This window comes from Lentzea sp. NPDC020367 (assembly GCF_044387305.1).
Taxonomy (GTDB): domain Bacteria; phylum Actinomycetota; class Actinomycetes; order Mycobacteriales; family Pseudonocardiaceae; genus Lentzea.
In genome coordinates this window covers 1-55,818 of record NZ_JBIRVV010000009.1, presented here as the reverse complement: position 1 = coordinate 55,818, position 55,818 = coordinate 1, and the positions used below count along the sequence as shown (strand labels likewise).

Genomic DNA, 55,818 nt, shown 5'->3' with positions numbered 1-55,818 from the left:
CGCGAGCGACCCCGGCAGGACCATGCAGAAGGACCGGCAGAAGTTCCGCAGGTCTGCCCCTTCGCACAGCATCGCGCCCGACGCGCCGGCAGGAGAACGCGAAAACCATTCGACCAATCAATTGGTAATGGCAACAGGACACGATGAACCAATTCGGTGCCCATTACGTGATGTCTTGAGTACCCATGGCGAACACTTCAGGGAGTCCCGATGCGGGTCGCGTCACGCACCGTCTTCGACTTCGTCCGGCCGAACGGTTCCACCGCGCCGGTCGAGACCGAGCTGCTCTACCGGTCGGAAGACCCCTTCGCGGTCACGATGAAGTTCCGCTCCGGCGGCTCCGTCGCCACCTGGGTCATGGGCAGGGACCTGCTCGCCGAGGGCATGAGCATGAGAGCGGGCGACGGCGACGTGCGGTTGCGGCCGCACTCGAGCCGCGTGCTGGTGCTGGAGCTGGTCTCGGACCGGCACATGACGGTGTTCCGGGTGCCCGCGAGCACGCTGCGGAAGTTCCTCGACGCCACCTGGCGGCTCGTTCCGGCCGGCTCAGAGCGGTTCGACGCCGACGCGTTCCTGAGCACCGTCCTGCGCTGACCGGATTCCGAGCGCGTCCGCCACGTCGTGCTGCAGCCTGGTCATGCCGGGCGACTCGTAGCCCTCGCACTCGGCCAGCGCGCGCACCCGGTGCCCGATCGCCGCGTCGCGGTCGTCCATGCGGTCGCAGAGCCCGGCGAGTTCCATCAGCACCGACACCCTGACCTCCGGGTCGGACAGCGACTCCACCGCCCCGGCCAGTTGGTCCCGCGCCTCGGCGAGCCGTCCGGACGCGGCGAACGCGTGACTGCGGGTGTGCCGGGCCATCGACAGCAGGTTCGCCGCTCCCCGCCCGGTCAGTTCCTCGGCCAGCGCCACCACCTCGAGCGCCTCCGCGTGATCGCCCGCCGCGACCAGCGCGTCCGCCAGCCGCAGGAGCAGCTGGGCGGCGTTCTCCAGGGCAACGCCGCTCTGATCGCCCCGCAGCGCGCGTTCCTCCTCGACGCACGCACGGTGCGTTTCGACGGCCTCGGCGAAGCGGCCCAGCCGTTGCAGCAGAACACCGGAGTACGACAGCGCGAGCACCACGTTCATCGGCTGGCCGGTCTGCCGGAACAACTCCGCGGCACGCCGGGCGTGCGTCACGCCGGCCTCGTGGTCGCCGAGACGGGTCTCCACGGCCGACCGGTAGTAGTGCGCCCAGGCGGTCTCCTGCACCGAGCCGCACTCCTGCGCGACCCGCAACGCCTCTTCATGCCATTGCAGGGCCAGCGGGATGTGCGTGTGGCGGGCGACGTAGACCCAGCAGACGAAGTTGAGCTGCTGGGCCTGCCGCTCCCGTTCGCCCAGTTCACCGGCCGCGGCGACAGCCGCCGTGTAGATCTCCAGCCACAGCTCGCCCGTGCCGCGGTGGTCGGAGTACCAGTGCATCGACCTCGCCAGCGCCAGCACCTGCTCGTGGGCGCCGTCGGCCACGGCCTCCCGGAACGCCCCGCGCCAGTTCGCCAGTTCGTCGGACAACCAGCGGCCCGCGATGACCAGGTCCGGCGCGCCCTGGTCGGGCAGGAACGCCGACGCGGACCGGGTCGCGGTGGCCAGCAACCAGTCGCGCGTGCGCAGGCGGTGCGTCTCCACGTCGGTTTCGTCGCTGTGCAAGCGTTCGCGCGCGTAGTCGCGGATCAGGTCGTGGAACGAGTACCGGCCCGGAACGTCCGGCCGGAGCAGGCTCGCGTCGACCAGTTCCTCCAGCACCGTCTCGGCGTCGTCGATCCCGGCGGCCACCGCGGCGAGCGCGACGGACGTGTCCGGGCCGGGGATCAGCGCGAGCCTGCGGAACAGCGTCGCGGTCTCGGGCGCGAGCAGGCGGTAGGACAGCTCGAACGCCGTGCGGACCTGGACGTCACCGGTCGCGAGCACGTCCAGGCGTGCGCGTTCGTCGGAGAGCTGCTCGGCGAGGTGCCGCAACGACGACGTGGTGCGGCCCGCGATGGCGAGCGCCAGCGGAACGCCACCGCACAACGTCGCGACCCGGTCCGCCGACTCGGGATCGGCGGCGATCCGCTCGGCACCGGCGGTCGCGGCGAGCAACGCGACGGCACCGTCGTGCCGCAGCGGACCGAGATCCACGCGAGAGCGGGTGTTCAGGCCCGCCAGGACGTTGCGGCTGGTCACGACCACGAGCGAGCCGGGGCTGGCGGCGAGCAACGGCCGGACCTGGGCCTCGTTCGCGGCATTGTCGAGCACGAGCAGCACGGTCCGCTCGCGCAGCATCGACCGGTAGAGGCGAAGTCCGTCGCTGGGATCGGACGGCATCTTGGCGTCCGGCACGCCGAACGCCCGCAACAGCCGCGCGATCGCCCGTTCCGCCGACAACGGCGAGGTGTCCATGCCGCGCAGGTCGAGGTGCAGGCAGCCGTCGGTGAACCGGCCAGCGAACCGGTGCGCCGCGTCGACCGCGAGAGAGGTCTTCCCCACGCCCGGAGGTCCGTGCACGACAACGACGTCCAGCACGGACGACGCGGCTGCACGGCAGATGCACTCCGCCAGCTGCTGCTGCTCTGCTTCACGGCCGATGAGTGGTTCCGCTTGAGGTGGCGCGCAGTCCGTGCGTTCGGGACGTGGTCGCGCGGCTTCCGACGACCGTGCGAGCGCCACGAACTCCTGAGCCTCGGCGCCGTCCAGGCCGAGCCCGGCCACCAGCAGGTCGACGGTCTGGGCCTGCGGGGTGTGCACGCGGCCGCGTTCGAGATCGCTCAGCGTGCGGACGCCCAGGCCGGCGCGCGCCGCGAGGTTCTCCTGGGTGAGGGCCGCCCGGCGCCGGTAGAACCGCAGGAACTCGCTGAAGGTGGTCGCCCGCATGCCCTCACCCCCTGGCCAAGCACTCCCGCACCTCGGCGGCGATCTCGCGCGTCGCGTCGGTGTCCCACCGTTCGCACGCCGTGAGCGAGTCTCGCAGATGATGTTCGTACGCGCTGTGGTCGCCCCGTGACTCGGAGTTGCCGGCGAGTTCCCGCAGGATCTCGATCTCCCCGAGTCCGTCGCCGATCGCGCGGAACCCGGTGAGCGCCTGGCCGAGGTCCTCGTCGGACTCGGTGAGCCGACCGGCCGCGCGGTGGGCAAGGGCGCGGTGCCACAACGTCGTTGCGAGCCAGGACGCCATCTGCGCGCGCCGGTAGACGTCCTCGGCCTCGGTCAACGCCGCAACGGCGTCATCGGGCCTGTCGACGTCTATCAGGGCGAGACCGAGCCATCCGAGCGTGCGGCCCAGTGCTGAGAGTTCGTAGATGGTGCTGGCGTAGGCGCGTTGTTCCTTCGCTACTTCTTCGTGCGCGGTCACGGCGGCGATGGGCCGGTCCATCAATCGCCACAGCACGCCGAGCACGGACCGTGCGTAGTGCTCGTCCATGGGTTCGCGCATCGAGTCGATCGCTTGGAGGCACACGCGTTCGGCCTCGTCGAAGTGGCCGAGCCCACTGTGCGCGGCCGACGCGATCAGCCACACCCAGCCGAGGTGCCCGGTCTCCCCCGACTCCTCGGCGACGCGGGCCGCGCGGGTCAGCACCTCCAGCGCCGGACCCGACCGGCCGGCGACGTCGAACAGCACCCAGCCGAGCTGGCCGCGCACGACGATCTCCTGCCACGGCTCGCGCGCGGAGGCGAGGGCGAGGCGGTAGACGCGTTCCCAGACCAACCCCGGTTCGATGGCCGCGTAATGCGAGAGTGCGATCACCGCACGGGCCACCTCGTCGTGCAGATCCCTGGCCTGCGCCCGTTCGACGATCTCGGGCAGCAGGTCGCGGTGCTCGTCCAGCCAGCGCCTTCCCGTTGCCACGTCGGGAAAAGCCCTGCCTCGCGGACTCACCCGCCGCGCGTCGCCCGTCTGTCCGAAGAGGACTCCGGCGGCCACCGTGGTCTCCAGCAACGACGCGAGCATCCTGCGGTCGGCGTCGGCGTCGGTGGCGTCGATCAGACCGCGGGCGAACGTCCGGACGAGGCCGTGGATCGCGTAGCCGTGGTCGTCGGGGTCGAGCAGGCTGACGTCGGTCAGTTCCTCCAGCGCCTGTTCGGCCTCGGCGACGGGGAGGCCGGCCAGTTCAGCCGCGAGCGCCGGGGTCACGTGGGTGCCGACGAGCAGTCCGAGCCGCCGGAACACCAGCCGCGCGGTCTCGGGCAGGTGCGCCAGCGACACCTCGAACGCGCCGCGCACGTCGAGGTCGCCCGCGGTGAGCGCGGCCAGGCGGCGTTCCTCGATCTGCTCCACGAGATGGCCGAGGGGCCAGCGCGGGCGGCTGGCGAGCCGGTTGCCGGCGATCCTGAGTGCGAGCGGCGACATCCCGCACAGCCGGACGAGTGCCCGTGCGCTCTCGCGGTCGGCCTCGACGCGGTGCGCCCCGATGATCGACGCGAGCAACTCGACGGCGCACGGTTCGGTGAGCCCGCCGAGCCGGATCCAGGTGGCTCCGGCCAGCCCGGCGAGCCTGCGCCGGGACGTGACGATCGTGAGGCAGCCCGGATCGGCTTGGAGCGTGCGGATCTCCTCCTCCGTGCGCGCACCGTCGAGCACGAGCAGAAGGCGCTTGCCCGCGAGCAACGACCGGTAGAGCCGCGTCTGGCCGTTCACGTCCTCAGGAACGTGTTCGGCGGGTACGCCCAAGTCTTTGAGCAACCGTTGGAGTGGCTGTGCGGAACCCTCCAGGTCGATGAGCAGCTGACCGTCCGGAAAGCGGCCCTCCAGCAGATGGGCGGCCCTCACCGCGAGGCTGGTCTTACCGGTTCCCGCGGCGCCGTGGACGACCACGAGCCCGTCGGGCTTCTCAGCGATGGCGTCGAGTTCGGCGTCCCTGCCGACGAGGTCCGCGACGTACATCGGGAGCGACCACACCGGGCCGGTCAGCGCGACCCGGCCGGTCCTGGCGAGGCGGCGCAGTTCGGCGCGGTCGGCTTCGTCGAGGTCCAGCCCGTCGAGCAGGGCCTCGGTCGTGCGGCGCTGCGGGGAACGGGCGCGGCCGCGTTCCATGTCGCTGATGGCGCGGACGCTGACACCGGACCGTTCGCTGAGCTCTTCCTGACTGAGCCCGGCGTTCTTGCGGTGCTGCACGAGCCGGGCGCCGAACGTCATACAACAGAAGTTAGTGGGTCAAACTCGTGAGCATCTGCGCACACACCCGAGAGAGGTGCCTGCGCATCACCGTCCCCGCCTTGGCCGCGTCACCGTCCGCGATCGCTCGCACGAGTTCGTCGTGGTCGTCCATCGACGCGTGCTGGTGCGGCGGGTCGTCCGCCAGCGCACTGCGGAGCAGCACCACGCGCTGTTGCACGAGCCGGACCTGTTCGGAGATGTACGGACTGCGAGCCGCGTCGAGCAACGTCTGGTGGAACGCGAGGTCCAGCCGGTACGGGAACGGCTGCCCTGCCTTGTAGTTGCGCCGGCTCTCCGCGCAGACCTCCTGCAGCCGCACGAGATCCACATCGGTCCGCCGCGACGCCGCCAGTTCCGCCGCCGCGCACTCCAGCGCGGTCCGCAGCTCGAACATCGCCCTGACGTCGTCGGGACTCGCGTCGGGCACGAACGCGCCCCGGTGCGGGACCAGCGTCAGCAGGCCCTCGGAGGCCAGGTGCCGGATCGCCTCGCGCAACGGGCCGCGGCTGATGCCGAGCTTGTGCGCCACCTCGACCTCGTTGACCCGCGAGCCCGGAGGGATCTCCCCGGTGAGCACCTGCTCTCGCAGCACGTCCACGGCCTGCCCGGCCAGACTGAGGTGCAAGGGCGTCGGGGGTGTCACCTTCGTCTCCTGATCTGGACGGCACCGGCCGTCCTCCCGCTAAACTAGCGAACATGTCAACTGTCGACAGTTGGCAGTTTCTCGGAACCTGAGTGCGGGAGGGGCGACATGGGACACGAAGTGGTGGCTGAGGTCTGGCGGGGCGACTTCCTGGAGTCCGTGCACCACGGCACCGTCGTCGCGACCGATGCGTCAGGTTCCCCGGTGCTGTCGGTCGGCCGCCCCGGCGACGTCGCGTTCCCGCGCTCGTCGAACAAGCCGCTGCAGGCCCTCGCGATGCTGCGCAGCGGTCTCGACCTCGACGGCGAACTGCTCGCCCTGGCCTGCGCCTCCCACTCGGGCGAGGACTTCCACGTCGACGGCGCCCTGCGAATCCTGGCCTCGGCCGGCCTGACCGAGGACGCGCTGCAGTGCACCCCTGACCTGCCGCTCGGTGAGCAGGCCCGCGCCCAGCACCTCGCGCAGGGCCTCGCCGCCGCCCCGAAGTACATGAACTGCTCCGGCAAGCACGCCGCCATGCTCGCCACGTGCGTCGCCAACGGCTGGCCGACCGAGAGCTACCTCGACCCGACGCACCCGTTGCAGGTCGCGACCCGCCAGACGATCGAGGACGTGGCCGGCGAGCCCGTCGCCCAGGTCGGCGTGGACGGCTGCGGCGCCCCGATCTTCGCCATCAGCCTCACCGGCCTCGCCCGCGCGTTCGGCCGCCTCGCCGCCGCTGCCCCCGGCACCCTCGAACACCGCGTCGCCACCGCCATGAACACCTACCCCCAGTGGGTCGGCGGCACCGGTCGCGACGTCACCGTGCTCATGGGCGCCCTGCCCGGCGTCATCGCCAAGGACGGCGCCGAGGGCGTCTACGCGGTCGGTCTGCCCACCGGCGAGGGCGTGGCGCTGAAGATCGCCGACGGGTCGTCGCGCGCCCGCGCGGTCGTCATCGTCGCGGTGCTCAAGCGGCTCGGCGTGGACGTGAGCAAGGTCGAGGACCTCGCCACCGTGCCGGTTCTCGGGCACGGCCGCGCGGTCGGCGCCGTCAAGCCGTCGCTCGCGCTCGCGAGTTGACCGTCACTTCGGCGGTGAACGCCCGGCACACCGGAATCCCCTCCCCCAGCCACTAAGCTGGGAGTTATGGGCGATTCGAAGGACGAGAACGAGAGGTTCCAGGAGGAACTGATCGGCCTCGACCCACACGATCCCGAGACGAAGGCGTTCGCCGACCATCTCGACAAGATGAAGCGGCAACGCCCCGGCTTCACCGTCGAGGGCTACCTGGACGGCGTGCAGGACTTCGCCGACTCGGCGAACCGCACGACCGGGCACCAGCGGCTCGTCGCCGTCACCGTGGTGGGGCTCATCCTGCTGGGCGTGCTGCTCACGATCTGGTTCGCGCTGGGCGACATCCTCGTCATCATCTTCTGATTCCAAACGAGAACAAGTCCTTAACGGGGCCTTACGGCGCCGCAGCCCACACCCCCGCCGGGAAGCCCCGAGGGCGCCGCGGAGTTATAAAGAGTCATGGAACCTGTTGTCGGCACCACCCCCAAGGTCGTGCGTTCCGAAGAGGAATGGCGCGCCCAGCTCAACCCCGCCGAGTTCGCGGTCCTGCGCCAGGCCGGCACCGAGCGTCCGTGGACCGGCGAGTACACCGAGACCAAGACCGAGGGCCTCTACGAGTGCCGTGCGTGCGGGGCCGAACTGTTCCGCAGCGACACCAAGTTCGACTCGCACTGCGGCTGGCCGTCGTTCTTCTCGCCGCTGGCAGGAGACGCGGTCATCCTGCGGGAGGACCGCGCGCTCGGCATGAAGCGCGTCGAGGTGCTCTGCGCCACGTGCCACAGCCACCTCGGGCATGTTTTCGAGGGTGAGGGGTATCCCACCCCCACGGACCAGCGCTACTGCATCAACTCCGTCTCCTTGAAACTCGTTCCGTCCGAATAGGAGACTGAGCCTCAGTCCGGTCACCAAGGATCCGGACAGACCTGGGAGGCACCATGATCTTCCGCATCGTCCTGCGTGGCACCGACGGCGAAGGCTCCAGTGGAGTCGATGGCGGCTCGTCGAGCTAGTCACACCGCGAAAACCGGCAACCCTAAGGCTTCGTCAACAAGCCTTGTGAGGCTGTGGCGCGGACCACACCATTGACGCACCGAAGCACTTTCGGGGCAGTCAGGGGGTGGGTCGCATGCAGAGGCCTTGGGGATTGTCCGGACCGGAGTTCCTTCAGCTGTACTGGATCGGGCTGGCACTGGCCGTGCTGGTCGCGATCGTCGTTCGGGTACGCGTGCGGGCGGGTCACAGCACCCAGCCCGTGCGCTCCCTGGACATGGACGAGCTCGCATATCTTGCGGGCGGTCCAAGGCGTGTGGTCGAGACGTCCATCGCGCGTCTGCTCACCGCGGGTGAGCTCAGGACTTCACGGCGTGGCACCGTTCAGGTCACGACCGACACGAAGTCGCTCAACCAGGTGGACCGCGCCGTCATCACCGACAGCCAGCGCTACACCAACCGCACCGTCAACCTGATGATCCCGGCCGTCGCCAAGGACGGCGTGGTCACGGCGATCGGGCAGCGTCTGCGGGACATGGGCCTGGTCGTCGACCCGGATGTCGCGAAAAGCGCTCTGCGCAAGGGATCCATCGCGTTGTGGGTGCTGCTCGCGATCGGGATCGCCCGCTGGGTCAACGGCCTCGCGATCGGCGCGAACATCGGCTGGCTCACGCTGCAACTCGTCATCACGGGCCTGCTGATCCTGCTCCTCACGCGGCGCGGCAAGCACGTCCGCACCAGCAAGGGCAACAGCGTGCTCGACGGCGCTCGCACCACGAGCACCAGGTCCGCGGGAAGCGTGGACGAGGTCGTGTACGGGGGCGCGGCCGGCGCGGTTCTGTTCGGCGGCCTGATCGTCTACCCGGATCTGGCGGTGCGCACCTCGCTGCTCGCCTCTTCCGGTTCCGGCAGCTACAGCAGCAGCACCGGCTACAGCTCGTGTTCGTCCAGTTCTTCTTCGTGTTCAAGCGGAAGCAGTTGTGGCGGAGGCGGCGGCTGTGGTGGCGGGTGCGGTGGCGGCAGCTGATCCGATGTTCGGTTCTTTTCAGGTAACACCAGGAACCCAGGGGTAGATCTCACGTCGAAGATGCACTGACACCAGTGAGGGGAGTGCTGATGTCCAAATCTTCGACACCGCACCAGACCACGTGGTCCGCGGAGGAGATCGGGTTCCTGACAGGGGGACCGGGCAGAGCGGCCGAGGCCGTTCTCGCCCGGCTGCTGGACGGCGGTCTCGTGCGGATCTCCCGCGAGGGACTCGTGACCGCCGTCCACCAGAACGGGTACGGCGCCCAGACCGCTCTCGAGGCGTACGTCCTCGCCGGGCTCCGGGGCACCGCCCGCCCGATCAACCAGGTCGTGCAGGTCACGAGAGCCAGCCACGAGATGGGCGCGCTGCACGAGAGCCTCGTCGCCCGCGGGATGGTGCATCGCCAGTTCGGCAAACCCCGCGGCGGCAAGATCGCGTTGCGGGTGATCCTCTTCATGCTGGCGTTCGTCTCGGTGTTCGTCGCCTTCGCGATCGACACGAGACTGTTCCTGCTGACGGCGCTGCTGGTGTTCCTCGCGATCCTGCTGCGCAACCCGGGCAGGCTCACGAGGAACGGCAAGACCGTGTGGATGTACGCGCTGAGGAACCCGCGCAGCAGTGCGGACTCGGTGGCGTTGTTCGGTCTGCGCCGCGGCAAGCAGCGTTCGGCGACGTCCACTTCGTACATCGCCGCGAGCAGTTGCAGCTCGTACGACTGGGATCACCACAACTGCGGCGGCACGTCGAGCTGCGGTGGCAGCACTTGTTCGACCGGTGGCTGCAACAGTTCCAGCAGCTGCGGCAGTTCTAGTAGCAGCTGCTCGAGCAGTAGCAGCAGTTGTAGCAGCAGCTCGAGTTGCAGCAGCAGTAGCAGTAGTTGCAGCAGCTCCAGCAGTTGAGGGGGAACCGATGACGAAATCGGCAGACACGCAGGGGGCGTTGCTGTCCGCGGAGGAGGCCGGTTTTCTGACGGCCGGTCCCGGACGGGCCGCGGAGACCGTGCTGGCCAGGCTGCTCGACCGAGGCCTGCTGCGGGTGTCCCGCGACGGAATGGTCTCGGCGGTGCACCAGGACGACCAGGGCACCACCACACCGGTCGAAGCGCGGATGCTGAGCTTCGCACGCACGCCCATCCAGTTCGACGCGATCGTCCTGGCGACCAGGAACTGCACGGAGGTGGCGCAGCTGTACCGGCAGCTGCTCAGCCGCGAGCTCATGCGGGTGCCTCACCGCCGCTACGACGGCAGGTGGTTCTCCCTCGCCGTCGCTGGTGTGTCGGTGGTGCTGGCGTTCGCCTCACCGGTGTTCCTCGTCGCCACCGCGATCGCACTGGGCTTCTTCGTCTGGCAGTACGGCGGCGGCCCGATCACCCAGGCGGGCAGGGAGGCCCTGAACCGGGTGAAGGCGAGCGACCGGGTGCACGTGGTGGCGCTGCACGGGTTCGACGGCAAGGTCAGCGGGAAGGACGTCGGGGCGCTGTTCGACTTCCCGCGTCGTGTCGTGGGGATCGTTCCGCGCAGGCCCGCCAAGGCGCGGCGGAGGTCCATCTGGAACGGTGGCGGGTGCGGTTCGTCGTCGAGCTGCGGCAGTTCCGGGTGCGGCAGTTCCAGTTGTGGCGGCGGTAGCAGCTGCGGCGGTGGCGGAGGAGGAGACTGATGGCGGCGCCAACGGCGGCCACGGGCACGCGAGTGCCCCCGGAGCAGATCGGCTACCTGACGGAGGGACCCGGCAGGGCCGCGGAGACCGCGCTGGCCAGGCTGCTCGACGCCGGCCTGGTGCGGGTGTCGCGCGACGGGATCGTGTCCGCCGTGCACCAGACCGATCTGGGTGCCACGACCGCGGTCGAGACGCTGATCCTCATCGGCCTGCGCAAGCCGGTCCGGTTCGACGCGGTCGTGCGCAACGCCGCGAAGAGCGCGGAGATGCGGTCGCTGCACCAGCAGTTGCGCGCGCAGCGGCTGACCCGCAACCCCCGGCCCCGGCTCGCGGCGTGGTGGGTCTTCCTCGTGATCGGCGTCGTCCTGGGCCTGGCCGCTTTCCTGGAGCCGTGGACGCTCTTCGGCGCGGTGGGGTTCCTGGGCGCCGCGTATTGGACATATGGCGCGAAACCGCTCACCAGGGCGGGCCGGGCGGCACTGAAGGACGTGACCGCGAGCAACAGGGTTCTCGCCGTGGCGTTGGAGGGTTTCCGCGGCAGGGTGGGCAACCAGACCGTCGCCGAGCTCTTCGGGTTGCCGCAGAGCGTGGCCAAGATGCTGCCGCGCAAGCGGAAGAAGAAGGCCGGCCGGCGTGGCGGTGGAGCTGCCTCGAGCGCGGCGGGATGCGGCAGCGGCGGCTGCGGCTCCAGCAGTTGTGGTAGCAGTAGCAGTTGTTCGTCGGGCAGCAGCAGCTGCGGTGGCGGTAGCAGCTGTGGTGGCGGCGGAGGAGGAGGCGACTGATGGCGGGGATCAAGGACCTGGGTGTCGGCATCGGCTGGCGCTCGGAGATCGACCTGACGGTGGAACGGTTGCCCGGCGTGGACTTCGTCGAGGTCGTCGCCGAGAACCTCCACATCGGACACCTGCCGGAGTCGGTGACGCTGCTGCTGGAACGCGGCGTCCCGGTGCTCCCCCACGCCGTGTCGCTGTCGCTGGGAGGCGCGGACCCGGTCGACCTGCACCGGGTCGAGCACCTGGGCGCGGTCGCCGAGGCGGTCGGCGCGCCGATGGTGAGCGATCACGTGTGCTTCGTGCGGGCGGGCGGACTCGACTCCGGGCACCTGATGCCGGTGCCGCGCACCAAGGACGCGCTCGACGTGCTCGTCGCGAACGTCAAGCTGGCGCAGCAGAACCTGCCGGTGCCGCTCGCGCTGGAGAACGTCGCCGCGTTGCTGGAGTGGCCGGACGGCGAGCTGTCCGAGGGCCAGTTCCTCGCCGAGCTCGTGGAGCGCACGGACTGCTGGCTGCTCGTGGACGTCGCGAACCTCTACGCGAACGCCCGCAACATCGGCACGGACCCGGAGCGGTTCCTGGACGAGATCCCGCTGGAGCGGCTGGCCTACGTGCACGTGGCCGGCGGCGAGCAGCACGGCGACATCTACCACGACACGCACGCCCACGCGGTTCTGCCGGAAGTCCTGGAAGTGCTGGACGAGCTGTGCTCCCGCGTCGCCCCTCCCGGCGTTCTGCTGGAACGCGACGACAACTATCCCTCCGACACCGAAATCGCGAGCGAACTGGCCGCGATCCGCGCCGTCGTGGACAAACACCGTGGCTGAAATCGTGAACGAGAATGAAGTTTCGGCGGCACGCGAAAGGCTTGCCAGCCGACAGGCGGAGCTGCTAAATGCATTGCTCGGGAACGGACCCGCACCGGCGGGATTCGACGAACAACGACTGGCTGTCGAACGCCGCGCGTTGTTGTCGAAACGGCGCGGCATCGTGCGGATGCTGGGGCCCGCCGTCGCCGACGAGCTCGGCGACCGGTTCCGGCCGCTCTTCGACGCCTACGCCGTCGAACACCCACGTCGTGCGGGGTCACGCGCGCGCGAGGATGCCGCATCGTTCGCGGAATGGTGCCGTGCTTCCGGAGAACTGTCAGCAAAACGCAAGGCTCGCTGGAAGTTCTGGCAGTCGAACTGACGGGCGAACGATTCGACGGCCAGAATCCCCCGTTCGGCCCTGTGTTACCGGGTTGTGACCTCGATACGTTCGAAAGGTCGGGGGACCTTTTACGCATTTCGCTTTACCGCGGAAGGCCTTCCGGCCTGCGCGGACCACAGCGCGCAGAAATTCGAACCACGAGGGGATTCGAATGCGCGGAAAAACCAAAGTGCTGGGCGCCGTCACGGCGCTCGCCCTGACCGTGGCACCGGCCGCCACAGCCGCGGCCGCTCCACCAGCGGGCAACGCCCCGCAGAAGACCGCCGACGAGGTCACCCTCGTCACCGGCGACAAGGTCCTGCTGGGACACGACAGGCAGGTCGTCGCGATCCAGCCCGGCGAGGGCCGCAAGAACATGATCTTCAAGACCCTTCGCACCGCGAACGGTCACACCCTGGTGGTCCCGAAGGACGCCTTCGAGCCCCTGGCGGCGGGCCGGCTCGACCGGAGGCTCTTCGACGTCACCACGTTGCTGGAGTTCGGCTACCGCGACCGCATGCCGTTGATCGTGGACGGCCGCGCCAGGGTCGGCGCGAGATCCTCGAACGACTGGGCGGTGCTCAAGTCGGAGACCGCGACCGGCGACAAGGTCTGGCTCGACGGCATCCGCAAGCCGAGCCTCGACCGCAGCGTCGCCCAGATCGGCGCGCCGGCCGCCCACCAGAAGGGCATCACCGGCAAGGGGATCAAGGTCGCGATCGTCGACACGGGCGTCGACGAGAAGCACCCCGACCTCGCGGGTCAGCAGATCGCGGAGAAGAACTTCACGACCGACCCGGACAACACCGACAACGTCGGCCACGGCACGCACGTCGGCTCGACCGTGGCGAGCCACGACTCGAAGTACGGCGGCGTCGCCCCGGGTGCGCAGCTGCTCGACGCGAAGGTCTGCGTCGAGTTCGGCTGCCAGGAGTCCTGGATCCTCGACGGCATGCGCTGGGCGGCGGAGCAGGGCGCCCAGGTCGTCAACATGAGCCTCGGCGGCGGCGACACCCCCGAGGTCGACCCGCTGGAGCAGGCCGTCAACGACCTGACGGCCCAGTACGGCACGTTGTTCGTCATCGCGGCGGGCAACTCGGGTTCGCCGGGTTCGGTGAGCTCGCCCAGCACGGCGGAGGCCGCGCTGTCGGTCGGTGCCGTCGACCGCGAGGACAAGCTCGCCCCGTTCTCCAGCAAAGGCCCTCGCGTGGGAGACAGCGGGCTCAAGCCCGAGGTGACCGCACCGGGCGTCGACATCGTCGCGGCCAAGGCCGGCACCAGCGACCACGTCGCGTTCAGCGGCACGTCGATGGCGACTCCGCACGTCGCGGGTGCCGCGGCTCTGCTGCGCCAGCAACACCCGGAGTGGACGCCCGCGCAGCTCAAGTCGGTGCTCGCGACCACGGCCAAGCCCACCGCGGGCCTCAGCGCGTTCGACCAGGGCGCCGGGCGCATCGACGTGGCCAAGGCGATCGGCCAGGTGCTGACCGGTGACGTGTCGGTCAACCTCGGCCTGCACGAGTGGCCGCACGGCGACGACAAGCCGGTGACCAAGCCGATCACCTACACCAACCCGACGGACGCGGCGATCACGCTCGACCTCGCGTTCAAGGGCAGCGCCCCGGCGGGCATGTTCACGCTGAGCGCCTCGAAGGTGACCGTGCCCGCCAAGGGCACCGCATCGGTCACCCTCACCGGTGACACCCGCGTCGGCACCAAGGACGCCACGTTCTCGGGCGAGATCGTGGCCACGTCCGGCACGCACACGGTCCGCACGCTCGTCGGCGTCGACCGCGAGGTGGAGAGCTACACCCTCACGATCGACATGATCAACCGGGACGGACAGGACCCGGCGGACTCCTTCACGTTCCTCGTCGGCCTGGACAACGACACGTTCAAGCCGCTCTTCGGCGCGGGAGACCAGAAGGTCCGCCTGCCCAAGGGCACCTACTACCTCGACACGACGCTGGGGAACGGCCCCCGGGGCATGGACATCGTCTTCCAGCCCGACGTGAAGCTGACCGGCGACCTGACGATCAAGCAGGACGCCCGCCTGGCGCAGCCGGTGTCGGTGACGGCGCCGGAACCGGTCGGCGACTTCACGCTCGGGGTGATCGCCGTCAAACGCTCGGTGGGCGGCGAACCGCGCATGCAGTCCACTTTGGTCATGTTCGGCGGCTTCGAGGGCGTCGCGGTCGGCCAGGCCGGCGACCCGCTCCCGCCGGCGGACCTGTCGTCGCTCGCGATGCTGCAGGCGAACTCCGCGGCCGATCCGCACGCGTTCTACCGGCTCGCCTACCCGGTCGCCGGCGGCCTTCCCGTCGGTCTGACCAAGGCGCCCGCCAAGAAGGACCTGGCCAGGGTCGAGTCCACGATCGGTGGCCAGAAGCCGGGCAGCACGGCCTCGAAGGGCGAACTTCCGTTGTCACCGCAGGGTTTGAGCGGCGGCACCGCGCTCTACCCGGTGGCCGTCGGCGCGACCGCGGTCGACTACGTGACGACCGAGGGCCTGCGCTGGCAGTCCGCGATCATGACGCAGCACGCCAGTGGCGCGCAGGAACGCGTCACGTCGGGACTCCGCAAGTACCAGGCGGGCAAGACCTACCGGGAACGTGAGATCCGGCCGGTGTTCTCACCGGGCCTGCCCGAGTCGGAGTACGGGTTCGTCGAGCGGTACGGCTCGCAGTTCTACGTCAGCGTCCCGCTCGTCAGCGACGCCACTCACGGCGACGGAAGGTCCACTGTGGACAGCGCCAGGACCGCGTTGTACCGCAACGGTGTGCTGATCGGCGAGACGGCCACGCCTGGTGGCTCGTTCCAGAACGTGCCGCTGGCACAGGGCGACTTCCGCGCCGAGATGAGCCTCGACCGGAGCTCGCAGTTCGAGTTCAGCACCAAGGTGTCCGCCGCGTGGACCTTCAAGTCCAAGGGCACCGAGGGCAAGATCGACGCGCCGCCGTTGTCGGTGGTGCGCTTCGAACCGAAGCTCGACGACAACGGTGCGGTGCCCGCGGGCACGTTGCAGCGCATCGGTTTGCTCACGCAGACGCAGGGTGACGCGGGCAAGGTGCGCATCACCGGAGTCGAGTACTCGCACGACGACGGCAAGTCGTGGCGCCGTGCGGGCGTGGTCGGCAACAGCGCGTTGGTCTACAACCCGACGAACGCGCAGTGGACTTCGTTGAAGGCCACTGCGACGGACGCCAGGGGTGGAACCGTTGAGCTGACTGTGATCCGGGCTTATCGGGTCACGGCAGGTTAAGGACGAGTTCGGCGGCCGGGACGCGGGTGCCCGTGTAGAAGGGGATTTCCTCTCGCACGTGCAGCCGCGCCTCGGTGCCGCGCAGGTGCCGCATGAGGTCGACGATGCGGTGCAGCTCGTCGGCTTCGAACGCGAGCAGCCACTCGTAGTCGCCGAGAGCGAACGACGCGACGGTGTTCGCGCGCACGTCCGGGAAGTCGCGGGCTTCCTTGCCGTGGTCCGCCAGCATCTTGCGGCGGTCGCCCTCGTCCAGCAGGTACCACTCGTAGGACCGCACGAACGGGTAGACGCAGATGTACTTGCGCGCCTCTTCACCCGCGAGGAACGCGGGGATGTGGCTGCGGTTGAACTCCGCCGGGCGGTGCAGGGCGACCTGCGACCAGACCGGCGTGGAGACCTTGCCGAGCGGGGTGCGGCGGAAGCCGGTGTAGGCGGCCTGCACCTGCTCGATCTCCTCGGCGTGCCACCAGATCATGAAGTCCGCGTCGGCGCGCAGACCGGCCACGTCGTAGACGCCGCGCACGACGACGCCCTTGCCCTCCAACGCGTCCAGGTAGTTCTGGGTCTCGCTGGCAGCAGCCGAACGGTCGTCCGGAAGCTTGCCGGGTTCGACCCGGAACACCGACCACATCGTGTAGCGGATGGTGTCGTTGAGCTCGTTGTAGTTCAGGCGCGCCATAGGTCCATCTTGGCACGGGCCCCTCAACGCCGAACGCGGCCCAGCAGGTGTGCTGCGACACGGGCGGCGGCCGCGTCGGCGGTCGCGATGCAGGCCGGCACGCCCACGCCGTGCAGGGTCGCGCCCGCTACGGACAGGCCCGGCACGTCGGCGATGCCGCGTTCGATGGTGTCCACCAGGTCGACGTGACCGACGCCGTACTGCGGCAGCCCGCCACCCCAGCGCTGGACCACGTAGTCGATCGGCGCGGCCTTGATGCCCGTCAGTTCGTGCAGGTCGTTGCGCACGGCCTTGACCAGGTCGGCATCGCTGCGCTGCAGGAGCGCCGTCTCGCCGTGCCGCCCGACCGAGCCGCGCAGGATGACCGGTTCGCCGTAGTGCGCCCACTTGCGGCTGGAGAACGTGAACGCCTTGGCGGTGAACGGGGTGATGCGGTCGGAGTACCGCTCCCCCTCCGCGATCAGGACGCCGGAGCGCTGCGGCAGTTCGGTGCCCGGCGGCAGCGCGAGTGCGACCACGGCCATCGAGGCGACCTCGACCTTGCCGTACGCGGCGGACACCTGCGGCGCGATCTCGTGCAGCAGCTTGCGCGCGGACGGGGCCGGGACCGCGAGCACGACGCCGTCGCACTCCAGGTACTCCGGGGTCGCGGCCGAGCCGATCTCCAGGCGCCAGCCGGCGCCGAGCCACGACAGCACCCTGACCGGCAGGCCGAGCCTGACCTCGGGCTTCGCGACCTCGGCGAGCCGGTCGACGAGCGACGAGACGCCGTTGCTCAGCGACGCGAACACCGGCGGCCGTGCGGAACGGGCCTGCGGCGGGGCGGGCATCATCGTCGCGGCGGCCGCGAGCAGCGAGCCGACGCCCTTGTCCAGCAGCGTCGCGATCTGCGGCATCGTGGCGCGCAGGCCCAGCTCGTCCGCACGGCCCGCGTAGACGCCGCCCAGCAGCGGACTGACCAGGCGGTCGCCGACCTCGGGGCCGAACCGCTCCTTCATCAGCGTGCCGACGGCGACGTCGCCGCCCCTGAGCTCGATCGGTGGCAGCGTCGGTTCCATCTCGACGCGCAGCGCGCCCTCGGACGACAGCATGTGCCGGACGGTCTCGACGCTGGCCGGAACGCCCATGAACGTGTGCGCAGGCAGCTGGTGCGTGCGCCCGGCCGCGTGCACGCTCGCCTTCGCGGCCGTCGGGTGCACGACGTGGTCGGCGAGCCCGACCTCGTTGATCAGCTCCTGCGCCTCGGGCTTGCGGTGCAGGAACGCCTCGGCGCCCACGTCGAACCGCACACCCGCGAGCTCGGTCGTGCGCAGCTTGCCGCCGAGCCGGTCGGACTGCTCGATCACCGTGATCCTGGCCTGCGGGCCGAGCAGCATCCGCAACCGGTGCGCGGCGGCCAGGCCGGAGATGCCTCCCCCGACGACTGCGACGTGCGGCGCTCTGGCGTGCATTACAAGCTGTGGATCAGTTCGACGGTCCGGGTGATGATCTCCGGATCGGTGTCGGGCAGCACGCCGTGGCCGAGGTTGAAGATGTGGCCCGCCGCGGCCTTGCCCTCGGCGTGGATGCGACGCACCTCGCGTTCGACGGCCTCGAAGCCCGCGAAGAACAGCGCCGGGTCGAGGTTGCCCTGCACCACCGGCTTCGGCAGTTCGGGCGCGGCCTTCTCAAGACGCTCGACCGCCACGTCCAGAGGGATGCGCCAGTCGACGCCGACGACGTCCGCGCCGGCCTCGCGCATCGCGGGCAGCAGTTCACCGGTGCCGACGCCGAAGTGGATGCGCGGCACCGTCGTGATCGTCTCCAGGACGCGCTTCGAGTGCGGCAGAACGAACTCGCGGTAGTCGCGCTCGGACAGCGCGCCCGCCCACGAGTCGAACAGCTGGACCGCCTGGACGCCCGCGTCGAGCTGGGCGTGCAGGAACGCCGTCGTGACGTCGGCGATCCTGGCCAGCAGCGCGTGCCACAGCTCGGGGTTGCCGTGCATGAGCGCCTTGGTGCGCTCGTGGTTCTTGCTCGGCCCGCCCTCCACGAGATACGAGGCCAGCGTGAACGGCGCTCCCGCGAAGCCGATCAGCGCGACGTCCTGCGGGAGTTCCTTGAGCAGCAACCCGATCGCGTCCGCGACCGGCTGGACCTGCTCGGCGTGCAGCTCGGGCAGGGCCTTGACGTCGTCGAGCGTCCTGACCGGGTGCGCGACGACGGGACCGGTGCCCGCGACGATGTCGAGGTCGACACCGGCGGCCTTGAGCGGCACCACGATGTCGGAGAAGAGGATCGCGCCGTCGACACCGTGCCGCCGGACGGGCTGCATGGTGATCTCGCAGACCATCTCGGGGTCCATGCACGCGTCGAGCATGACGGTGCCCTGGCGGAGTGCCCGGTACTCGGGCAGCGACCGTCCCGCCTGCCTCATGAACCAGACAGGGGTGTGCGACGGGGTGCCGCCATGAGCGGCCACGAGGAGGGGTGCCGTGGAAGTCATATCTCTTTCATGGTCCCACGTCCCGGCGTGCCGCCGTCACTCGGCCGGATTGCGAGGCATACAGTCAGTTGTGTGACCGAGCCGGAAATCTTCCGCCGGGCGGTGGGGACGCTCAAGTCGGTTCGCCACAGGCCCGAGATCGAACTCACCGAAGTTCGCCCACCGCAGCGGCTCGCTCCGTGGGCGTACGCGCTGACGGCTGAGGTCACCGGCCCGTCGGACGAACTGTCGACCGGAAGGCTCGTGCTGCTGCACGATCCGGACGGCGACGAGGCGTGGGGCGGTGTCCTGCGCGTCGTGGCGTACGTGCGCGTCGAGCTCGATCACGAGCTCGCGTCCGATCCCCTGCTGCCCGAGGTCGGGTGGTCGTGGCTGACCGAGGCGCTGGAGCAGTCCGGGGCCGGGTTCACCGCGCTGGGCGGGACCGTCACGCAGACGTCGTCGGCCCGGTTCGGCGACATCGCCGGCCCCGCGCGCACCGATGATCTGGAGCTGCGCGCGTCGTGGACCGCGCTCGACGGAGAACTCGCCGAGCACGGCACCGCGTTCTACGAGCTGATGGCGACGGCCGTGGGGCTGCCGCCGGTCGGCGTCACTCTCTTCGGTCAGCGCCAGCCCTAGGCGTCGGCGTCCCGCAGCACTCGCAGGACGTTCGCGCCGGCGAGCTTGGCGCAGTCGTCCTCGGACCAGCCCTTGTCGAGCAGCGCGCCGAATAGGTGCGGATAGGTGGAGACGTCTTCCAGGCCCTGCGGCAGCGCCTGGACTCCGTCGTAGTCGCCACCGATGCCGAGGTGGTCGACGCCGACGACCTCGCGGGCGTGGTCGAGGTGCAGCACGACGTCGTCGAGCGTCGCGACCGGCTTCGGGTGCTCGACGATCCACTTCTCGCCGAACGCCTTGCGCTCCCCCATGTCGGCGTGGTTCGCGCCGGCGGCCGTCATGGCCGCTCGAAGGGCTGCATCCCATTCAGCGACACGGGGTGAGACGAAGTCCGGCACGAATGTGATCATGGCCACACCGCCATTTGCCTTCAACTTGACCAGCACGTCGTCCGGAATGTTGCGCGGGTGGTCCGCAACGTGGCGGCACGACGAGTGGCTGAAGATGACGGGCTTGACGCTCGTCTCCAGCGCGGCGTGCATCGTGCTGGGCGCGACGTGACTCAGGTCGACGAGCATGCCGATCCGGTTCATCTCGCGCACGACGTCGCGGCCGAACTCCGTCAGCCCGCCGTGTTCGGGCTGGTCAGTGGCGCTGTCGGCCCACGGGGTGTTGTCGTTGTGGGTCAGCGTCATGTACCGGACGCCCAGGCGGCGCAACGCGCGCAGAACCCCGAGTGAAGAGTTGATGGAATGTCCACCCTCGGCCCCGAGGAGGGAGGCGACACGCCCGGAGGCGAAAACTTTTTCAGCTTCGGCGGCGGTCGTCGCGATGCCCAGGTGACCGGAGTACCGCTCCGCCAGCGCGTAGACCAGTTCGACCTGCTCCAGCACGGCGGTGACCGCTCCGTCACCCGCCAGCCTGCCCGGAATCCAGACGGACCAGAACTGCATCCCCAGGCCGCCCTCGCGCATTTTCACGAGGTCCGTGTGCAGGCTGGGATGACGTTCCGTGAGATCGATCTTCGCGGCGGTCGTGTAGACGTCCTCGCCCGTTCCGTCGCCGAACTCGCGCAGAGCCCACGGGAGGTCGTTGTGGCCGTCGACGAGGGGCTCACGCTGCAGCAGGGCCCGCGCTCGCTCGACACCAGAACTACTAGACACAACCAACTCCAAGATGTCGTTCTGAGAGGGGCTCGCGTTACACCCCCTATCTAGTTGTCATCCAATCGTGTGACACATGGGGCCATCTGTCACAACTCAATAGGGATAGATACCCGATTGATCGTCCCGTAGACCCGCATGGGCGGCTACGCTGCCCCAGACGACACCACTTTCGGTCGATCAGTGGCGCGGCTGATTGGACGAAAGTCTCCGGTGCCGGTCGGGGGGCACGACCGACTCCAGGGAGGTAGTGACGTGGCTGCCGTCGGCTTAGGTCAGGCCGTTCGTACCACGCCAGCCGGCTCGTTGCCGGCGAACATGGTCCCGCACCCGCGGGAAGAGCTTTTTTCAGTGCTGGTGGTCGACGACCACCCACTGCTGAGGGAGGCGATATCAGCTCGGCTCACCCAAATGGGAGCCGGGACAGTGCATGAGGCCGCATCGGTGGCAGAGGCTCGGGCGCGGGCACTTGCAACCGGTCCTTGCGACCTCGCGATCCTCGATCTGGGCCTGCCGGATGGCACCGGCATCGACCTGGTCACGGAACTCCGTGCTCAGGGCTGGCCCCGCATCGTGGTCCTCGCATCCTCCGACGACCCCTACGCGGTCAGGTCGGCCTTCCAGGCGGGCGCCCAGGCGTACCTCCTGAAGTCCGCCTCTCCGATGGTGGTCACCGACGGGGTGCGCAGGGTTCTCGATGGTGGCGTTTACGCAGATCCGAGCGTGGCACCAGTACTCGCAGCGGGTACTCGGGTGCCGGGCACGGACAACACGCCGCGGGAACTCTCCGCACGTGAGGTCGAGGTGCTCCAGCTGGTCGCCGATGGCCAGAGCAACAAGGAAATCGGCGAGGCTCTGAGCTTGTCCGCGTTGACGGTGAAGTCTCACCTGTCGCGGATCGGCCGGAAGCTGGGCACCGGTGATCGCGCTCAGATGGTCGCGCTGGCCATGCGTGCCGGCGTGATCCGTTAGATACCGGTTTGAAGCACTGAACCGGCCGAGAACACCTGTGAGTGGTGCGATCGTCGTAGGGTCATCCGCTGTGGATGTACCCGCCGACGAGCCAACCGCACCAACCGGACCAGATCCGGTACCGCTGACGGAACCTGCTGATGGGGTCCCGCCCGTGGTCGCCGATCAAGCTGCGCTCCGGCGAGCCGCTGACGCGCTCGCCGGGGCGAAGGGCCCGGTCGCGGTGGACACCGAGCGAGCCTCGGGCTACCGCTACTCACAGCGTGCCTATCTGGTGCAACTGCGCCGGGAAGGCGCCGGCACATGGTTGGTCGATCCGATCGCCCTAGGCGGACGGCTCGATCCACTGGTGCAGGCGTTGGATGGCACTGAGTGGGTGTTGCACGCGGCGTCTCAGGACCTGCCGTGCCTCGCCGAACTCGGGCTGCGACCCGGCGTGCTGTTCGACACCGAGCTGGCGGGCAGGCTGGCTGGGTTCGAGCGTGTCGCACTGGGCACGCTGGTGGAACGGCTACTCGGTTTTAGGCTCGAGAAGGGGCACGGCGCGGCCGACTGGTCGCGCCGGCCCCTTCCTGCCGACTGGCTGACGTATGCCGCTCTCGACGTGGAGCTGCTCGTGCAGCTGCGCGACGTTCTCGAAACCGAGCTTGAGCGCCAGGGCAAACTCGCCTGGGCGCTCGAAGAGTTCGAGGCGGTGCGGATGGCGCCTTTGCCGCGTCCCCGTACCGACCCCTGGCGGCGCACGTCCGGTATCCACCGCGTGCGCAACCAGAGGCAACTGGCCCTCGTGCGCTCGCTCTGGGAAGCCCGCGACACCGTGGCCCGCGACCGCGACATAGCCCCAGGCCGAGTCCTCCCGGACTCAGCCCTCATGGAGGCAGCCGCCCGCAACCCGGCCAACGAGGCCGAACTCCTCGCACTGCCGGTCTTCCGCGGCCGCTCCCAGCGCCGCATGTCCGGCGTCTGGATGAACGCCCTGCGCAAGGCGGGCGCGTTGGCCAAGTCGGAGCTCCCGGAACCTGCGGGCCAGCACGACGGCCCACCCCCGCCCAACCGCTGGGCGGACAAGGACCCGGACGCCGCGGCCCGCCTGGCCGCGACCCGTGCGGCACTGGCGACCATCGCCGAGGCCAACACCCTCCCGGTGGAGAACCTGCTGCTGCCCGACCTGGTGCGCCGCACCTGCTGGCAACCGCCGGCCGACCTCTCCCCCGAATCCGTGGCCACCGTGCTGCGCGACGGAGGGGCCCGGTCGTGGCAGATCGACCTCACGCTGGAAGCCCTCACGAAGGCACTGGCGGCAACGGCACCTCCGCCCGCGCCTCCCGCACCTCCTGCGACTCCTCCTGGACCCGCTGACTGATATCCGATATATCAGCTGCCGTGCGGGATCTGATCACGCACGGCAGCTGATCTCCATGCCGTCCTCGACCGGAAACGCGACGCTGACGTACCCGTTGGCCGGTTCGCGCACGTAGGCGAGGTAGTCGGCCATCGACTCCTGGTCGATGTCGTCGGCGACGACGAGCGCTCCGGGCGCGAGCCGGGACTCCAGATCCCGCAACACCGGCAGGCAGAGCTCCTTCCAGCCGTCGAGCAACACCAGCCCGATCGGCCCCTTCAGGTCGGCCAGCGTGCGACGGGCGTCGCCGGGCAGGATCGTCGCGACCCCACCGAGCCCCGCCTCGTCGAGGTTCTTCCGCGCGGTGGCGACCTTCGCCTCCGACATCTCGGTCCCGTACACGTGCCCCTTGCCGTTGTCGGCGACCGCGGCCGCCAGGTAGAGCGTCGAGATGCCGAACGACGTGCCGAACTCGACCACGGTCTCCGGCCGGCTCGCCCGCACCAGCCCGTAGAGAAGATCTCCCCCACGCGCGGAGATCGGCATGTAGACGCCAGCGAGTGCGTCAGCGCGTTCCTGCGCACTGGCCGACCGCAGATCGCCCCACGACGGCGCGTCGAAGTGGTCGTCACCCGCGGCAGCGTCGAAGAGCCGGTCGAGAACCGAACGAACCCGAGGCTCGTGCAATGTGATGGTCATGGCCGCCAGAGTAGACGCAACGTTGCGTCTAGACTAGCCCTGACTAAGGTACGGCTCCTGGAGGTGGCCGATGGAGAGCAGCACCGCGCACCGCGGAAACCGGCACGGACGCAGCGAACAGGCGCGGCAGGCGGTCCTGGAGGCGGCCGACGACCTGCTGGCCGAACGCGGCTTCGCCGGCGTGACCATCGAGGGCATAGCCGCCCGCGCCGGCGTCGCGAAGCAGACGATCTACCGCTGGTGGCCGTCCAAGGTCGACGTGCTGCTCGAAGCCTTCACCGAGGACATGGCCCAACACCTGACCCCGCAGGACCACGGCAACCTGGAAACCGACCTGCGCACCCACCTGGCGAACCTGGCCGAGTTCCTCACCGACTCAGACCCTGGCGCGGTGTTCCGCGCCCTCATGGGCCAGGCCCAGCACGACCCGCACCTGGCGACCAGACTCCGCGACGACCACCTGAGCCACCAGCGCGACCGCGACCGCCTCCCCCTGCAGCGCGCGATCGACCGCGGCGAACTCCCCGCCGACCTCGACGTGGACGCGGCCCTGGACCACCTGGTCGGCCCCATCTACTACCGCGTCCTGGTCACCGGCTCACCGGTCCCCCGCACGTTCACCGACGACCTCGTCGCCGCCTTCCTGCACCGCCACCACCGCCCCAACTGATATATCGCCCCAACCTCACCTCCCTGACCTGCCGCTTAGCAATGACTCGTTGGACTTCGACCGCAAAAGACTCGTTGCAAAGGGGCCTTCAGCGTTGATCAGCACCGCCCGCCTGGACCTGATGCCGTTGCTTCCCGAGCACGCCGCCGAGATGGCGGAGGTGTTGTCCGATCCGGCCCTGCACACCTTCACCGGCGGCACCCCGCTCTCCCCGGAAGCCCTCCTCGCCCGCTACGAACGCCTGGCCGAGGGCTCCCCCGACCCAGCCGTGCGATGGCTGAACTGGGTGATCCGGCTCCGCGACGAAGACCGCCTGACGGGCACCGTCCAAGCCACGATCACCCTCGCCGACCACACCGCCGAGATCGCCTGGGTCGTCGGCACCTCGTGGCAGGGCCGCGGCATCGCCCGCGAGGCGGCCCAAGGCCTCGTCACCTGGCTCCGCACCCAGCCGGTCCACACCGTGATCGCGCACATCCATCCCGATCACCACGCCTCCGCCGCCGTCGCCACCTCCGCCGGCCTCACCGCCACCGACGAGGTCCACGACGGCGAGGCCCGCTGGCTCCTCCACCTCCCCTTGCAATGACTCATTTGCGGACGAAGTCCAAAGAGTCATTGCTAAGGCGCAGGTCACGGGGCGCCTCGAACTGACACATCGGCCGATATATCAGTTGGCCATGCGCTCGCCGAGCTTCCGGGCGAGGTCCGCGACCTCGTCGTCGGGCAGGTCGAGGTGGCCGCGGGAAGCCTCGAACAGGGCGATCTGCTGATCTTCGCGAGGCACCCCCGGCGGCAGTGGGGCGAGGTGCCAGTGGACGTGCCGGTTGGCCTGCCGGCTGCCGAGCGACAGGACGTAGAGCCGCTCGACGGGCAGCAGCGAACCGAGGGCGCTGCCCGCCCGATGCACCACGTTCTCGATCGCCGTGTACTCGTCGGGCGTGAAGTCGGTGATGACGTGCTCGCGGTCGTCGACCGGCGCCACGAGGAGTTCGCACACGAAGCAGGCCCGGCGGGCGAGCGCGAGGTAGCTGTCGGGGTCCCAGGGGAGGCGGCCGGTCATGATCCAGCTGTACCGGCGTGTTGACAGTTGCCGTTGCGAAATATCGGGGCCGAGTGACGGACATATGCCGCCGAGGAGTTGTCCGTCCCTAGGAGAGGCCTCCGTTGAAACCTCATCTCCCCCTCGCCGTGGCCGGCCTCGTGCTGGCCACAGCCCTGAGCGGCGCCATCCCCGCCGCCGCGACCACGGCCGCCACCACGAGCGCGCCGGCGTCGGACCGGCAGCAGTGGATCACCCTCATCACGGGTGACCAGGTGCTGACCGACGACAAGGGCAAGCCCCAGCAGTTCAAGGCCGCGCCGGGTCGCGAGCACATCATGGTCTCCACGAGAGAGGACGGCACGCACCTCTACGCCGTGCCCGCCGACGTGGAGCCGATGATCACCGAGGGCCGGCTGGACCGGCGCCTGTTCGACCTCGCGCTGCTGAGCAGGCCCGAGTACACCAAGCGCAAGGGTCTCGGCGTGCTCGTGTCGGCGGGGTCCGGCCTGCGGAGTGCGCGCTCGTTCAGCCGCATCGGGGTGGATGCCGTCACGGTGACCGCCGAGACCGCGCCGGACGTGTGGAAGTCGCTGGCCAACGCCCGTCAGGCGCAGAAGCCCACGATCTGGCTGGACGCGGTGCGCAAGGCCGCGCTCGACCGCAGCACCGCCCAGATCGGGGCTCCGCAGGCGTGGCAGGCCGGGTTCGACGGCAAGGGCGTGAAGATCGCCGTGCTGGACACCGGTGTCGACAACACGCATCCGGACCTCGCCACGCAGGAGGTCGCGGAGAAGAACTTCACCGACTCCCCCGACAACCAGGACCGCGTCGGCCACGGCACGCACGTCGCGTCGATCGCGGCCGGCACCGGGGCGAAGTCCGGCGGGAAGTTCAAGGGCGTGGCTCCCGGCGCGCGCATCCTCGACGGCAAGGTGCTCGGTGACGACGGGTCCGGTTACGAGTCCGGGATCCTCGCGGGCATCGAGTGGGCGGTCGAGCAGCAGGCGGACGTCGTCAACATGAGCCTCGGCGGCGAGGACGGCCCGTTGCTGGACCCGATGGAGATCCTGATCAACAGGCTCTCGCAGGAGACCGGCACGCTGTTCGTCATCGCGTCGGGCAACTTCGGCCCGAACTCCGTCGGTTCCCCCGGAAGCGCGGACGCCGCGCTCACCGTCGGTGCCGTGGATCGCGACGACAAGCTCGCGAGCTTCTCCAGCACCGGTCCGCGCGAGGGTGACGGCGCGATCAAGCCGGACATCACCGCACCCGGTGTGGGCATCGGCGCCGCGGCGGCGGGCAGGCTCGGCGAGACCATGCCCAAGCCCGCCGAGGGCTACATCTCGCTGAGCGGCACGTCGATGGCGACCCCGCACGTCACCGGCGCGGCGGCGATCCTGGCCCAGGTGCACCCGGACTGGCGCGGTGACCAGATCAAGGCCGCGCTGATGGCGTCGGCGAAGCCGGGCGCGCACAACCCGTTCGAGCAGGGCGCAGGACGCACGGACGTCGCCAAGGCGATCAAGCAGACCGTCTCGTCCGGTTCGGTCTCCTTCGGCACGGCGCTGTGGCCGCACAACGACGACGTCCCGATGACGCGAGATGTCGCCTACCGCAACGAAGGCGACCAGCCGGTCACCCTCACGCTCAAGGTCGACACGGCGGCGCCGCAGGGCTTCTTCACGCTCAAGGACGCCACTGTGACCGTGCCCGCGCACGGCACGGCCACCACCACGCTGACCGCCGACACCAAGATCGGTGGCGACGCGTCCGGCACGTTCAGCGCGTACATCAACGCGAGCGGCGGCGGCCAGTCCGTGGTGACTCCTGCGGCCGTGACGCGTGAACCCGAGCGCTACACCGTCACGGTCAAGGCGATCGGCAGCGACGGCAAGCCCGCCGCGGACTGGCGCGCGGAGTTGCAGGGCGTCACCGGCGACGCGCAGGGCGACTACGTCGGCCTCGGCACCGGCCTCGAGTCCCTGCGCGTGCCGAAGGGCCGCTACCTGCTGACCGGCCGCCAGTGGGTCTCGCCGGAGCAGCCGAACGCGGAGTACAACTGGTTCAACGGCACGAACATCGAGGTCGGTGCCGACACGACGATCACGCTCGACGCCCGCGAGGCCAAGCCCGTCGACATCGGCTGGCCGGGCAACCCGACGGAGCGTCACTCGTACATCAGGGTCGGCCACAAGATGCCGTCGATGGAGTACGGCTTCGGCCTGCTGGGCCTGCCGCTCAGCGTCCTCAACACCGCGCACGTCGGTCCGGAGGGCAAGGCCGGCGAGATGAACGAGCTGGTCGTCGCCTCCTACACCGGCGCCGACCGCGAGGAGTTCCACCTCGCCGACCAGTCCACGACGCTCACGAAGTTCTGGACGGGCTACGACAAGCGGCTGAAGTCCAAGGACCTCGTGACCGTCGAGGCCTCGGCGGGCGCCACCGCCGAGGGCCGCACCGGCTACCTGTTCGCCAGCGCCGCGCTCGGTGACAGCCCGCTGTTCGGCGTCGCATTCGGGTACGCCCTGCCGCACACCAGGAAGATGTACCTCTACTCCCCCAAGCACACCTGGGGCTTCCGCTTCGAGCAGGACAACGCCGACGGCACCGAGGCGTACTGGAACGCGGACGACGAGCAGTTCAAACCGGGCCGCACCTACAAGAAGACGTTCAACACCGGCGTCTTCGGCCCGAAGCTGACAGGCGAACGCCGCGTCGGCCTCTACCGCGACGGGGACGTCCTCTACGGCAGCCTGCCGTTCTTCGCCGACGGGCAGGGCCGCTCCGGCGGGTCGGTGGTGGACTCGGGGTCGACGGTGCTGAAGCTCGGCGGCAAGGTGGTCGACTCGACCGACCGGCCGCTCGACCTGGAGACGTTCTTCTCGCTGCCGCAGGCTCGCGGCCGCTACGAGCTGACCACCACGGCGAACCGCTCGGGCGTCGCGGCGATCAGCACCTCGGTCACGACGACGTGGGGCTTCGACTCGGCCACGACCTCGGCCGTCACACAGGTGCCGTTGACGATGGTCCGCTTCACTCCGGAGCTCGGCCTCGACGGAACCCTGCCCGCGCACCGGTTCCAGCGGATCCCGCTGACGGTGCAGGGCAAGACGAAGTCGCTGACCGCGCAGGTGTCCTACGACAAGGGCGCCACCTGGCAGCGGACGCTGGTCTTCGGCGACTCGCTGTTCGTGCTCAACCCGGCCAAGGGCGGAAGCGTCTCGCTGCGGGCCACGGCCGTGGGCAAGGGCGGTGATTCGGTCACCCAGACCGTGATCAACGCCTACCTGACGAAGTAGCGACGAACCGGCGATGCGCCCCCCAGGCGCATCGCCGGTTTCGTTCAGCGCTTCGGGAACGCCTCGTCGTAGACCGCGCGCAGCTCGGGCTCGTCGAGTCCGCTGTAACCGCAGCCCATCACCTGCAGGTCGCTCGCCGCGACGAGGTACTTCCGCCCGGCCTCGGGCTCGAACCCGGCCAGTACCGGCGAGTTGGTGGTGTTCCGCACCTCGACGAGGTCGGCCTCACCGGTCCACGCGCGATGCACCTGCAGCGTCACGACGTTGCCCTCGATCCGCAGCACGGTGGCCTCGAACGCCATCTGCGCGCGCTCCCGAAGAACCTCCGCCTCCGGCTTGCGGCACCGGACCTCCGGATCCACCGGCGCCTCCGTGAGCACGGCGACCGTGGTCTTGCGGCCGTCGGACGACGTGGTGGTCGGCGGCGGCGTCTGCAACGTGCTGGTGCCGGGCCGCGGCTGACCGCTGGTCGTGGGCCGTCCGCCGCTGTTGTCGGGCAGCCCGGAACCGTTCTCCAGACCCGGTTGGGTCGAGGTCGGCAACGCGACGTCCGGGCTCGGCGCCTGCCCGGAACCACCGCTGTTCGCCACGAGCACCCCGGCGACCACCGCGATCACTGCCGCGGCCCCGACGAGCACCGGCAGCCTCCGCGAGGAGACGCGCGGCGCGACGGGAACGTCGAGCGCGGCCCCGGCCACCAGCCGCCGTGCCTCGTCGTCGGGCAGCGGGCGCAACGAGGCCGCCGGATCGGCACGGCGCATCCGGTCGCGCAGGTCGTCGTCCGTCATGGCCGCTCTCCTTCCGCCTGCTCGTCCAGCAGGGACTTCAACTTCCGGCGTGCCCGGTGCAGGCGGATGCTGACCGCGTTGGCACTCATCCCGACGACCTGTGCGATCTCGGCGGGCCCGAGCTCCTCCCACGCCCAGAGCCGCATCAGCTCGGCGTCCGCGGCGGACAGCCGCGCGAGTGCCCTGGCCAGCCCCGGATCCGGGTCGTCACTGGCCGGCGCGTGCTCCGGCGGTCTGGCGAGCTGCCAGATCCGCACGAGCAACCGGTCCTGTCTGCGCCGCGTCCGTTCCGCGTTGGCGAGACAGTTGCGCGCGACGGCGTACGCCCAGGCCAGCGGCTCGGCCGGCATGTCGGCACGGCGCCGCCAGGCCACCAGCAACGTCTCGGACAGCACGTCGTCCGCGGTCGCCGCGTCGGTCCGCCGCGCCAGGTACCGGCGCAGCGGCTCGATCAGCTCCTGCGCGACGGCCTCGAAACCCGTCTGGCGCGGTTCCACGTCCACCTGCTCCACCCCAGGTCATGTCCGGCAGGACGCCCGCTCTTTCACCCCGCCACCACCTTCCTTCCAGCCCTTTGCAACGAGTCTTTTGCGGACGAAGTCCAAAGAGTCATTGCTAAGGCGCAGGTGGGGGCGGCGCGTAGCTGATACATCGGCCGATATATCAGTTCCGGGACGCTGGGCCGACGGGTCCGTCGCCGATCACGGCGCGCGACACCTGGGCGTGGGCGAGCCGCCGGACGGCCTTGAGAACGGTGTCGCCGATGAGGGTGCCGACGACCATCGCCTCGATGACGTCGTCGCGCGAGCCGCGTCCGGCGATGTAGTCGACGTCGGCCTGCGCGATGATCTTCAGCCCCTCCAGGTAGGGGTCGAGCAGGTCGTGGAAGTGGTCGTGTCCGATCAAGCGGGCCACGGACAGGGCCGCGGCGAGCATGTGGGTCACGTTGCTCTCGGTGACGTCGGCGCACTCGGTCTCGCCCTGCCGCGCGAAGAAGGCCTGGACGTCCTTGACCGCGAGCGGGTCGAGCTCGACCGCGCTCGGCTGGCTGATGGCTTCTTGCACGGCGCCGAGCTTGTTGTGCAGCGACTCGTCGCGGGTGTCGATGGCCGCGAGGACCTCCCGCACCAACGCGATGGAGAGCCCGCCGACGTCCACAAGGGCACGCACCAGCCGGAGTCTGCGCAGGTGCTCCTCGTCGTAGTGGGCCTGGTTCGGGCTGGTCAGCACGCCGGCGGGCAGCAGTCCCTCGCGCAGGTAGTACTTGATCGTCGGCACCGGAACGCCGCTTCTCTTCGAAAGCTCGCCAACACGCATATGGATAGTGTAGCTTCCGGATAGTAGAGAGTGCCGCTATCCATTCAGGGGGTATAGAGATGCTTCGCACGTGGCACCGGCCGTTAGTGGTCTTCGGCGGACTGATGGTCGTGCTGATCCCGATCGCGCTCCTCGGGCTGCTGATCGACGACCGGACGCTGGTCAACTCGCCGATCTGGCTCAAGCCGCTCAAGTTCGCCGTGTCGCTGGCGATCTACGCGTTCACGCTGGCGTGGCTGCTCACGTACCTGAAGAGGTTCCAGCGCGTCGGCTGGTGGGCGGGCACGATCCTGGCGACGGCCGGCGCGCTGGAGATGGTCGTGATCGTCGGCCAGGTCGTGCGCGGCAAGCGCAGTCACTTCAACTTCGAGACGCCGCTCGACACGGCGCTGTTCTCGATCATGGGCTCCACGATCGTCGTGCTGTGGGTGACGCACGCGATCGTCGCCGTGCTGCTGTGGCGCACGAAGATCGAGAACGAGGCTCTGTCGTGGTCGATCCGGCTCGGGCTGCTCATCTCGTTCCTGGGCCTCGGCGTCGGGTTCCTCATGACGCAGCCGAAGCCCGGCCAGGCCCTCGACGGCGGCACTCTCGGCGCGCACACGGTCGGCGCGCCCGACGGCGGCGCCTACATGGCGATCACCGGGTGGAGCACCGAGCACGGCGACCTGCGGGTCGGGCACTTCGTGGGCATGCACGCGCTGCAGGTGCTGCCGGTGCTCATCGCGCTGCTCGGCGACCGCGCCAACGCGAAGCTCGCCTGGGTCGCGAGCGGATCGTTCCTGGGGATCTTCCTGCTCGTGACCTGGCAGGCGCTGCGCGGCCAGTCCCTGGTCCAGCCCGACAGCACGACCCTGCTCGCGCTGGCCGGAATCATCGTCGCGACCGCACTCGGTGTGGTGTGGGCGCGCGCACCGAAGAAGGAGCTCGTGAACGCATGACCGCCACCCTGTTCGAACTGACGTTCCTGGTAGCAGCGCCGTTCTGGGCGCTCATGATCTTCGCGCCGAAGTGGTCGTGGACGAAGAGGATCGCCGAGTCGTACCTGATCGTGCTGCCGCCGGCCTTGATCTACATCGTGTTGCTGGTCCCGGAGTTGACCACGGTGCTGCCACTGGTCACCCGGCCCGAGCTCGGCCCGCTGGCGGAGTACCTGGCCACCCCCGCCGGCACCGCACTGGTGTGGGCGCACATGCTCGCGTGGGACCTGTTCGTCGGACGCTGGATGTACCTCGAGGGGCGCCGGCTGAACGTCCCTCCGCTGGTCATGGCACCCGTTCTGGTGATCACGATCCTGGTGGCCCCGGTCGGGTTGCCGCTGTTCCTGATCGTGCGCAAGGTGTGTGACACAACGAACAGGGGCACCGCAGTGGTTACTCACCAGTAACTAGGGTTAGAGTTGGCGTTACCGACCGGTAGGGATGTCGCGCAGTCCCGCCGGTAGTGGACAGAGTTGTCACCACAAGTGGAGGAGACGCCGTGGCCGCACCAGCAGCGCCGGCACGCGTTCGGAACGTGGTCTTCGTCGACGGCGTCCGCACGCCGTTCGGCAAGGCCGGCCCCAAGGGGATTTTCGCCGAGACACGTGCAGACGACCTCATCGTGAAGGTCATCCGTGAGCTGCTGCGCAGGCACCCCGAGCTGCCGCCGGAGCGCGTCGACGAGGTCGCGATCGCGGCCACGACGCAGATCGGCGACCAGGGCCTGACGCTCGGCCGCACCGCCGCACTGCTCGCGGGCCTGCCGAAGTCGGTGCCCGGTTACTCGATCGACCGCATGTGCGCGGGCGCGATGACCGCCGTGACCACGGCCGCGAGCGGCATCGCGTTCGGCGCCTACGACATCGCCATCGCGGGCGGTGTCGAGCACATGGGCCGACACCCGATGGGTGAGGGCGTCGACCCGAACCCGCGCTTCCTGTCGGACCGGATCGTCGACACCAGCGCGCTCGTGATGGGCCAGACCGCGGAGAACCTGCACGACCGGTTCCCGCACATCACCAAGGACCGCACCGACGCCTACGCGGCCGCTTCCCAGGCCAAGTACGCCGACGCGCTCAAGAACGGCAAGATCGGGCCGGAGCTCGTGCCCGTCGCGACCCGCTCCGCGGAGAACGGCTGGGGCCTCGCGACGGCCGACGAGCCGCCGCGTCCGGGCACCACGGTCGAGGACCTGGGCAAGCTCAAGACGCCGTTCCGCCCGCACGGCCGGATCACCGCGGGCAACGCGGCCGGCCTGAACGACGGCGCGACCGGCTGCATCCTCGCCGAGGAGGAGACCGCGCGCGAGCTCGGCCTGCCCGTCGGCATGCGGATGGTCGGCTACTCGTTCCTGGGTGTCGAGCCCGAGGTCATGGGCATCGGCCCGGTTCCCGCCACCGAGAAGGCTCTCCAGCGCGCCGGTCTGTCCATTGAGGACATCGGCCTGTTCGAGGTCAACGAGGCGTTCGCGATCCAGGTGCTCGCGTTCCTCGACCACTTCGGCATCGCCGACGACGACGCCCGCGTGAACCAGTGGGGCGGCGCGATCGCGACCGGCCACCCGCTGGCGTCCAGCGGCGTGCGTCTGATGACGCAGCTGTCGCGTCAGTTCGCCGAGCGTCCGGACGTGCGCTACGGCCTCACCACCATGTGCATCGGCATCGGCATGGGCGGGACCGTCATCTGGGAGAACCCGAACTGGAGTGGCAAGTGACCATCACCGCTGAGGAAGCAAAGGCGATCTTCCCCGACGAGGTCGTCACCCACGCCAAGACGCGTCTGATCAGCGTGCCCGGCCTGGACAAGCCGGTCGCGTTCATCACGATCGACAACGGCCTGGACCACACCCGTCCGTCGACGTTCGGCCCGCAGTCGCTGGTGTCGCTCGGCGCGGCGTTCGACGAGGCCTACGCGGCTTCTCCGGCCGCCATCGCCGTCACCGGCAAGCCGTTCATCTTCGCCGTGGGCGCGGACCTGACGGCCGTGGAGCAGGCGACGGACCGTTCGCAGGGCGTCACGATCGGCAAGCTGGGCCACGAGGTCTTCAAGAAGTTCACCGACTCGGACATCCCGACCTTCGCCTTCGTCAACGGCGCGGTCATGGGCGGTGGCCTGGAGCTCGCGCTGTCGTGCCACTACCGCACGCTGGCGTCGAACGCGGCCGCGATCGCGCTGCCCGAGGTGTTCCTGGGCCTGTTCCCGGGCTGGGGCGGCACGCAGTTGCTGCCGAACCTGATCGGCGCCAACGACGCCGTGACGGTGATCTTCGAGAACGCGTTGAACCAGAACAAGATGCTCAAGCCGAAGGACGCGCTGGGCCTGGGCATCGCGGACGTGCTGTTCGACTCCGCCGACTACCTGGAGCAGTCGCTGCTCTGGCTGTCCGGCGTCGTGCGCGGCGAGATCACGGTGCCGCGCAAGGAGATCGACCGCGGTGAGGCGTGGGACGCCGCCGTCGCGCGGGCCAAGGGCATCGTGCACGGCAAGACCAAGGGTGCGGCGCCCGGCGCGTTGAAGGCGCTGGAGCTGCTGGAGCTGGCGCGCGAGAACGACCTCGAGAAGGGCTACGCCGCCGAGACCGAGGGCCTCGCGGACCTCGTCATGAGCGACGAGCTGCGCGCGGGCCTGTACTCGTTCAACCTGGTGCAGAAGCGCGCGAAGCGGCCGGCCGGCGCGCCGGACAAGTCGTTGGCGCGCAAGGTCACCAAGGTCGGTGTCGTCGGCGCGGGCCTGATGGCCTCGCAGATGGCGCTGCTGTTCATCCGCCGCCTGCACGTGCCGGTCGTGCTGACCGACATCGACCAGACGCGCGTGGACAAGGGCGTCGGCTACGTCCACAGCGAGATCGACAAGCTGGCGGGCAAGAAGCGGATCTCGCCGGACGAGGCGAACCGCCTCAAGGCGCTGGTCTCCGGCTCGCTCGACAAGAGCGCGTTCTCCGACGCCGACTTCGTGATCGAGGCCGTGTTCGAGGATCTCGCCGTCAAGCAGCAGGTGTTCGCCGAGGTCGAGGAGCACGTCTCCGCCGAGGCGATCCTGGCCACGAACACGTCGTCGCTGTCCATCACGGACATGGCGTCGAAGCTCAAGCACCCCGAGCGGGTCGTGGGCTTCCACTTCTTCAACCCGGTCGCGGTCATGCCGCTGCTGGAGATCGTGCGCGCCGAGCAGACCGACGACGCCACTCTGGCGACGGCGTTCTCGATCGGCAAGCAGCTCAAGAAGTCCTCGGTGCTCGTGAAGGACGCGCCCGCGTTCGTCGTGAACCGCCTGCTGACCCGCTTCATGGGCGAGGTCATCAAGTCGGTCGACGAGGGCACGTCGTTCGAGGTCGCCGACAAGGCCACCGAGCCGCTGGGCCTGCCGATGTCGCCGATGATCCTGCTGCAGCTGGTCGGTTCCGCCGTCGCGCTGCACGTGTCGGAGACGATGCACGGCGCGTTCCCGGACCGCTTCTCGGTGTCGGAGAACATGAAGAAGTTCGTCGCCGCCGGCAAGGGCGCTGTCTGGCAGTGGGACGCGCAGGGCAAGCAGACCGTCGACCCCGAGGTCCAGGCCCTGTGGGAGTTCGGCTCCTCACCGCTGACCGGTGACGAGGTGAAGTCCCGCGCGCTGGAGGCGCTGGCCGAGGAGATCCGGATCATGCTCGACGAGGGCGTGGTCGCGGAGGCACAGGACATCGACCTGTGCATGCTCCTGGGCGCCGGGTGGCCGTTCTGGCTGGGCGGCATCACGCCGTACCTGGACCGCACCGGCATCTCGGAGAAGGTCACGGGCAAGCGTTTCCTGGCACCGGGCGTGGCTTCCGTGCCTGCCTAGTGTGTGGTGGTGCTGAAGCCCCGGCTCTCTCGACGGAGCCGGGGCTTCACTCCGTTTCGGGCACGTACTGCTCCGCGCTGCCGTCCTCGCGGATGAAGTAGGCGTCGATGTTCGTCGCGCGCAACGTCACCTCGGAGCCCGCCACCAGGTCCCGGTAACGCAGCAGGTCCGGCAGGCCGATGGCGACGACCTCGAACGGGTTCTTCTGGCGCAGCATCAACGATCTGCGCAGTGCCTCGCTGAACGCCCAGCGGGGTGAATCGTCGTCGTGGGGAACCTCTACCAGCGCGCCTTCGAGCTGACGTTCCAGCGCGGCCCGCACGTGGTCCGCCGTGCCCCACGTCGCGATGTCCGTGACAGTCATGTGTCACGTATCGGGATGAATCGCCGGATCATTAGCCGTTCGGATGTTTCGATCAGGTCATGTTCTCGCGTCCTGCGATCCTCCTGGACGTCGACGGCCCGCTGAACCCGTTCATGGCGAAGCCGACCCGACGCCCCGCCGGCTACACCACGCATCGAATCCGTCCGTACGGTTTCTTCCGGCCTCTGCGCGTGTGGCTGGACCCGTCACACGGCCCGTGGCTGCTCTCGCTCGCCGCGGCCGCCGACGCGGATCTGGTGTGGGCGACGACGTGGGAGCACGAGGCGAACGAGTTCATCGGGCCGCGCATCGGACTGCCCGAGCTGGAGTGGATCGACTTCGGCGGGCGCGGCGCGGACCACCAGGACGGCCACCACGGCAAGGTTCCCGCGATCACCGAGTGGGCGGGGACGCGTCCGCTCGCGTGGCTGGACGACGACTTCCAGGCACGCGACCAGGAGTGGGCGTCGAGCAGGCCGGACACGCTGCTGGTGCCGGTCGACCCGCGCAAGGGGATCGGCGTGGATCACCTGGAACGGGTGCGGGCGTTCCTCGCCGGTTGAACGCGAACCGGCGGCATCCGGTCAGACCTGACGGATCGGCACGACCTCGACGAGCCGTTCGACGTCCTTGAAGTCCTTGACGTTCATCGTCAGCACCGGCAGGCCCGCGACCGCCGCCGTGGCCGCGATCTGCAGGTCCATCCGCCGCGGCCGCGGACTGCGGCCCGCCCGGCGCACCAGCGAGGCCATCTGGCCGTAGACCTTGGCCTCCTCGACGCCGAACGGCAGCACCTCGAACGTCTGCAGCGCCGCGTAGTACCGCTCCGTGCGGGCGAACCGCTCGACCGGGTCCTCGGTGTCGAGCCCGAACGCCAGCTCCGCGATCGTGACGGCGCTCAGGAACGGCCGGGCGTTCAGGTACTCGCCCAGGTTCGCCCGCTCCAGCCTGATCAGCACGCAGGTGTCGAGCAGACAGCTCAGCTCTGCCACGGGTCTGCCAGCGGGTCGTCGGTGCCGAACACCTCGTCGGCGGCTCGCCGGTCGGCCTCCCAGCGGTCCGCGTCGACGGACGGCAGGGTGCCGAACAGCACCTGCACCTCGCCCAGCGAAGGCTTCGAGACGACCTCCGCGCGATAGGGCGAGAGCTGGGCGACGGGCTTGTTGTTGCGGGTGACGACGAAGCTCTCACCCGCCTCGACGCGCCGCATGATCTCCGCGTTGTCGTTGCGGAGCTCACGCTGGCCGATGGCTTTGAGCTGCTGCATGCCACCACTGTAGCTCAACCCATCAATAAGTGCTACAGATCTGCTACAGCGATCACGGCCCGGTCCACGTCCGCAGCGCGGCGGGGAGCGTGTCCGGGTCGGCGATCCAGGCGACGTGCCCGTCCGGCCTGATCAGCACGCCGCCGAGGTCGTCGAGGTCGTCGAGCAGCACCGGCTGGCCGGGACGCAGCAACTCCGCGACGGTGGTGGACCTGCCGCCGACCTCCACCGCGAGGTTCGGCGCCAGACGCCCGAGCAGCGGGTGGTCTCCCGGTATACGGGGGTCATACCGCGTGTCGACGCCGGTGACGAGCTCGGCGAGGTACTTGCCCGCCACCCCGCTCAGTTCCGTTAGAAGCTCTCGCACCGGCGAGAGGTCCTCGCGTCCCAGCAACGACTGCGCGCGCGTCGTCCGCACCACGCGCGCCCCCACCGGATGCCGTTCGTCGTGGTAGGTCTGCAGCAGGCCGTCCGGCGCCCGGCCGGAGACGGTCGCGGCGAGCTTCCAGCCGAGGTTCATCGCGTCGGCCAGCGCCACGTTCACCCCGACCGCCCCGGCGGGCGGATGAACGTGCGCGGAGTCACCGGCCAGGATCACCCGCCCCCGCACGTAGCTCTCCGCCTGCCGGGCCGCGTCGGAGAACCTGCTGAGCCACAACGGCCTCCCCAGCGGCACCACCCGGCCCAGGCGCGCGTTCAGCAGTTCCTGGACGTACCCGAGCTCGACCGGACCGGAGCGCGGCTCCGGCTCGTCCAGCACGATCCGCACGTACCCCGGACGGGGCAGCACGAACACCTCACCGGTCGCCAGCGCGTCGAAGTCGGCCTCGACGTCCGCGATCAACCCGTGCGAAGTCGCGTCCACGCCGGGAAAGGCGATCCCGGCGCGCTTGCGCACCACGCTGCGACTGCCGTCGCATCCGACCAGATACGAGACACGCCAACGCTCATCACCAACGACGACGTCGACACCGTCAGGATCCTGCGAGAAGTCAACGACCTCACGCCCCCACTGGACACGCACGCCGAGTTCGGCGAGCCACTCCTCCAGCAGCTCCTCGACGCGGTTCTGCGCGATGCCGAGCGCGTACGGGTGATCGGTGTCCATCACGGAGAAGTCGAGGCCCATCCCCGGCAGGAACATCCCGTACGGCACAACGGGTCCCTCCGCGAGGAACCGCTCGGCGAGCCCGCGCCGGTCGAGCAGCTCCAGGCTGCGCGCGGACAACGTGAAGCCACGCGGATGCGGAAACCGCCGAGGCGCCGCGTCCACCACGGCCACCTCGACACCGGCCAGCGCGAGCTCGGCCGCCACCATCAACCCCGCCGGACCCGCGCCGGCGACCAGAACCGTCATCGCTCCCCCTCGGGCCACGCGAGCCGCCCGGACTCGACGTCGCCGACGATCTCCTCGACCCACTCGAGCTCGGCCTCCGCCAGGCGGACCGCGTACTCGACCTCCACCACGAACAGCCGCGGCACCTGCTCCAACGCGGCTCGGTGGGACCCGCGCATCTCCTCCAGCGACGCCCGCAACCGCTCCGCCCTCTCCCGCAACGCCTCCGCCGCGCCGGAAGGCCCGAGCGCGCCGAGGTAGCTGACGGCGGACAGGAACTTCGGGAACTCGGCCTGCGGTTCGCGCACCAGCCGGTCGACCCAGCGGGTGAACTCCTCCCGCCCCGCCGCGGTGAGCCCGTAGATCGTCCGTTCCGGCCGGGCACCGACCTTCACCGTCTCGCGCGCCTCGATCCAGCCCTCACGCATGAGCGCGCGCACCACGTCGTAGAGCGAACCTGTCGTGACTTTGAAAGACCTGTCCATGCCGCGTTCGCGCAACGTGGCCGCCATCGCGTGTGGGTGCAAAGGCGACTCCAGCAGCAATCCCAGCACCGCCATACCCAGCGGGTTCTTCATCACTCGGCTCCGATCGCTCGGTTCCGAGTATTTGATGCGGCACCCCGGTTGTCAACTAGCCTGTTCAGATATGAGAACGATTCGCGTCTTGGCTCCCCTGCTCCTGGCCGCGAGTCTCGTGGCTCCCGTGCAAGCGCACGCGGAGGAGGCGGCCTGGACGGGCCCCCTCAGCACCCGAGGCCGGTGGATCGTCGACGCACACGGCGACCGCTTCAAGCTCAAGTCCGGCAACTGGCACGGTGCCAGCGGCACCTACAACGGTTCCGGCGACATCAACGACCCCGCCAACCACCACTCCGGCGAGAAGGCCGACCAGGTCCCGCTCGGGCTCGACCGCGCGACCATGGCCACGATCATCAGTGGCTTCAAGGAGATCGGCGTCAACAGCATCCGGCTGCCGTTCTCCAACCAGATGATCAAGGACACCAACCCCGTCAACGGCCTGAAAGACGCGCAGCTCAACGGAAAGCGGCCACTCGAGGTCTACGACGCGGTCGTGGCCGAGCTGACCCGCAACAACCTCGCCGTCATCCTCAACAACCACACGACGACGTCGCGCTGGTGTTGCGGCGTCGACGGCAACGAGCGGTGGAACACCAGCCAGAGCACCGACCAGTGGATCAACGACTGGGCGTTCATGACGGACCGCTACAAGGCGAACAAGCGGGTCGTCGGCGCCGACCTCTACAACGAGGTGCGCCGCAACGTCTGGGACGACCCGAACTGGGGCTGGGGCAACGACCACGACTGGCACAAGGCCTCGCAGCAGGCCGCGGACCGCATCCAGCAGACCGCACCGGACCTGCTGGTCGTCGTCGAGGGCATCAACTGGACCGGAATCCCCGTCGACGGCTTCGCGCACGGCCGCCCGACCCTGGAGCCGGCGCGCTTCCTCAGCCACACGCTCGCCAACCCCGACAAGCTCGTCTACTCCGCCCACTTCTACGGCTACACGGGCCCGAACCACAGCGGCGCCTCGGGAATCGGTGAGACGAGCGACCCGCGCTACCAGGACCTCTCGCCGCAGGAGCACATCAACGTCCTGCAACGCCAGGCCTTCTTCATCACCGAGGCGCAGAAGCACTTCACCGCGCCGCTGTGGATCAGCGAGTTCGGCGTCGGCGGCCGCGACGAGCACAACCCCGTGGCGCGCGACTGGTTCGAGCGGTTCGTGAACCAGCTGATCGCGAACGACACCGACTTCGCGTACTGGCCGCTCGTCGGTTTCCACACCAACCGGGGCGGCAACGGTTGGGCGTTGCTGCACTGGGACGCCGCCGGAAACCGCATGGGCGTCAACGACGGCGACGACTGGCGGGCCGGCGCGTGGAACCGCCTCGTCAACGCCTCCAGCCGCACCGGGCAGATCCCGCGCGAGACCCGCTGGAACCAGCTCATCAAGGAATCGTGCCCGCAGAACGAGAAGCTCGTCGGCATCAGCCACACCGGCAACCGCGGCCTGTGCGTCAGCGGTCCACAGTGGAGCAACACGACCAGGGTCACCAACGAGCAGCACGTGACCAACGACTGGGCGTCCGGGTACACGAAGCTCCAGTGCCCGAACGGGAACGCGGCCGTCGGCTATGCGAACTTCACGCTGGTCTGCGCGCCAGTCGCGCAGGGAACCTCCACCCGCGTCATCTGGTTCGACCGGGGCGACAACCGGCCGGACCAGGGCGGCGACTGGGCCAACGGGCACTACAAGGGCCAGTGCGCGCAGGACGAGCACATCGCCGGTGTCGCCTACAACTGGCGCAGGACGCCGGACGCGTTGCTCTGCCGGAAGTAGATTCCGAAGTAGTCCTGGAAAGCGGCCGCAGGATCCTCGACGTCGGTCGAGGTCTTGTGGCCGTTCTCCGTCAGCACGATCTTCTTGTCCGTCACGGTGATCCGCCCGACCGGCAACGCGCGGGTCGCCATCGGCCCCTTGCGGAAGTGCGACTCCGGCGAGGTCTGCTGCCACCAGCAGGTCGGCACGAACTCCGCCAGCTCACGAGGCCTGCGCTCCAGCCGATAGGCCGGCGAGCCATCGTGGAACACATCAACGTCGTCGCCGTTGTCCGCCAGCCGGAACACGCCGCCCGGGTCCTTCTGGTCCTCCCGCGACGTCCACGACAGCGGGTGCAGCGAGAACGCCCCGAACCCGACGTCCACCAGCCAGGCACCGTCCACGAGCAACGCCATGTGGTCGAACGGCGGCCCGAGCCGTTGCCCCTCGCCGTACACGCGCGCCGCGAGCAGGTCGACCTCATGTCCCAAGTCTCGCAACAACTCCGCGAACATCCCGTTGAGCTCGTAGCAGAACCCGCCACGGCGCTGCACCACGATCTTCTCGTACAGCCACGGGATCTCCAGCACGATCCGGGTGTCCATGTGGGTGTGGAGGTTCTCGAACGGAACGGTCAGCAGATGCCGTTCGTGCAGCTCTGCCAGCGACGACGTGCGTGAGGCACCGATGCGCTGAAGGTATTCGTCCACCGTGTCACGATAACCGCATGGGCGAGGTCAGGATCGGCACTTCGGGGTGGGTCTACCCGCCCTGGCGCGGCGTGTTCTACCCCAAGGGCGTCACGCAGAAGCGCGAGCTGGCCTACCTCAGCGAGCAGCTCAGCTCGGTCGAGATCAACGGCTCCTTCTACTCGCTGCAACGCCCGTCCAGCTACCAGAAGTGGGCCGCCGAGACACCCGACGACTTCGTGTTCGCCGTCAAGGGCAGCCGTTTCATCACCCACATGAAGCGCCTCAAGGACGGCCACGAGCTCCTCGCGAACTACCTGGCGTCCGGGGTGCTCGCGCTGGGCCCGAAGCTCGGCCCGATCCTCTGGCAGCTCCCACCGACGCTCCAGTTCGACGCGGACCTGCTCACCGCCTTCTTCGAGGGCCTCCCCCGCACCACCACCGAGGCCGCCGAGATCGCGAAACGGCACGACCACCGCGTCGACCCCGCGCACACCACCACGGACGCCGAACGGCCGATGCGCCACGCCCTCGAAGTCCGCCACGACAGCTACCAGACGCCGGAGTTCGTCGACCTGCTCCGGCGCCACGACATCGCGCTGGTGGTCGCGGACGCCGCCGGCAAGTACCCGTTCATCGAAGAGGTGACGAGCGACTTCGTCTACGTGCGGCTGCACGGCCACGACGAGCTCTACGTCAGCGGCTACACCGACGAGGGCCTCGACCTGTGGGCCGGGAAGGTCAGGGCGTGGCGCGAGCACGGTGACGTGTTCGTCTACTTCGACAACGACGCGAAGGCCTACGCCCCACGTGACGCGAAGGCGCTCCAAGATCGTCTAGCCGATTGATCCGAACGGACGCACACTCGTCGCAACGGAGGTGCGTCCATGTCGTCGAAGAGCCTCATCGCCGCCCTGGTGATCACTGCGGGCGCGGTTGCCTCCAGTGGGATCGCTGTTGCGCAGAGTGACAAGACCTGCGACAAGGGCGAGTTCTGCGTGTGGGCGGGGCCGGACTACACGGGGGCCGTGCAGCGCCTCGACCTGGAGACGGCGAACCCGAACGAGTGCATCACGCTGACCGTCGTCGGCAGGTCCTTCGCAAACCGTCTGAGCAGGGACGCGAGCGTGTACCAGCGGGAGAACTGCTCGACCGAGGCCGAGTTCACCACCTACCCGAGACACGGCACCTACGTGCCGGACGCGTACTTCGTGATCAGGGGCCTTCAGGTGTGGGGGCCATAACGACGACGACCTACTTTAGTCACCCTATGTAACACCACTCGATCGTGTGAGTACTCACCAGTAGCTCCACTTTCGTGCCTAAGTTGCCGCCCTATCGAGTGGTGGCAGCTGGAGGAAATGTGACCGTGGCGGGTGAAGCCGGGTTACTCGAACTGATGGCCGGGCGACTGGCCAAAGACGATCTCACCCCACGAGCGGCAGAACTGGTGCTGGCGGCGTGCCGGGGCGAGGAGGCGCTGGACCGCGCTCTCGCCGGCGTGCCCGATCAGGAGGGCGCCCCGCGGGAGCAGACGGACGGACCCGGTCACGGGATCTACCTGTCGGAGATCCGGGTGCGCGGTTTCCGGGGCATCGGTCCCCAGGCACGCCTGCCGCTCGCACCAGGTCCCGGGCTGACCGTCGTCACCGGCCGCAACGGCTCGGGCAAGTCGAGCTTCGCCGAGGCCGCCGAACTGGCGCTGACCGGCTACAACGCCCGCTGGACCCGTGCGCGGCACGACGTGTGGCTGCAGGGCTGGCGCAACCTGCACCGCCCGGACACCGCCGTCGAACTGGACCTCGTCCAGGCCGCGCGGCCTGGCAGGACGACGATCCGAAGGCGCTGGGCGCCGGACGAGGACCCGGCGCAGGGCGAGTGGACGCAGGACGACGAGCCGTTCGACGACCGCAGGTGGCACGACGCACTGGAGACCTACCGGCCGTTTCTGCCCTACAGCGAACTGGGGACCGTTCTCGACGCACAGCCAGAGGACCTCTACGAGGCGATGCACCGCCTTCTGGGTCTGGAGGCGATCACCGAGGCGCAGCAGTCGCTCGCCGAGCACCGCAAGCGGCTCGCGGAGATCGTCGCCCGCCCCTACGACCGACGGGAACGAGTGCGCGCCGAACTGGCGGCCTCCGCGGACGAACGCGCCCGCCGTGCCGCCGAACTGCTCGGCAGCGACTCCCCCGACCTCGACGCGATCGCGGACCTCGCGCTCAGGGCCGACGTCGGCAGCGGAACGAGCCTGCTGCACCAGATCGTGGACATCTCGCTGCCGCCGGAGGACGAGATCGAGCGGGTGCGCGAGACGCTCGACCTGGCGCTCGGCGCGGTGACCGCGGTGGCGACCGCCAACGCGCAGGACTCGTTGCGCAGCAGCGAGATCCTGCGGCTCGCGATCCAGCTGCAGGAGTCCGGCGGCACCGAGTCGTGCCCGGTGTGCGACCTCGGCCGGCTCGACAAGCTGTGGCTCGGCAAGGCCAAGCAACGCGCCGAGCACCTCGCCAAGGCCGCCGCGGACCTGCACGAGGCAGCGGACCGGCTGGACGTCGCGGTGGCGGCCACCCGCGCGTTGTGCCAGCCGGTGCCGGACGTGCTGGTCGAGGCGCAGGACATGCTCGACACGACGGCCGTGCTGCACGCGTGGCAGGCGTGGGAGGCGTGCGCCTCGCTCGACGACCCGATGCGGCTGCGCCAGGAGATGTTCGGCCGCTACGCGGAGCTCGCGAAGGCCGTGGAACAGCTGAAGTCCGTGGCACGTGAGCAGATCGACCGGCGCGACCTGGTGTGGCGGCCGATGGCGATCGCGTTGTTCGAGTGGCATTCCCAGGCCCAGCAGGCACTGGAGGACGCCGAGGGGCTCGCCGACGTGACGGAGGCGGAGAACTGGATCCGCAAGACCGCGGCCACCCTGCGCTCCGAGCGCATCGCGCCGTTCGCCAAGGAGTCGCAGCGGATCTGGCAGCGGTTGCGCCAGCAGAGCAACGTCGACCTGGGCGCGGTGCGCATGGGCGGTACCCGCAACGTCGAGCTGGACGTGTCGGTCGACGGTGCCTCCAACTCGGCGCTGGCGGTGATGAGCCAGGGAGAGCTGCACTCGCTGGGGCTGGCGCTGTTCCTGCCGCGCGCGATGGTGGACGAGAGCCCGTTCCGGTTCGTGATGATCGACGACCCCGTGCAGGCGATGGACGCGTCCAAAGTGGACGGTCTGGCGCAGGTGCTCGCGGACGTCGGGCTCACCCGCCAGGTCGTGGTCTTCACGCACGACGAACGACTGGTGGAGGCGTTGCGGCGGTTGCGGCTCAGCGGCACCGTCTGGGAGGTCTGCCGCAGCGAGGGATCCGTTGTGCAGGTGCGGATGTCCGACGACGCCGTCGGCCGGTGCCTGAACGACGCCCGCGCGATGCGCACCGATTTGGATCTGCCGGAGACGTTGCGGGCCGAACTGGTGGCGTCGTGCTGCCGGACGGCGTTGGAAGAGGCGTCGCACGCGAGGTTCCGGCGCGAACGGCTCGGGCGCGGAATGCCGCACGCCGAGGTCGAACGCGTGCTGGAGTGCGCGTTGACGACCAGGCAGAAGCTCGCACTGGCCGTGCTCGACGACTTCGCCGAACCGGCGAAGCTGTTGCCGCATCTGGAGGACGTGGTCGGATCATGGGCGGTCGATCTGCTGCAAGCGTGCCGAGTCGGCGGGGAGAGCGGGGATCTGGACGTGCTGATCCGCGACACCGAACTGCTAGCGGGATGGCTGCAGCGGTGAACCTCCCTTCGGACGTGCAGGACCGGCTGACGTGCGTCGCGAACCTGCTGGCACGCCCGGAGCAGCTCGACGGCGTGCGAATCCGTTGCTGTGCCGAACTGTTGCGCACGGCGGTGGAACGCTCGGTGGCGCGTGCCTGCGGCGCCGAGAACACCGACCAGCCGGTGCACGCGCTGCTGGTCAGCCTTCCGTTCCACGCAGACCCTGATGTGGCGCACGACGCCTCCCAGCTGTGGCACGCGCTGAGCCGCGCGATCCGGCACCACGGCTACGAGCTCACCCCCACCGTCGCGGAACTGGTCGGCTGGCACGCCGACACCGAGGCCGTGAGCGAGGCGCTCGGGCTGCCCCTGACCCTGTCCGGCACCATCGAACTGACCTGAAGGCACCGGTGAAACTGCTGCTGTTCGCGGACCTGCACCTGGACACGCGCTTTCCCAGCGCGGGCCCGGAGCGGCGTCAAGCCCTGCGTGACACCCTGGGCCACATCGTCGATCTCGCCCAGGAGACCGGTGCCGACGCGATGCTCTGCGCCGGCGACCTGTACGAGCACGATCGCTGTTCCCCTTCCACCGCCGCGTTCCTGCGATCGGCGTTCGACTGCTCGCTGCCGGTGTTCCTGGCGCCGGGCAACGACGACTGGTACGGGCCGCAGTCGGTCTACCAGCAGGTGGACTGGACGCCGAACGTGCACGTGTTCTCGTCGGAGTCGCTGACCCCGGTGGAACTCACCGACGGCGTCACGCTGTGGGGCACCGCGCACGTCGGACCCGGCCCCGCGCGGGACGTCCTCGACGGCTTCGCGGTGAACCGCGGCGGCGTGAACCTGGCGCTGTGCCACGGTTCCACGCCCGGCGACGTCGCGATCACCGGGCTGGACCACGCGTTCCTCGGACACGTGCACACGCCCGAGCACGCCGCCGACTACACGTTCCCCGGCAACCCGGATCCGCTGACGCCGGGCGAGACCGGTGAGCGCGGGGCCGTTCTGTGCACGGTGCGCGAGGACGGTTCGGTGTCGCGCGAGGTGTTCGACGTGTCGGCGTCGCGGTCGCTCGGCTGGCTGGACGCCGAGCGGACGTTCCCGTTGCTGGACTTCGACACCGTCGCCGCGGAACGGACCGTGCGCGGCCAGTTCGTGCGCGACGTGCTCGCGGATCCTTCTTTGGACATGACGCTGCGCGGCCGCGTGCTGTCGACCGGCCTGCGGGCGTTGGAGGAACGATGAGGATCGAGTCCGTCACCGCGCACGCGTTCGGACCCCTGCACGATCGCACGCTGCCGTTGGCGCCCGGTCTGACCGTGGTGTCGGGCGTGAACGAGTCCGCGAAGTCGTCCTGGCACGCCGCCATCCGCGCGGCTCTCTGCGGTGAACCGTCGGCGCGGCACCGTCCGTGGACCGGCGAGTCCTGGCGGGTGGCGGCGATGGTGTCGCTGGAGTCCGGTGAAGTCGTCGCGGTGGACCGTGATCTGAACGACGACGCGTCCCCGGACGTCTCGCTCCGGCTCGGCCTCGATCGCACGTCGTTCACCGCCACCGCGTGCGTGGACCAGGCACAGCTGCTCACCGTGCTGGACGCGGCGAACGGCCTGCAGGACCACCTGCGGCGCGCGGCGGCCACCGCGGGCACGGACGGCACGGTGGAGCAGGCGTTGCAACGGCTGACCGCGCCCGTCGACGCGTTGCGCGACGCGCGTAACCGCTTGCGGGAGACCGAAACCGACCTGACCGTGGCGCGCCGGGAGCACGACCGTTATCTGGAACTGAGCACGCGGGCCCGTTCGGCCGCTGCCGCTCGTGCTCGCCTGGCCGTTCAGGAACACGCGGCGTCGCTCGACGCGCTTTCTGCCCGGGTGGCGCGGCTCAGCGAGTTGCAGGAGCGCTTCGGCGACTCGCCGCCGTCCGGACTGGCCGCGCAGGAGGAGCTGACCCAGGTGGTGAACCGCGCGCTGGCCGCGTGGCGTGCCGCGCCGAACCCGCGCGCGCTGACGGGCCCGTCCGCGTCGGCGCTGGAGGCCGAACTCCGGGCCCTGCCGGACTTCCCGGTCGGCGAGACCGCGCTGGACGACGAACTTCGCGTCGTGGCCTCGGCCTACGCGACCGCGTCCGCCGTCGCCGCGGCGCACGACGAACGCCGGCCGTCACCGCGGACGACCGCCGCACCGTCCGTGCTGCGCGGCCTCGCGACGCGCCTGGACCCGGCCGCTGGTGCCCGCCTGACCACCGCGTCGATCGACGTCGACACCGCCCGCCAGTTCCAGGACGAGGCCGCCGCCAACGCGGCCCGCACCCAGGTCGAAGCGGACGTGGCGGCGACCCGGGTGCAGGAGATCGCGGTGCCGAACCCGTTCCTGCGCAACGCTTTGCTGGCCCTGAGCTGTCTCACCAGCCTGGTGGGCGTGCTGCTCTTCCTGACCGGCCAGCAACTCGCCGCGATCGGCGTCCTCGTCGCCGCGCTGGTGGCGGGCGTCGGCGGCGCGATGTCCCGCGGCAACGCGGCCCAGCGCGAGATCGCCATCGCCTTCGCCGCGGAACGCGCGACCACCGCCAACCAGACACGAAGCCTGCTGTTCGCCGCGGACCGCGCCCTGGCCGAGGCCGAGGGCCAGCGAGCCGTGGCCGTGGAAGCCGCACGCGTCCACGACTCGGCCGTCGCCGAGTGCGCGTCGCTGGGCGTGCCCGCGGACCGCGAAACGTTGTGGCGCCTGGCGAACCTCCCCGCCTGGGAGGCCGAGCACGCAGACCTGGTGTCCGAGGTGGCCCGCACCGAGAAGGCGATCCGGGTGGAACTCGCCGCGCGCGGCAAGGTGGACGCCGCGATGCCCGTGCCGGACCTGCTGGTGGACTACGAGACCGACTGCAAGGTGCGCGCCCGCCAGGCGTTGATGGCGGCCCACCGCCCCCAGCTGACCCAAACCCTCGCGGACCGCCGCCAGGCCGAGGCCACCGTCGCCGAGGCCACCGCCGCCCACACCCGAGCCCTCGGGCTGCTGCGCGAAGCCGTGACCGCGATCGGCCGCACCGGCGAACGCCCGGAGGACCTGCTGCGCGCGATCGCCGAGTGGCAACGCGGCTGGGACGACCTCCTGCGCGAGGCCGAGGACGAACGCAAGGCGTGGGCCGAACTCCAGTCGCTGCTGGCCTCGGGAACCCTGGACGACCTCGAAACCACCCTCTCCGCGGCCCAGACCCACCACGCCACGCTCCTCGAAGCGGCCCTCCGCTACGCGGCCTGCGACCCGGTGGACCCGTCCCTGGCCACGTCCGCGGACTCGCTGGCGGCCACCGTCACGGAGATGGCCCGCTCACTGCCGAGCGTCCCGGAGGCCGAGGAGGCCGTCCAGGTCGCCGCGGCCGCCCTGACGGAGGTGACCGCCGAGGTCGAAGCCATCGACCTGGCCTCCCGCTACCTGACCGCGGCCCGCGAGAAGGTGCACAGCACCATCGCCCCGGCCCTCGAAGACGCGCTCCGAACCTGGCTGCCCACGGTGACCGACGGCCGCTACGTCGACGCCGCCGTGGACCCGTCAACCCTGACCGTGCGCGTGTGCGCGGCCTCCGAGTCGTGGCACCAGGCAGCACACCTGTCCCTCGGCACCGCCGAACAGATCTACCTGCTGCTGCGCGTAGCCCTCGCCCAACACCTCGCCTCCGAGCCGTGCCCGCTACTGCTGGACGACGTCACCGTGCAGGCCGACGACGCCCGCACCCGCGCCGTGCTCGACCTGCTGCTGCAGCTGTCCGCGGACCGGCAGATCGTGCTGTTCGCGCAGGAGGCCTCGGTCGTGGAGTGGGCGCAGGAGCGGCTGGGTGAGCGGGACGTGCTGCACCAGCTCACGCCGGTGGCGGCCTGACCAGGAGAAAGGCCGCTCGAGCGGTGTCCCGGGCGACTTCGCCCGGGACACCGCTTCTTCCTGCCTCGGCCGGGCCCACGGACACGAGTTCGACGATCCGGTCAGCGACGTCTTCCGGGGCCTCGTGCTCCCACACGCGGACGACGCACCAGCCTGCGGACGTGAGCTGCGCATCGGTGTCCCGATCGCGAACGACCACCCCGTGCAGCTTCACCCTCCACCACTCGCGGTTCGCCTTCGGCAGATGACCATGCTCCGGGCACGAGTGCCAGAAGCAGCCGTCGACGAACAACGCGATCCGCGCCTCTCGCAGCAGCACGTCGACACGTCAACGACGGTTGGTGCCAGGCGGGGCGACGTCGACGAGGTAGCGCAGCCCCCGGCGGTGCAGCGCTCGCCGGACCGCCAGTTCCGGCGCGGTGCCGACGCGGCGAGTGCGGCGCATGACCTTCGACGTGGCCTCGGACGTGGCGGGCGGAGCCGGACCCGCGTCGACGTAGCGGTACATGACCAGCAGTTTCCCGGAAATGTCAGACCCCGGCGCTACCGTCGGTCCATGACCAACGCCGCCTTCCGCAAGCTCACCCCCACCACCGGCGAGAAGCTCGCCGACCTGGGCCTGCGCCTCGCGATCCTGGACCGCGCGATCGCCGCGGGTATCGACGCGCGCGCCGCCTCGCCGCCGTTCGGGCCGACCAACGCGCCAGGGCTGCTCGACTGGATCCATCGGGTGGGCACGCTGCGCCAGCTCCTCGCGGCCGAGGGGTGGGAGCGGCTCGACCACTGGAACGCGGGCCTGATCCGGCACCCGTCGCGGCCGATCCTGCTCGGCACGTTGCAGGGCAATCGCGGTACGGGGTCGCCGGAAGCGCCGTTGCGCAGTGACTACGCGAAAGGGCCCGCCATCGCGGCGATGATGCGGGACAACGACCATGACCAGTTCGCGCTGTTCGAGAACATGCGCAGCGAGGGGCTGAAGTTGTGGTTCCTGGTGACGTACCCGCTGCAGCTGGAGGATCGGCTCGTGGTGTTGCGCGAGGTGTCGCAGCCGGAGCCGACGCCGCAGAACCAGATCATCGAGCGGTGGGCGCACCGGATCCCGTTGCCGCCGATGGAGTTCCCGCAGCGCAAAACGCCCAATGTGGATGGTCCGGAGGAGGTGGACTTCCCCATCGCGCTCCGGCGCTGACGTGAAGAGCATGGTGATCGACGCATCCTGCTGCCGGCGACGATCACCAGGACAACCAAGCCCTGCGTGCCTGTAGCTGTGGTAAAGGCCCCACGGCCCGCAGGAGAGCATGTTCGTCGAGCCGAACCGGGCACTGGTCGGGTATCGCAGCCAGCGCGGTGACCGCGCCGATCTTGGGTGTCTTGCGGTCGCTACCCGAGACTCTGCTGCCCGACCTGCGGCTGATCACGCGACTCCAGGTCAGTCTGGAAATTCAGGTCGTGGTCGACTTCGCGGTCCAGGGGCCCATGACGACAACCCAGTCGTCGAGGTCACGGGGCTGTCCACACCCGATGTCTGGGCGCTGCTCAAGCACCTCATCGAACGCGGTTTTGGGCAATCGAGTTCGCCCCGAACGCCCTTTCTCCGAACAACAGGCCGACCGACACACCCCCTGTTACGTTCAGAGATCAAGTGATCACAAGGGGTGGCATGCGGCGTGGGCCAGCCTGGGAAGGGATGCGCGCTCGATCCGGCTGAGTTCGACCACCCGCAGGAAGTGGTGGCGCGGGCACCTGGCACCGAACACGACGTACGAAGGTGCGGAACCGTGGCTCACCGCCGAGGCGCTCGACTTCAGCATGGCTGACCTGGTGCAGGAGCTCGACAACGCCTTGCAGCTCAAGCAACGCGTCACTGACGCCCCTGAGCCGGCAGCAGTGGAGCAACGAGCGACCACACGCCGTCCTGATGACGACGAGTGGTTCGAGAACCGGAGTCATCTGCACTGACATGTCGAAAACTCGTTCTTCCCCTCGGGCTGTCGTGGTCGCCACTGCGTTCGTGTTCGCCACGTTCGTCGCACTGGCCTTCACCGGCATCGCTCAGATCATCTCGCTCCGCGGGTGGTGTGAGGACGACGCGGTCAAGCAGATCCGCGCAGGTACTGGCTTCACATCGGAGTTGCAGCTCGACAGCACGCCGGCTGTGTTGTGCCGCAGTGGTTCGGCGGCACTTGAACTGCCGATCAGCCCATCAGTGGCGACCGTCGTGTTCGCTGCGATCGGTGCGGCGATCAGCATGTTCGTCCTCGTCCGTGCCGCCCGGGACGTGCGTGCGTCCCGCGCAGCCTGACGGGATCAACGCTCCGGACCCCGCCACGGCAGGATCGGCGGTTCGTCACGGGACCCGCACGACCGGCAGGGCCCGCGTGGCATCGCGATCATCCAAGGGCGACAATGGCCGGATCATGCTCACGCCCTCGCGACTCACGCTCGCCCGCACCCGGCGCGGACTCACCGCGGCCGAGTTGGCGCGGAAGTCGGGCGTGCCGGCGCGGGCCATCGGCGAGTACGAGCGCGGGCTGCGCAGGCCCAAACCCGCCGCGGTCGAGTCGCTGGCCGGGGCGCTCGGTTTTCCTGCCGAGTTCCTGACCGCGCCGGAGCCGCCGCGGCCGCAGAACGCGCCGCTCGACGCTCAGGCGACGGCGGCGGCGCAGCTCGCGATCGAGTTCAACGGCTGGCTGGAGCGGCTGTTCGTGCTTCCCCAGCCCTCCCTGCCGCCGCCGCGGACCTCGCCGCAGGGCACGCGGGACGCGTGGCGGCTCGCCACCGGGCCGGCGCCGAACATGGTTCAGCTGCTGGAGTCCCACGGTGTGCGGGTGTTCTCGTTGCCGGTCGACTGCGTCGCGCAGGAGGCTTTCTCCTGCTGGCACAACGGGACTCCGTTCGTGTTCCTCACGCCGACGGCGACGCCGGAGCAGGCGCGGTTCGACGCGGCCGTCCAGCTCGCGGTGCTGCTCGGCCACGACGAGCCGCACGAGTTCGCCGCCGAGTTCCTGATGCCCCAGCGGCAACTGCCCGGCACCGACCACCGGCACTGGCACGTGGGCAGGGACCAGTTCACGAAATGGGCGAACGTCCACAGCCTCGTGCCGGGCGGCATGACGCGCCGCGAAACCTCGAAGCTGCTCACCAAGGTGTTCAAGGTCCTCCGCGAGAACGGCACGCCGCCGTTGCACGTCGCCAAGGAACTGCACCTCGGCCTCGAAGAACTCAACGGACTGGTGTTCGGGCTCGTGCTGACCGCGTTGCCGGGTGGCGGAGAACCGGGGCCGCGAGGACGCGCGCGCCTCACCCTGGTCCACTGATCAAATCTGGTCACGGGCTGGAGTCTCCAGTTCGTCGTACTAGGCCAAATGAGCGAACTGTGAAACGCATCGTCCGGCATCCCCGACACTGAGAGTGACGGGAAGCCGAGTCGTGAGGATGCCCCATGACGATGCAGCAACGCACAGAACCTTCGCCTGCCGCCGTTTTGATCGCCGTTGCCGTGCTCGCGCTGGTTCTGACCGTTGCTTTCGGCCCCCTGGGCTTCGTCATCGGTCTCGCGCTGTTCGCGTTGATGTTCATCGGCACCAAGCACAGCTCGGCCGAGCAGATCGCCCCGACGCGCACCCGCTCACGCCTGCGCCGGCTGTCCACGGCCGGGCGGGTGGCGATCGTCGGCGAGGCGCACCACCAGGACGCCATCGCCGAGGCCGCGCGGCACTCCACGCTCGACCTCAACGACGACAACTCCGTCCCGGCGACCGCGGTGCTGGTGCCGGAGTCCGCCAGCCGGCACGACCGCGCGGCGGTGCGGGTCGACCTGCTGCGCGGCGACGGCACCGCGATCACCGCCGGCTATCTGCGCACCGAGCAGGCCGTCGAGTACCAGCCGCTCCTGCTCGAACTGGCCGAGCGCGGCGAGGTCGGCTCGTGCCCGGCCCGCATCATCGGTGGCGGCCGGCCCTACGGCGTGCACCTGCATCTCGGCGTGCCGCGGCTGCTGCTGCTCGATCACGAGGCACTCGGCACGGCACCGACGCTGCCTGCTGAACACCAGGTCGCCGTGGTGGGCGAGAGAGCCCATCAGCACGTGCTGCACCGCGTCGTGAACGGCCGCACTCCCGTCCACGTGATCGCCGAACTCCGCGACTGCCGAATCGCTAGAGGCTCTCACACCGGTGAACACACCCTTGAGGTGCTGCTCGAAGGCGAGAGCATCGGCCAGCTCACGTATGCGATGGGTCTTCGCTACTGCGACATGGCGCAGGAGTGGCGCGCCCGCACGGGGCGCGCGCTCTGCGAAGCCGTCATCACCAACGAAGGCACGCGCGGTCTTCAGGCGAACTTGCTGCTGCCCAGGTAGTCGGCGAACGTCCGCGGCGCACGGCCGAGAACCCGCTGCACGCCGTCGGACAGGTGCGCCTCTTCTCCCGTGCGGATGCGCACGAGCAGCATCGTGACGAGGTCGGCGATCTCGTCCGGGTAGCCGAGCGCGCGCAAGCCGGCAGCGAACTCGTCCGGCTCGATCTCGTTGTACAGCACGGGTTCGCCCGTCACCGCGACGATCCGCGCCAGCATCTCGGCGAACGACAACGCCTCTGGCCCGCTCAGGTCGTAGGTCTGCCCGTGGTGACCGGGCTCGGTCAGCGCGACGACAGCGACCTCGGCGATGTCTGCGACGTCGATGAACGGGTGGATGCCCTGACCGGCGGGAACAGCGAGCTCACCGTGCCGCACGGGCTCGGCGAACATGTCCTCGTCGAAGTTCTGCATGAACCAGGTGGGCCGCAGGATCGTCCACTCGGCACCCGAGTCCTTGATGGCCGCCTCGAACGGGTCGTCCCCGGGAGCGCCGCGCATCGACAGCAGCACGAGCCGGGTGACGCCCGCCTTCACCGCGACGGTCACGAACTCCGCGAGCTGCGAGGGGTTGTCCGGCGGCACGACGTAGACAGCGGTGGTGCCGGCGACCGCGGGTTCCCAGGTGTCCGGGGCTGACCAGTCGAAGGTCGTCCCACCCAGGACCGACGCCGCGGAGCGCGACGCCGGCCGGGCGGCGGGGCCGAGAAGGGCGGTGACGCGGCGGCCGGTCTTGCCGGTGGCGCCGAGCACGAGGATGGACGAGGTGTTGATTGCGCTCGATGTTGACATGACTAGAGCCAATCAACATTGACGCGGACGATCCATGCTTGAAAGGCCGCCATCCTTGCTCGTTCGTCCACGTGGTACTTAGTGGAGCATGAGTCAGCGTGATCTCGTGGACCTGAGGGACGCCCTGCGCGCGTTCGCCGCCGCCCGCGACTGGGACAGCTACCACACGCCCAAGAACCTGGTGATGGCGTTGTCCGGGGAGGTCGGCGAGCTGACCGACCTCTTCCAGTGGCTGACGCCGGAAGAGGCGGAAAACGCGATGAAAGACCCCGATCTCGCCTGGAACGTCCGGGACGAGCTCGCTGACGTGATGCACTACCTCACCAGGCTCGCGGACAAGCTCGGCGTCGACCTCGTCGAGGCCGCGTTCGCCAAGATCGAACGCAACGAGCGGCGGTTCCCGACCGGGAGCCTGACGCCTGTGCCTGTCGAGAAGGGGGAGTTGTGACTCTGCAGAACGTGCACGCCTTACACGTGCACCAGAAGGTCACGTTCATGGTCAACCGGTACGAGGTCTTCGTCGACGACAACGGTCAACCGGGTCAGCTGGTCGGCTTCGCCGAGCAGAAGAGGCTCAAGATCAAGGAACGGGTCACGATCTACACCGACTCGTCGAAGAGCCGGGTGCTGTTCGAGTTCAACGCCCGCAAGGCGATCGATCTGGGCAGCGGCTACGACGTGACGGACGAGCAGGGCAGGTCGATCGGGTTGTTCCGCAAGGACTTCGCCAAGTCGCTGCTGCGGTCGACCTGGCACCTGGAACAGCCGGGCTGGGGGCAGACGACCGGCGCCGAGCGGAACAAGTGGCTCGCCGGTTTTCGCCGGCTGTGGGGGTGGATCCCGTACATCGGAGACGCGCCGTTCCCCATGCGCTATCACTTCGACTTCACGACGGAGAACGGCGCCTCCGTGTTCAGCGTCGACAAGAAGACCTGGGTTCGTGACCACTACCTGGTCACCGTCCAGGATCCTGGCGTCGATCGCCGGCTGGTCATCGCCCAGGCCGTGGCGCTCGACGCGCTGCAGTCCCGCTAGAGGTACGTGAGCAGGAGGAGGATCAGGCACACCAGCAGCACGACGCCGAGCACTGCGGGCAGGACCGACTGCGATGACGACGCGGGCTCGCGGGCGTGCCTGCCCCGCCTCCTGCGCGCTCGCCACCGCAAAGGTGCCTCCCCTGCCCACTGCTCGTTCATGACGATCACGGTAGGGACCGGGAAGCCGGGCTTGACTCGCATCACCCGCTCGCCGGGGTCTCATCACCCGGACAGCCGCTCAATGAACACGGCACCACTTGCACGAAGGCATGGAAAAGAACGTGAAAAAGCCCTGCGGGGAGCGCTTGTGGCGCTCAACCCGCAGGGCAAATTAAGTTCGGCGGCGACCTACTCTCCCACACCGTAACCAGTGCAGTA

General features: G+C 69.5%; 58 protein-coding genes. 36 read left to right on the top strand and 22 right to left on the bottom strand.

Features of this window, described 5'->3' with window-relative positions; all coding sequences use genetic code 11:
- Nucleotides 1-210: 210 nt before the first annotated feature.
- Nucleotides 211-594: an SsgA family sporulation/cell division regulator gene (locus ACH413_RS32620; RefSeq protein WP_360046704.1), complete on the top strand. Its 384-nt coding sequence runs from the start codon at nt 211-213 to the stop codon at nt 592-594.
- On the opposite strand, the gene ACH413_RS32615 is transcribed toward ACH413_RS32620, so the two are convergent.
- The 3 genes from ACH413_RS32615 to ACH413_RS32605 are packed head-to-tail and all read right to left on the bottom strand — an operon-like array spanning nt 547 to nt 5,816.
- Nucleotides 547-2,892: a helix-turn-helix domain-containing protein gene (locus ACH413_RS32615; protein WP_360046703.1), complete on the bottom strand. Its 2,346-nt coding sequence runs from the start codon at nt 2,890-2,892 to the stop codon at nt 547-549. The two genes, ACH413_RS32620 and ACH413_RS32615, sit on opposite strands and share 48 nt — an antisense overlap.
- A 4-nt stretch (nt 2,893-2,896) precedes the next feature.
- Entirely contained in the window at nt 2,897-5,152 is a 2,256-nt protein-coding gene (locus ACH413_RS32610) for a helix-turn-helix domain-containing protein (protein WP_360046702.1), read from the bottom strand.
- Nucleotides 5,153-5,162: 10 nt separating this feature from the next.
- Nucleotides 5,163-5,816 carry a GntR family transcriptional regulator gene (locus ACH413_RS32605; protein WP_360046701.1) on the bottom strand — a complete coding sequence of 218 codons (654 nt, stop codon included), beginning with the start codon at nt 5,814-5,816 and terminating at the stop codon, nt 5,163-5,165.
- A gap of 108 nt (nt 5,817-5,924) precedes the next feature.
- Here ACH413_RS32605 and ACH413_RS32600 point away from each other — a divergent pair, with 108 nt between their 5' ends.
- The 10 genes from ACH413_RS32600 to ACH413_RS32555 all read left to right on the top strand — a co-directional run bounded on the left by ACH413_RS32600 (nt 5,925) and on the right by ACH413_RS32555 (nt 15,774).
- Nucleotides 5,925-6,878 (top strand): asparaginase, encoded by a 954-nt coding sequence (locus ACH413_RS32600; RefSeq protein WP_360046700.1) that lies wholly within the window; start codon nt 5,925-5,927, stop codon nt 6,876-6,878.
- 66 nt (nt 6,879-6,944) lie between these two features.
- Nucleotides 6,945-7,235 (top strand): hypothetical protein, encoded by a 291-nt coding sequence (locus tag ACH413_RS32595; protein WP_360046699.1) that lies wholly within the window; start codon nt 6,945-6,947, stop codon nt 7,233-7,235.
- 96 nt (nt 7,236-7,331) lie between these two features.
- On the top strand, nt 7,332-7,754 hold the full coding sequence (gene msrB, locus ACH413_RS32590; protein ID WP_360046698.1) for a peptide-methionine (R)-S-oxide reductase MsrB: 423 nt from the start codon (nt 7,332-7,334) through the stop codon (nt 7,752-7,754).
- Nucleotides 7,755-7,998: 244 nt separating this feature from the next.
- The gene (locus tag ACH413_RS32585) at nt 7,999-8,889 is read left to right on the top strand and encodes a TIGR04222 domain-containing membrane protein (RefSeq protein ID WP_360046697.1); all 891 of its coding nucleotides are present in this window, start codon (nt 7,999-8,001) and stop codon (nt 8,887-8,889) included.
- A gap of 89 nt (nt 8,890-8,978) precedes the next feature.
- Nucleotides 8,979-9,791: a TIGR04222 domain-containing membrane protein gene (locus tag ACH413_RS32580; RefSeq protein WP_360046696.1), complete on the top strand. Its 813-nt coding sequence runs from the start codon at nt 8,979-8,981 to the stop codon at nt 9,789-9,791.
- Nucleotides 9,792-9,801: 10 nt separating this feature from the next.
- Nucleotides 9,802-10,548 carry a TIGR04222 domain-containing membrane protein gene (locus ACH413_RS32575; protein ID WP_360046695.1) on the top strand — a complete coding sequence of 249 codons (747 nt, stop codon included), beginning with the start codon at nt 9,802-9,804 and terminating at the stop codon, nt 10,546-10,548.
- On the top strand, nt 10,548-11,330 hold the full coding sequence (locus ACH413_RS32570) for a TIGR04222 domain-containing membrane protein (RefSeq protein ID WP_360046694.1): 783 nt from the start codon (nt 10,548-10,550) through the stop codon (nt 11,328-11,330). The genes ACH413_RS32575 and ACH413_RS32570 overlap by 1 nt, the downstream gene beginning before the upstream one ends.
- Nucleotides 11,330-12,148 carry a DUF692 domain-containing protein gene (locus ACH413_RS32565; protein WP_360046693.1) on the top strand — a complete coding sequence of 273 codons (819 nt, stop codon included), beginning with the start codon at nt 11,330-11,332 and terminating at the stop codon, nt 12,146-12,148. The genes ACH413_RS32570 and ACH413_RS32565 overlap by 1 nt, the downstream gene beginning before the upstream one ends.
- Nucleotides 12,141-12,512 (top strand): hypothetical protein, encoded by a 372-nt coding sequence (locus ACH413_RS32560; RefSeq protein WP_360046692.1) that lies wholly within the window; start codon nt 12,141-12,143, stop codon nt 12,510-12,512. Before ACH413_RS32565 ends, ACH413_RS32560 begins: the two co-directional genes overlap by 8 nt.
- Before the next feature lie 172 nt (nt 12,513-12,684).
- Nucleotides 12,685-15,774, top strand: coding sequence for a S8 family serine peptidase (locus tag ACH413_RS32555; RefSeq protein WP_360046691.1), 3,090 nt, complete (start codon nt 12,685-12,687; stop codon nt 15,772-15,774).
- Here ACH413_RS32555 and hemQ read toward each other — a convergent pair.
- Genes hemQ through hemE form a run of 3 tightly spaced genes read right to left on the bottom strand, consistent with a single transcriptional unit; the run spans nt 15,761 to nt 18,938 of the window.
- Nucleotides 15,761-16,453, bottom strand: coding sequence for a hydrogen peroxide-dependent heme synthase (gene hemQ, locus ACH413_RS32550; RefSeq protein ID WP_360046690.1), 693 nt, complete (start codon nt 16,451-16,453; stop codon nt 15,761-15,763). The two genes, ACH413_RS32555 and hemQ, sit on opposite strands and share 14 nt — an antisense overlap.
- A gap of 23 nt (nt 16,454-16,476) precedes the next feature.
- A complete protein-coding gene (gene hemG, locus ACH413_RS32545; protein ID WP_360046689.1) occupies nt 16,477-17,904 on the bottom strand; it encodes a protoporphyrinogen oxidase in 1,428 nt (475 codons plus the stop codon).
- Nucleotides 17,904-18,938: a uroporphyrinogen decarboxylase gene (gene hemE, locus ACH413_RS32540; protein ID WP_360046688.1), complete on the bottom strand. Its 1,035-nt coding sequence runs from the start codon at nt 18,936-18,938 to the stop codon at nt 17,904-17,906. Before hemE ends, hemG begins: the two co-directional genes overlap by 1 nt.
- Before the next feature lie 72 nt (nt 18,939-19,010).
- On the opposite strand from hemE, the gene ACH413_RS32535 reads away from it, so the two are divergent.
- Nucleotides 19,011-19,559, top strand: coding sequence for a DUF3000 domain-containing protein (locus ACH413_RS32535; protein ID WP_229905701.1), 549 nt, complete (start codon nt 19,011-19,013; stop codon nt 19,557-19,559).
- Here the strand turns inward: ACH413_RS32535 and ACH413_RS32530 are convergent.
- Nucleotides 19,556-20,701 carry a dipeptidase gene (locus ACH413_RS32530; protein WP_360046687.1) on the bottom strand — a complete coding sequence of 382 codons (1,146 nt, stop codon included), beginning with the start codon at nt 20,699-20,701 and terminating at the stop codon, nt 19,556-19,558. The genes ACH413_RS32535 and ACH413_RS32530 overlap by 4 nt on opposite strands.
- A 318-nt stretch (nt 20,702-21,019) precedes the next feature.
- Here ACH413_RS32530 and ACH413_RS32525 point away from each other — a divergent pair, with 318 nt between their 5' ends.
- Both ACH413_RS32525 and ACH413_RS32520 read left to right on the top strand, forming a co-directional pair.
- A complete protein-coding gene (locus ACH413_RS32525; RefSeq protein ID WP_181320591.1) occupies nt 21,020-21,673 on the top strand; it encodes a response regulator transcription factor in 654 nt (217 codons plus the stop codon).
- A 70-nt stretch (nt 21,674-21,743) separates the two neighbouring features.
- Entirely contained in the window at nt 21,744-23,036 is a 1,293-nt protein-coding gene (locus tag ACH413_RS32520) for a ribonuclease D (RefSeq protein ID WP_360046686.1), read from the top strand.
- A 33-nt stretch (nt 23,037-23,069) separates the two neighbouring features.
- Here ACH413_RS32520 and ACH413_RS32515 read toward each other — a convergent pair whose 3' ends face one another.
- Entirely contained in the window at nt 23,070-23,714 is a 645-nt protein-coding gene (locus ACH413_RS32515) for a class I SAM-dependent methyltransferase (RefSeq protein ID WP_360046685.1), read from the bottom strand.
- A gap of 70 nt (nt 23,715-23,784) precedes the next feature.
- Here ACH413_RS32515 and ACH413_RS32510 point away from each other — a divergent pair, with 70 nt between their 5' ends.
- Nucleotides 23,785-24,384: a TetR/AcrR family transcriptional regulator gene (locus tag ACH413_RS32510; RefSeq protein WP_360046684.1), complete on the top strand. Its 600-nt coding sequence runs from the start codon at nt 23,785-23,787 to the stop codon at nt 24,382-24,384.
- Nucleotides 24,385-24,478: 94 nt separating this feature from the next.
- Complete coding sequence (locus ACH413_RS32505; protein WP_360046683.1) at nt 24,479-24,973, top strand: GNAT family N-acetyltransferase; 495 nt, start codon at nt 24,479-24,481, stop codon at nt 24,971-24,973.
- Between the two features lie 81 nt (nt 24,974-25,054).
- Here ACH413_RS32505 and ACH413_RS32500 read toward each other — a convergent pair whose 3' ends face one another.
- Nucleotides 25,055-25,447: a hypothetical protein gene (locus ACH413_RS32500; protein WP_360046682.1), complete on the bottom strand. Its 393-nt coding sequence runs from the start codon at nt 25,445-25,447 to the stop codon at nt 25,055-25,057.
- A 104-nt stretch (nt 25,448-25,551) separates the two neighbouring features.
- Here ACH413_RS32500 and ACH413_RS32495 point away from each other — a divergent pair, with 104 nt between their 5' ends.
- Complete coding sequence (locus tag ACH413_RS32495; RefSeq protein WP_360046681.1) at nt 25,552-28,728, top strand: S8 family serine peptidase; 3,177 nt, start codon at nt 25,552-25,554, stop codon at nt 28,726-28,728.
- 44 nt (nt 28,729-28,772) lie between these two features.
- Here the strand turns inward: ACH413_RS32495 and ACH413_RS32490 are convergent, their stop codons facing one another.
- From ACH413_RS32490 to ACH413_RS32480, 3 genes are all read right to left on the bottom strand, one after another.
- On the bottom strand, nt 28,773-29,516 hold the full coding sequence (locus ACH413_RS32490) for a hypothetical protein (RefSeq protein WP_360046680.1): 744 nt from the start codon (nt 29,514-29,516) through the stop codon (nt 28,773-28,775).
- Entirely contained in the window at nt 29,513-30,019 is a 507-nt protein-coding gene (locus tag ACH413_RS32485; RefSeq protein ID WP_360046679.1) for a sigma-70 family RNA polymerase sigma factor, read from the bottom strand. The genes ACH413_RS32490 and ACH413_RS32485 overlap by 4 nt, the downstream gene beginning before the upstream one ends.
- 160 nt (nt 30,020-30,179) lie before the next feature.
- Nucleotides 30,180-30,833, bottom strand: coding sequence for a MerR family transcriptional regulator (locus ACH413_RS32480; RefSeq protein WP_360046678.1), 654 nt, complete (start codon nt 30,831-30,833; stop codon nt 30,180-30,182).
- 59 nt (nt 30,834-30,892) lie between these two features.
- Between ACH413_RS32480 and ACH413_RS32475 the strand changes: the two genes are divergently transcribed.
- The 4 genes from ACH413_RS32475 to ACH413_RS32460 all read left to right on the top strand — a co-directional run bounded on the left by ACH413_RS32475 (nt 30,893) and on the right by ACH413_RS32460 (nt 35,632).
- Complete coding sequence (locus ACH413_RS32475; RefSeq protein WP_360046677.1) at nt 30,893-31,774, top strand: hypothetical protein; 882 nt, start codon at nt 30,893-30,895, stop codon at nt 31,772-31,774.
- Nucleotides 31,771-32,220: an ABA4-like family protein gene (locus ACH413_RS32470; protein WP_360046676.1), complete on the top strand. Its 450-nt coding sequence runs from the start codon at nt 31,771-31,773 to the stop codon at nt 32,218-32,220. Before ACH413_RS32475 ends, ACH413_RS32470 begins: the two co-directional genes overlap by 4 nt.
- A 92-nt stretch (nt 32,221-32,312) precedes the next feature.
- Nucleotides 32,313-33,527, top strand: coding sequence for a thiolase family protein (locus ACH413_RS32465; RefSeq protein ID WP_360046675.1), 1,215 nt, complete (start codon nt 32,313-32,315; stop codon nt 33,525-33,527).
- Nucleotides 33,524-35,632, top strand: coding sequence for a 3-hydroxyacyl-CoA dehydrogenase NAD-binding domain-containing protein (locus ACH413_RS32460; RefSeq protein ID WP_360046674.1), 2,109 nt, complete (start codon nt 33,524-33,526; stop codon nt 35,630-35,632). The genes ACH413_RS32465 and ACH413_RS32460 overlap by 4 nt, the downstream gene beginning before the upstream one ends.
- Before the next feature lie 46 nt (nt 35,633-35,678).
- Here the strand turns inward: ACH413_RS32460 and ACH413_RS32455 are convergent, their stop codons facing one another.
- Entirely contained in the window at nt 35,679-35,996 is a 318-nt protein-coding gene (locus ACH413_RS32455) for a hypothetical protein (RefSeq protein ID WP_360046673.1), read from the bottom strand.
- Nucleotides 35,997-36,055: 59 nt separating this feature from the next.
- On the opposite strand from ACH413_RS32455, the gene ACH413_RS32450 reads away from it, so the two are divergent.
- A complete protein-coding gene (locus tag ACH413_RS32450) occupies nt 36,056-36,559 on the top strand; it encodes an HAD domain-containing protein (RefSeq protein ID WP_360046672.1) in 504 nt (167 codons plus the stop codon).
- Between the two features lie 21 nt (nt 36,560-36,580).
- On the opposite strand, the gene ACH413_RS32445 is transcribed toward ACH413_RS32450, so the two are convergent.
- From ACH413_RS32445 to ACH413_RS32430, 4 genes are read right to left on the bottom strand one after another with little or no spacing between them, the layout of a single operon-like run.
- Nucleotides 36,581-36,988: a type II toxin-antitoxin system VapC family toxin gene (locus tag ACH413_RS32445; protein ID WP_245822608.1), complete on the bottom strand. Its 408-nt coding sequence runs from the start codon at nt 36,986-36,988 to the stop codon at nt 36,581-36,583.
- Nucleotides 36,976-37,263, bottom strand: a complete 288-nt coding sequence (locus tag ACH413_RS32440; protein ID WP_360046671.1) for a type II toxin-antitoxin system prevent-host-death family antitoxin — start codon at nt 37,261-37,263, stop codon at nt 36,976-36,978. The genes ACH413_RS32445 and ACH413_RS32440 overlap by 13 nt, the downstream gene beginning before the upstream one ends.
- A gap of 52 nt (nt 37,264-37,315) precedes the next feature.
- Nucleotides 37,316-38,620, bottom strand: a complete 1,305-nt coding sequence (locus ACH413_RS32435) for an FAD-dependent monooxygenase (RefSeq protein ID WP_360046670.1) — start codon at nt 38,618-38,620, stop codon at nt 37,316-37,318.
- Nucleotides 38,617-39,177, bottom strand: coding sequence for a PadR family transcriptional regulator (locus ACH413_RS32430; protein WP_360046669.1), 561 nt, complete (start codon nt 39,175-39,177; stop codon nt 38,617-38,619). Before ACH413_RS32430 ends, ACH413_RS32435 begins: the two co-directional genes overlap by 4 nt.
- 88 nt (nt 39,178-39,265) lie before the next feature.
- On the opposite strand from ACH413_RS32430, the gene ACH413_RS32425 reads away from it, so the two are divergent.
- Complete coding sequence (locus ACH413_RS32425) at nt 39,266-40,966, top strand: cellulase family glycosylhydrolase (RefSeq protein WP_360046668.1); 1,701 nt, start codon at nt 39,266-39,268, stop codon at nt 40,964-40,966.
- On the opposite strand, the gene ACH413_RS32420 is transcribed toward ACH413_RS32425, so the two are convergent.
- Complete coding sequence (locus ACH413_RS32420) at nt 40,921-41,655, bottom strand: arylamine N-acetyltransferase (RefSeq protein WP_360046667.1); 735 nt, start codon at nt 41,653-41,655, stop codon at nt 40,921-40,923. The genes ACH413_RS32425 and ACH413_RS32420 overlap by 46 nt on opposite strands.
- Before the next feature lie 17 nt (nt 41,656-41,672).
- On the opposite strand from ACH413_RS32420, the gene ACH413_RS32415 reads away from it, so the two are divergent.
- The 6 genes from ACH413_RS32415 (at nt 41,673) to ACH413_RS32390 (ending at nt 49,255) form a co-directional block, all read left to right on the top strand.
- Nucleotides 41,673-42,482 (top strand): DUF72 domain-containing protein, encoded by an 810-nt coding sequence (locus tag ACH413_RS32415; RefSeq protein ID WP_360046666.1) that lies wholly within the window; start codon nt 41,673-41,675, stop codon nt 42,480-42,482.
- A 39-nt stretch (nt 42,483-42,521) separates the two neighbouring features.
- Entirely contained in the window at nt 42,522-42,878 is a 357-nt protein-coding gene (locus ACH413_RS32410; RefSeq protein ID WP_360046665.1) for a peptidase inhibitor family I36 protein, read from the top strand.
- A gap of 155 nt (nt 42,879-43,033) precedes the next feature.
- Nucleotides 43,034-45,400 (top strand): AAA family ATPase, encoded by a 2,367-nt coding sequence (locus tag ACH413_RS32405; RefSeq protein WP_360046664.1) that lies wholly within the window; start codon nt 43,034-43,036, stop codon nt 45,398-45,400.
- Nucleotides 45,397-45,783 carry a hypothetical protein gene (locus tag ACH413_RS32400; RefSeq protein ID WP_360046663.1) on the top strand — a complete coding sequence of 129 codons (387 nt, stop codon included), beginning with the start codon at nt 45,397-45,399 and terminating at the stop codon, nt 45,781-45,783. The genes ACH413_RS32405 and ACH413_RS32400 overlap by 4 nt, the downstream gene beginning before the upstream one ends.
- A gap of 8 nt (nt 45,784-45,791) precedes the next feature.
- Complete coding sequence (locus ACH413_RS32395) at nt 45,792-46,628, top strand: metallophosphoesterase (protein ID WP_360046662.1); 837 nt, start codon at nt 45,792-45,794, stop codon at nt 46,626-46,628.
- A complete protein-coding gene (locus ACH413_RS32390; protein ID WP_360046661.1) occupies nt 46,625-49,255 on the top strand; it encodes an AAA family ATPase in 2,631 nt (876 codons plus the stop codon). The genes ACH413_RS32395 and ACH413_RS32390 overlap by 4 nt, the downstream gene beginning before the upstream one ends.
- On the opposite strand, the gene ACH413_RS32385 is transcribed toward ACH413_RS32390, so the two are convergent.
- Nucleotides 49,236-49,574 (bottom strand): hypothetical protein, encoded by a 339-nt coding sequence (locus ACH413_RS32385; protein ID WP_360046660.1) that lies wholly within the window; start codon nt 49,572-49,574, stop codon nt 49,236-49,238. The two genes, ACH413_RS32390 and ACH413_RS32385, sit on opposite strands and share 20 nt — an antisense overlap.
- A 9-nt stretch (nt 49,575-49,583) precedes the next feature.
- On the bottom strand, nt 49,584-49,763 hold the full coding sequence (locus ACH413_RS32380; protein ID WP_360046659.1) for a hypothetical protein: 180 nt from the start codon (nt 49,761-49,763) through the stop codon (nt 49,584-49,586).
- Nucleotides 49,764-49,811: 48 nt separating this feature from the next.
- Between ACH413_RS32380 and ACH413_RS32375 the strand changes: the two genes are divergently transcribed.
- From ACH413_RS32375 to ACH413_RS32355, 5 genes are all read left to right on the top strand, one after another.
- The gene (locus ACH413_RS32375; RefSeq protein WP_360046658.1) at nt 49,812-50,444 is read left to right on the top strand and encodes a hypothetical protein; all 633 of its coding nucleotides are present in this window, start codon (nt 49,812-49,814) and stop codon (nt 50,442-50,444) included.
- A 158-nt stretch (nt 50,445-50,602) separates the two neighbouring features.
- Nucleotides 50,603-51,214, top strand: a complete 612-nt coding sequence (locus tag ACH413_RS32370; RefSeq protein ID WP_360046657.1) for a hypothetical protein — start codon at nt 50,603-50,605, stop codon at nt 51,212-51,214.
- 34 nt (nt 51,215-51,248) lie between these two features.
- Nucleotides 51,249-51,557, top strand: coding sequence for a hypothetical protein (locus tag ACH413_RS32365; RefSeq protein WP_360046656.1), 309 nt, complete (start codon nt 51,249-51,251; stop codon nt 51,555-51,557).
- Nucleotides 51,558-51,672: 115 nt separating this feature from the next.
- A complete protein-coding gene (locus ACH413_RS32360) occupies nt 51,673-52,572 on the top strand; it encodes an XRE family transcriptional regulator (protein WP_360046655.1) in 900 nt (299 codons plus the stop codon).
- A gap of 125 nt (nt 52,573-52,697) precedes the next feature.
- Entirely contained in the window at nt 52,698-53,615 is a 918-nt protein-coding gene (locus tag ACH413_RS32355) for a hypothetical protein (RefSeq protein ID WP_360046654.1), read from the top strand.
- Here ACH413_RS32355 and ACH413_RS32350 read toward each other — a convergent pair.
- Nucleotides 53,588-54,403, bottom strand: coding sequence for an NAD(P)H-binding protein (locus ACH413_RS32350; RefSeq protein ID WP_360046653.1), 816 nt, complete (start codon nt 54,401-54,403; stop codon nt 53,588-53,590). The two genes, ACH413_RS32355 and ACH413_RS32350, sit on opposite strands and share 28 nt — an antisense overlap.
- Nucleotides 54,404-54,491: 88 nt before the next feature.
- Between ACH413_RS32350 and ACH413_RS32345 the strand changes: the two genes are divergently transcribed.
- Together ACH413_RS32345 and ACH413_RS32340 are read left to right on the top strand one after the other, a co-directional pair.
- Entirely contained in the window at nt 54,492-54,851 is a 360-nt protein-coding gene (locus tag ACH413_RS32345) for a nucleotide pyrophosphohydrolase (RefSeq protein ID WP_360046652.1), read from the top strand.
- The gene (locus ACH413_RS32340) at nt 54,848-55,438 is read left to right on the top strand and encodes a hypothetical protein (RefSeq protein ID WP_360046651.1); all 591 of its coding nucleotides are present in this window, start codon (nt 54,848-54,850) and stop codon (nt 55,436-55,438) included. The genes ACH413_RS32345 and ACH413_RS32340 overlap by 4 nt, the downstream gene beginning before the upstream one ends.
- Here ACH413_RS32340 and ACH413_RS32335 read toward each other — a convergent pair.
- On the bottom strand, nt 55,435-55,599 hold the full coding sequence (locus ACH413_RS32335; RefSeq protein WP_360046650.1) for a hypothetical protein: 165 nt from the start codon (nt 55,597-55,599) through the stop codon (nt 55,435-55,437). The two genes, ACH413_RS32340 and ACH413_RS32335, sit on opposite strands and share 4 nt — an antisense overlap.
- Nucleotides 55,600-55,818: the final 219 nt, after the last annotated feature.

Coding starts and splice junctions, on each gene's coding strand:
- ACH413_RS32345 (WP_360046652.1), top strand. CDS start 54,492: ATGAGTCAGCGTGATCTCGTGGACCTGAGGGACGCCCTGCGCGCGTTC.
- ACH413_RS32360 (WP_360046655.1), top strand. CDS start 51,673: ATGCTCACGCCCTCGCGACTCACGCTCGCCCGCACCCGGCGCGGACTC.
- ACH413_RS32595 (WP_360046699.1), top strand. CDS start 6,945: ATGGGCGATTCGAAGGACGAGAACGAGAGGTTCCAGGAGGAACTGATC.
- ACH413_RS32470 (WP_360046676.1), top strand. CDS start 31,771: ATGACCGCCACCCTGTTCGAACTGACGTTCCTGGTAGCAGCGCCGTTC.
- ACH413_RS32500 (WP_360046682.1), bottom strand. CDS start 25,447: ATGACCGGCCGCCTCCCCTGGGACCCCGACAGCTACCTCGCGCTCGCC.
- msrB (WP_360046698.1), top strand. CDS start 7,332: ATGGAACCTGTTGTCGGCACCACCCCCAAGGTCGTGCGTTCCGAAGAG.
- ACH413_RS32450 (WP_360046672.1), top strand. CDS start 36,056: ATGTTCTCGCGTCCTGCGATCCTCCTGGACGTCGACGGCCCGCTGAAC.
- ACH413_RS32615 (WP_360046703.1), bottom strand. CDS start 2,892: ATGCGGGCGACCACCTTCAGCGAGTTCCTGCGGTTCTACCGGCGCCGG.
- ACH413_RS32525 (WP_181320591.1), top strand. CDS start 21,020: ATGGTCCCGCACCCGCGGGAAGAGCTTTTTTCAGTGCTGGTGGTCGAC.
- ACH413_RS32555 (WP_360046691.1), top strand. CDS start 12,685: ATGCGCGGAAAAACCAAAGTGCTGGGCGCCGTCACGGCGCTCGCCCTG.
- ACH413_RS32375 (WP_360046658.1), top strand. CDS start 49,812: ATGACCAACGCCGCCTTCCGCAAGCTCACCCCCACCACCGGCGAGAAG.
- ACH413_RS32335 (WP_360046650.1), bottom strand. CDS start 55,599: ATGAACGAGCAGTGGGCAGGGGAGGCACCTTTGCGGTGGCGAGCGCGC.
- hemG (WP_360046689.1), bottom strand. CDS start 17,904: ATGCACGCCAGAGCGCCGCACGTCGCAGTCGTCGGGGGAGGCATCTCC.
- ACH413_RS32575 (WP_360046695.1), top strand. CDS start 9,802: ATGACGAAATCGGCAGACACGCAGGGGGCGTTGCTGTCCGCGGAGGAG.
- ACH413_RS32350 (WP_360046653.1), bottom strand. CDS start 54,403: ATGTCAACATCGAGCGCAATCAACACCTCGTCCATCCTCGTGCTCGGC.
- ACH413_RS32355 (WP_360046654.1), top strand. CDS start 52,698: ATGACGATGCAGCAACGCACAGAACCTTCGCCTGCCGCCGTTTTGATC.
- ACH413_RS32480 (WP_360046678.1), bottom strand. CDS start 30,833: ATGCGTGTTGGCGAGCTTTCGAAGAGAAGCGGCGTTCCGGTGCCGACG.
- ACH413_RS32380 (WP_360046659.1), bottom strand. CDS start 49,763: ATGTACCGCTACGTCGACGCGGGTCCGGCTCCGCCCGCCACGTCCGAG.
- hemE (WP_360046688.1), bottom strand. CDS start 18,938: ATGACTTCCACGGCACCCCTCCTCGTGGCCGCTCATGGCGGCACCCCG.
- ACH413_RS32390 (WP_360046661.1), top strand. CDS start 46,625: ATGAGGATCGAGTCCGTCACCGCGCACGCGTTCGGACCCCTGCACGAT.
- ACH413_RS32435 (WP_360046670.1), bottom strand. CDS start 38,620: ATGACGGTTCTGGTCGCCGGCGCGGGTCCGGCGGGGTTGATGGTGGCG.
- ACH413_RS32405 (WP_360046664.1), top strand. CDS start 43,034: ATGGCCGGGCGACTGGCCAAAGACGATCTCACCCCACGAGCGGCAGAA.
- ACH413_RS32580 (WP_360046696.1), top strand. CDS start 8,979: ATGTCCAAATCTTCGACACCGCACCAGACCACGTGGTCCGCGGAGGAG.
- hemQ (WP_360046690.1), bottom strand. CDS start 16,453: ATGGCGCGCCTGAACTACAACGAGCTCAACGACACCATCCGCTACACG.
- ACH413_RS32430 (WP_360046669.1), bottom strand. CDS start 39,177: ATGAAGAACCCGCTGGGTATGGCGGTGCTGGGATTGCTGCTGGAGTCG.
- ACH413_RS32570 (WP_360046694.1), top strand. CDS start 10,548: ATGGCGGCGCCAACGGCGGCCACGGGCACGCGAGTGCCCCCGGAGCAG.
- ACH413_RS32620 (WP_360046704.1), top strand. CDS start 211: ATGCGGGTCGCGTCACGCACCGTCTTCGACTTCGTCCGGCCGAACGGT.
- ACH413_RS32415 (WP_360046666.1), top strand. CDS start 41,673: ATGGGCGAGGTCAGGATCGGCACTTCGGGGTGGGTCTACCCGCCCTGG.
- ACH413_RS32585 (WP_360046697.1), top strand. CDS start 7,999: ATGCAGAGGCCTTGGGGATTGTCCGGACCGGAGTTCCTTCAGCTGTAC.
- ACH413_RS32515 (WP_360046685.1), bottom strand. CDS start 23,714: ATGACCATCACATTGCACGAGCCTCGGGTTCGTTCGGTTCTCGACCGG.
- ACH413_RS32610 (WP_360046702.1), bottom strand. CDS start 5,152: ATGACGTTCGGCGCCCGGCTCGTGCAGCACCGCAAGAACGCCGGGCTC.
- ACH413_RS32490 (WP_360046680.1), bottom strand. CDS start 29,516: ATGACGGACGACGACCTGCGCGACCGGATGCGCCGTGCCGATCCGGCG.
- ACH413_RS32440 (WP_360046671.1), bottom strand. CDS start 37,263: ATGCAGCAGCTCAAAGCCATCGGCCAGCGTGAGCTCCGCAACGACAAC.
- ACH413_RS32410 (WP_360046665.1), top strand. CDS start 42,522: ATGTCGTCGAAGAGCCTCATCGCCGCCCTGGTGATCACTGCGGGCGCG.
- ACH413_RS32455 (WP_360046673.1), bottom strand. CDS start 35,996: ATGACTGTCACGGACATCGCGACGTGGGGCACGGCGGACCACGTGCGG.
- ACH413_RS32475 (WP_360046677.1), top strand. CDS start 30,893: ATGCTTCGCACGTGGCACCGGCCGTTAGTGGTCTTCGGCGGACTGATG.
- ACH413_RS32565 (WP_360046693.1), top strand. CDS start 11,330: ATGGCGGGGATCAAGGACCTGGGTGTCGGCATCGGCTGGCGCTCGGAG.
- ACH413_RS32600 (WP_360046700.1), top strand. CDS start 5,925: ATGGGACACGAAGTGGTGGCTGAGGTCTGGCGGGGCGACTTCCTGGAG.
- ACH413_RS32510 (WP_360046684.1), top strand. CDS start 23,785: ATGGAGAGCAGCACCGCGCACCGCGGAAACCGGCACGGACGCAGCGAA.